Source organism: Alkalicoccus chagannorensis DSM 18086, from assembly GCF_000429725.1.
Classification (GTDB): domain Bacteria; phylum Bacillota; class Bacilli; order Bacillales; family Salisediminibacteriaceae; genus Alkalicoccus; species Alkalicoccus chagannorensis.
In genome coordinates, this window is the sequence record NZ_AUCK01000029.1 from 1 (window position 1) to 49,428 (window position 49,428).

The following is a 49,428-nucleotide window of genomic DNA, read 5'->3' on the forward strand; positions in this document are numbered from 1 at the left end:
CTTTAGAATGGAAAAGCGCCCTGGCCACCTGGTTGTATGAACGGAGAACCAAGGGCTATTTATCAAACCTAAATTTTGGTTAATCAACAGACGTGCATTCGTCAAGCAATCCCAAAAGAAAAAGGATGTGGTCAACAATGGCTCACGTTAAGATTTTCGATACTACCCTGCGCGACGGCGAACAGTCGCCCGGCGTCAACCTGAACCTGCCGGAAAAGCTGGAGATCGCCAAGCAGCTGGAACGACTCGGTGTAGATGTCATGGAGGCAGGTTTCCCTGCCTCCTCCCAGGGTGATTTTGAGAGCGTCAGGGAAATTGCCAATACGATTCGAAGCTGCTCTGTTACCGGGCTCGCTCGTGCGGTAAAGTCGGATATCGACACCGCCTATGAAGCGTTGAAAGACGGAGCAGACCCGAGAATTCACGTCTTCATTGCCACCTCCCCGATCCACATGGAGTACAAACTGTTAAAAACACAGGTTCAGGTAATAGAGAAAGCAGTGGAAATGGTCACGTACGCGAAAACCAAGTTTGATAAGATCGAATGGTCCGCTGAAGATGCGTCCCGCTCCGACTGGGATTTTCTTACCCAGATTATTGAAAAGGTGATCGATGCCGGTGCCACTGTCATCAACCTGCCGGATACGGTCGGGTACACGACGCCGCAGGAATACGGCCGCATGTTCAAGTATATTAAGGAAAATGTTCCGAATATTGAAAAAGCGGATCTTTCTGCTCACTGCCATGACGACCTGGGCATGGCTCTTGCAAACTCGATTGCAGCAGTGGAAAACGGCGCGACCCAAATCGAAGGAACAATCAACGGCATCGGAGAAAGAGCAGGCAACGCGGCCCTCGAAGAACTCGCCGTCGCGCTGAAAATCCGGGAAGATGTCTATGAAGGTCGCACCGGCCTCGTGCTGAAAGAAATTAAACGTACCAGCGATCTTGTCAGTAAGCTGACCGGCATGCACGTTCCAAGGAACAAAGCCGTTGTCGGCCAGAACGCCTTCGCTCATGAATCCGGCATCCATCAGGACGGCGTACTGAAAAACGCCCAGACGTATGAAATCATTACGCCTGAAATGGTCGGCGTCCAGTCGAATAACCTGGTGATGGGGAAACATTCCGGAAAACATGCCTTTAAAGATAAGCTGCAGAACCTCGGTTATGAACTGAGCGAAGAAAAGCTGCTCGAAGCGTTCACGGAATTCAAAAAACTGACGGATCGAAAAAAGGAAGTCACAGACGATGACCTCTTTACAATTCTGACAGAAATTCAGACACAGACCGTAGACGTGAAAAAATACGAACTCAGTGGATTCCAAGTAGAATACGGTTCCGCCCAGGTTCCGACAGCCACTGTACAGCTGACGAAACCGGACGGCACGGAAATCGAAGAATCTGCCGAAGGCCAAGGGGCTGTTGAAGCACTGTTCAATACGCTGGATTCCATGATTGAGGAAGATGTGCATATTACGGACTTTCAGCTGAACTCCATCGGAAGCGGCCGGGATGCCCTTGCACAATCCCACGTGAAGCTGACCGTAGATGGAACGGAATTCAATGGACGCGGCTCTTCTCAGGACGTCCTGGAAGCTGCCGTCAAAGCATTTTTAAACGCTGTAAACCGAGGTTTTTATTATCAGGCACCGGTACAGGCACAGGGAGTTTCATCCTGATCCTCACAAGCTGAGGGTCCTCCCCCCGCCGCCGGTGCATATCACGAAGGAGGAAATCGTATGAAAAAACATATTGTGATGATGCCTGGTGACGGTATCGGACCTGAAGTTACTGCATCGGCACAGCAGGTACTGGAAGCCGTAGCAGAAGAATTTTCCCATCGTTTTACGTTCGAAGAACAACCCATCGGCGGCACCGCTGTCGATAATCATGGAAGTCCGCTTCCAGCGTCTACTACGGAAGCCTGCAAAGCAGCAGATGCTGTCTTTCTCGGAGCGGTCGGCGGTCCAAAATGGGACCAGAATCCAGCCCATCTCCGACCGGAGCGCGGCCTGCTTGATATCCGCAAAAATCTGGAGCTGTTTGCAAATCTCCGTCCGGTCAAAGGGTTCTCCAGCCTTCTACATGCTTCCCCGCTCAAAGAGGAAGTCGTACAGAACAGTGATTTCATGATCATCCGCGAACTGACCGGTGGACTGTATTTCGGAGAACCGAAAGAACGGCGTAACAACGGGAATTCTGTCGTCGATACGCTTGCGTACGACCGGCATGAAATCGAGCGGATTGTCCGCCGCGGTTTTGAAGCCGCCCGCCTGCGCCGGGGTCATCTCACTTCTGTGGATAAAGCGAACGTGCTGGAGTCCAGCCGCCTCTGGCGCGAAATTGTAGAGGAGATGAAGTCGGAGTATCCGGATGTCACTGTTGAGCATGAACTGGTGGATGCAGCGGCGATGAAGCTCATCACCAACCCATCGCATTTTGATGTCATCGTAACGGAAAACATGTTCGGAGATATTCTCTCGGACGAAGCATCCGTCATCACTGGCTCACTCGGCATGCTCCCTTCCGCGAGCCTCAACGAGGAAGCATTCGGACTGTATGAGCCGGTACACGGGTCTGCACCCGATATCGCGGGACAGGGGAAAGCAAATCCGATTGCTTCTATCCTGTCCACAGCGCTGATGCTGCGCCACTCCTTCGGTATGGACCAGGAGGCCCAGCGGATCGAATCTGCTGTTTCGCAGGCTGTCGAACAAGGCTATCACACCGCTGATGTCAATATACCTGACGGTCAGGTAGTCAATACGAAAGAATTAACGGAACGCATCATTGATTTAATGAAAGCCGACAGTACAACGACCAACATCATGAATTGTTACGTGTAAGGAGGAATCAGACGTGGGCAGACCGCAGACAATCGTAGAGAAAATATGGGACACGCACGTGATCCATCAGGAAGAAAACAAGCCGGACCTGTTGTATATCGATCTGCACCTGGTCCACGAAGTGACTTCGCCGCAGGCTTTTGAAGGCCTGCGTATGAAGAACAGAAAGGTGCGCCGTCCGGATCGCACGTTTGCCACGATGGATCATAACGTACCGACCATTGCCAGACATTTTATCAGTGATCCGGTATCACGCAAGCAGATGGAGACGCTTTATGACAACTGTCAGGAGTTCGACATTCCACTTGCGGATATCAACCACCCGGACCAGGGCATCGTCCACGTCATCGGCCCGCAGCTCGGGCTGACGCAGCCTGGTAAAACCATCGTATGTGGAGACAGTCATACGTCCACGCACGGTGCGTTCGGTGCTCTTGCCTTTGGTATCGGCACGAGTGAAGTGGAACATGTGCTGGCAGCTCAGTCGATCTGGCAGGCACGACCGAAAACCATGAATGTCAAAGTAAACGGACGCCTCTCCCCTTCCGTAACAGCGAAAGACCTGATTCTTGCCATCATCGGTAAATTCGGTGTCCGCTTCGGCACCGGTTATGTGCTGGAATTCACCGGAGAAGCGATCGAAAACCTGACCATGGAAGAACGGATGACGATCTGCAACATGTCCATTGAAGCAGGCGCACGGGCAGGACTCATCAGCCCGGACGATACAACCGTCGAATTTCTGAGAGGACGCCGCCATGCTCCAGAAGGAGCGGCCTTTGAGGAAGCGGCCGCCTCCTGGAAGGCCCTGGCCACAGATGACGGTGCTGCTTACGATGCCGTGGTGTCCATTGACGCTGAAGAAGTGGAGCCTCAGGTGACATGGGGGATCAACCCCGGCATGTGCCTTCCTGTCAGCGGAACCGTCCCTTCCCCCGCCCAGGCAGAAACCGATGCCGAACGGGAAGAGATTGAGCGCGCACTCGACTACATGGGGCTCGAAGCAGGTCAGGCGATTACCTCGGTGCCGATCCAGCATGTGTTTATCGGCTCCTGTACAAACTCACGTCTGAGTGACCTTGAACGTGCCGCAGAAGTAATCAGAGGGCAGCAGGTCCACGAAGACGTCAGGGCTCTAGTTGTACCTGGTTCACAGACAGTGAAACAGCAGGCGGAAGAAAAAGGCATCGATAAAATTTTCACGGACGCAGGATTTGAATGGCGGGAAGCCGGCTGCAGCATGTGTCTCGCCATGAACGATGATGTGGTGCCGCCCGGAGAACGATGTGCATCCACATCGAACCGCAATTTCGAGGGACGCCAGGGAAATGGCGCACGCACTCACCTCGTAGCACCGGAAATGGCTGCAGCCGCAGCCGTGGAGGGGCGATTCACCGATGTTCGTAAATTTCAACAGACGCCGGTATAAGAACAGGAGGATGGACACGCATGGAACCAATTCAACAGCATGAAGGCCTGGTATACCCGATAAACAGATCCAATATTGATACCGATCAGATCATTCCTAAGCAGTTTCTGAAACGTATCGAACGCCAGGGCTTCGGTCAATTTCTCTTTTACAACTGGCGTTTTCACGATGACGGCACGCCGAGAGAAGACTTTTCGCTGAACAATCCTGTCTACGAAGCGGCTTCTATTCTTGTAGCAGGTGAGAATTTCGGCTGCGGCTCTTCGCGTGAGCATGCCCCGTGGGCCCTGCAGGATTTCGGCTTCCGCGTCATCATTGCTCCAAGCTTCGCCGATATCTTTTACAACAACTGTTCCAAAAACGGCATTCTCCCGATTGCCCTGAAGCAGGAAGAAGTAGAAGCCATTATGACAGCAGCCGAGAGCAGTTCCTATCACCTGACTGCGGATCTTGAAGCACAGCGTGTATACGATAACCAAGGATTTGAAGCGTCCTTCGATATCACTTCGTATATGAGAGAGATGCTGCTGAACGGATGGGATGAGATATCCGTGACGCTGACGCATGAAGATAAAATAAGCCAATTCGAAGCAGCCCGCGGCTGATCGAGTCTTGACTCACTGAGTGAACCTCGTTTCACTTCCGCAGCGCTGCCGGTATCTCTATTCCTTGGACGGAGATTCTTATCACAAGAGGAAAGAGGCCCTCCCCACTATTGGGTGAGGGCCTTTCGTATTCAGTGCTGATTGCTTCCCGAGACAAGCGTCAGCCAAAGGTATCGGGTTCTAAAATACATGTTGGTGTTAAGGTGCATTTCCGTAGCATCTTTTCTTCCGTTTCAGGCGGACGCTTGCTAAGGGGCGCTGCCCTCCACTCTCCTCGCGTTGCGAGGAGGATGTTCGGACGGCGCTTGATCCCTCTGGCGTCGCCGCCCTTCCCTACTGAAAAGGTTTCGTTTTGTTTTTCTTTTTGGCTTTGTTAAAGCCTAGTGTTGTTATAACAAAAGTACGCCTGCGGCTCTTTTTTCTTCGCTTGCCGCGGAGACATCCTTCCGCTCTCCCTCCCTTACGTCCGGAAGGATCTTCACGCTTTCTTTATCCGCAGGCGTCTCGAAAAATAGCCTGGGCTTGCTCCGTTTAATAAAAGTTTCTTTCAGAAGGACGCAGCGAAGACCGGCGGACACCTGTGGAAGAAGGAGATCGGAAGATCCCGCAGGGCGTAAGACCGAGGAAGCTGGAGATTTCCTCCACGGCAAGCCTGCCGAGTTGCAGCGGCGTTTTCTGTCATTATCAACAATAAACGATAACAAAGCCTTCTTTTTAAAGAGAATCCTAAGTGCGCCCTTTGAAAAACGTCTGAGCATTCCTGAGCCTGTTCAACATGTGAATGAGAACCAGGTATCGTTGCCGCAGGTGCCCGCTGAAGATCCTTCTTCTGGGCGGCAGGCTAATGAGAAACAGCAGAGAAGCACCATCTACAGCTTGTTCTTCGTCCATCGAACACTTTCGTCCTTGTTCTCCGGTTCTGCTCTGCAGCGACGGCTGCTCCGGAACAGACTCTAACGCCCGGCACGCCTGTGCAGCCACACATTCACATGTTACCCTTTCCTCTCCTGCAAAAAAGAACACCTTCAGGTTCAGCTGGAGCAATCAGGGACTGACCCTCATTTCATGGAGCACAGCAGGAATCGTCTCGTTATGCCAATCCGATGATTGGACCGCCTACCTGCAGTGATGCTGATCTATATGGAAAGTTCCTCAGCAGCTGAACCGCTCTGCATCCATCCACTTCCGCCCTCTTTTCACTCCCTCCTCTATCTAGTATAATGAGGTGTTGAACAAAAACGGACTGAATAGAAAGAAGGATGCAGGATGGAGAACCTCCCACGTAAGACTTTTGCGATCATTTCCCACCCGGACGCAGGTAAGACAACCCTGACGGAGAAAGTGCTGCTGCTCGGCGGCGGCATCCGCAGCGCAGGAACGGTAAAGGGAAAGAAGTCCGGCAAGTATGCCACATCCGACTGGATGGAAATTGAGAAACAGCGCGGCATCTCTGTAACCTCGAGTGTGATGCAGCTTCATTATGATGAGACACAGATCAATATTCTTGATACACCCGGACACCAGGACTTCAGTGAGGATACGTACCGTACGTTAACCGCAGTGGACACGGCGGTGATGGTCATCGATTCCGTAAAAGGAATTGAGGCGCAGACGATGAAACTGTTTAAGGTCTGCCGGATGCGCGGCATTCCCATTTTGACCTTCATCAATAAACTGGACCGCGAAGGCCGGGAGCCGCTGGATCTGCTGGAAGAAATAGAAGAAACCCTGGAGATGGAAACAGTGCCGATGAACTGGCCTGTCGGCACCGGAAAACGACTCAAAGGTATATACAGCCTTCAGGATCAAACGCTGGAAGAATTCAACGAAGAGGCGGATACCCGCACCGTCGTACCAATCGACCAGGCAGTTTCGCTGGAGGATTATGAAAGAGAGACGCTGGACGAGGAAGTGATGCTCCTATCCGAAGCAGGCAATACATTCTCCCGTGACAAAGTTCATCGTGGTGAACAAACCCCTGTCTTTTTCGGAAGTGCTCTCGCCAACTTCGGCGTGCAGTCCTTTCTGGATCATTTCGTTAACCTGGCTGCAGATCCACAGCCGCGCCGTGCTTCCGGAGAATTCATTGAACCGGGATCCGACAAATTCACTGGCTTTATCTTTAAAATCCAGGCAAACATGAACCCGAACCACCGCGACCGTATCGCTTTTCTGCGGGTATGCTCCGGGCAGTTCGACCGCGGGATGGAAGTGAAGCTGAGCCGAACCGGCAAAAAATTAAAGCTGAATCAGTCCTCCTCCTTCTTTGCCTCGGACCGGGAGACTGTTGAATCAGCAAAACCAGGTGATATCGTCGGTCTGTATGATTCCGGAAGCTTCCAAGTCGGTGATACACTCTGTACGGGAAGCGAACTCGTGCAGTATGAAGAAATGCCGCAGTTCCCACCAGAGAAATTCGCAAAAGTGACAGCCAAGAATGCGCTGAAGCACAAGCAGTACCATAAAGGGATGGATCAGCTCGTACAGGAAGGTACCATTCAACTGTATAAAACCCCTTACTTCGAAGACTATATTGTCGGGGCGGTTGGAGAACTCCAGTTCCAAGTGTTTGAACACCGGATGAAAAACGAATATCATGTTGACCTTGAATTCCAGCATATGACCCATGAATTGGCCCGATGGGTTGTAGAAGGAAACGTCGGAGACAACATGACCGACAGCAGAAAAATGCTTGTCCATGACCAGCAGAAGCGGCCGGTCATTCTCTTTGAAAACGACTTTGCTCTGCGCTGGTTCCAGGATAAACATCCGGACGTCAAGCTGGCTACAGGATGGGACATTATCGAATAAGCATCCGCCTGCATCCGGCTCGATCCCGCCAACCCGCAGCCACGGAGGACCTTATGGCCGGAACGGCGTTGGACATCCGGGTCCTCAAGGAAAGCGCAGATGCTGTTTTCGTTCCTTTCAGCAGAGGAAGCCGTCCCCTCTCTCAATGAGAACGGAAACATCTTTATCTATGCAAAAAACACGCCGGACTTCGTTCCGGCGTGTTTTTTGCATAGAGAGATCTCATGCTATCGGATAAGGACGCAGACGCTGCGTACATGACAGGTCATCAGAGGCGGAAAACGGCTGTACTGACGACAGGACCTTCTACGATACTGGTTTGACGGTCAACGGCGGGTGCTTCTTTTTTCCTGTTCCATCACATGACCGGCATTTTACCGACCAGCCTTTCACTAACCCGCTGCGCTTCCGCCTCCCTCTTCCCTGGCAGTCTCTGCACACGTATAATATGGCCATGTGATCCTCCTTTCAAGCTGTTTTCTCTATTGTACAAAATATTCAGATATTTTAAAAGCATTTCAGCCTATATTTTCTGAGAGATTTTCTACGGATGGTGGTTTTCAGCAGGAAAAAGGAAGGAATAGGAGAAGGTAGTACGAAGAAATAAAGGAGGGATTCGGTTGCGCGATGTGATAGAACAATTGAAAGAAGTGGTCATGGCGATCCTTCCTCTTGCAGTGGTGATCATCATTCTTCAATATACGCTGATTGGACTGCCGCCGGACATCTTTCTCCGCTTTATTATCGGCGTCATCATGGTTGGATTCGGCCTTTTTCTCTTTCTCGTCGGGGTACATATCGGCCTGCTCCCTATTGGAGAGATGATCGGATCCGCCCTGCCGAAAACGAAAAAAGTGTGGCTGATTCTAGGAACCGGTTTTGTGCTCGGTGTCGTCGTGACCATTGCAGAACCGGATGTCAGGGTGCTCGCCTCTCAGATTGACGATGTTTCCGGAGGAGATATTTCCAATCTCGTGCTGATTTACTCCGTAGCTCTCGGTGTTGGATTTTTCGTGTTGACCGCCATGGCAAGGACGGTGTTTAATATACCGTTGAAGTACCTGCTTGTCGGCGGCTATTCGCTCGTCTTTCTGATGGCACTGGTGACACCGGCTAACTATGTTCCCATCTCGTTTGACGCCGGCGGTGTAACCACCGGTCCGATGACGGTGCCGTTTATTCTCGCTCTCGGCGTAGGCGTAGCCTCTGTCCTCCGGGGGAAATCCTCTACGAGTGATGGATTCGGGCTCGTTGCCCTTGCCTCCATTGGTCCGATTCTGGCCGTGATGGTGCTGGGGGTGATTTACGGATGATTGGGATCATGACAGAAGATATTGGTCATGTCATTTATGAAGTGGCTATGGCCGTCATTCCGCTGCTCTTGTTTTTTCTCGTATTTCAGTTCTTTTTTCTAAAACTGGAAAAAGAGAAGCTGCTCAACATTTTTGTCGGCCTGCTTTTCACTTTTGCGGGGCTGGTCCTTTTTCTCCAGGGAGTGGAAGTCGGTTTCTTCCCGGCAGGCGAAGCCATCGGAGAAATACTTGGTGAAAGGGAAAACACGATGATCATGCTGCCCGCCCTCGGTTTTTTATTCGGACTCGTAGCAACCTTTGCTGAGCCCGCAATCCGCATCCTCAATCACGAGGTCGAAAAAGTGACGGCCGGCTCGATCTCCAAAAACGTCATGCTCATTACGCTTTCTCTCGGTGTCGGAGGGGCTATTGCCCTGTCTTTATTCCGGATCACGGCAGGTTTTCCTCTTTGGTACCTGATTCTTCCAGGATATATTCTCGCTTTTGCGCTTGTCTTCATCTCCAGCGACCGGTTTATTTCCATCGCTTTTGATGCCGGGGGTGTAGCTACAGGTCCAATGACCGTCACCTTCATTATGGCTATCAATGTCGGTGTCGCTTCCGTCACTGAAGGCAGAGATCCGCTGCTCGATGGGTTCGGGATGATCGCTCTTGTCGCATTGACGCCCATACTGGCAGTACTCATACTCGGCTTGATTTTTCAGAGAAAGGAGCGGATGGACGCGTGAAACAGCTTCGCAGGGATCATAAACTGGTTGTGACGATTGTAAAAAAAGGCCGCGCTAAAAAAGTGATGAAAGCGGCAAAAGACGCCGGGTCAGAAGGTGGTACAATTCTGCTCGGATCCGGTGTCGGGATTCATGAGAAGAAAAAAATATTCGGGATCGACGCCCTTCACGAGAAAGAACTCGTTCTGAATCTCGTTCCGGAGGACATTCTCCCCGGACTTCTTGTACAAGTACAGAATCGAGCCCGACTGCACGAACCCGGCATGGGCATCGGTTTCATCATCGATATCAAAAAGACCATCGGCATAGCTCATATGACGTATGAAGAAAATGAGGAGGTGCTGGAAGACATGACAGATAACCTGTCCCACCGAGGATTCGATTTAATCATTACGATTGTGAACAAAGGAGACGCAGGCAAGGTCATCGATGCTTCGAATAGAGGCGGTGCAGAAGGCGGCACGGTCATGAACGGGCGCGGCTCCGGTATTCATGAAAAAGCGAAATTATTCTCTATTCAAATCGAACCGGAAAAAGATGTCGTTTTAACGTTGATCAAGCGGGAGAAAACGCGGGATGTATTAAAAGCGATTGAAGAAGACGCCCACATTAATGAACCCGGACGCGGCATCTCGTTTGTGCTGCCGGTAGAGGAAACCGTCGGGATTCACCACCTGCTGGAAGAAGAGAAGCAGGAATAGCACCCACCAGCCTTGCGAACACGCAGCATACAACAAGGGCCGTCTCGGATGATCGAGACGGCCCTTCTCTATCGTGTGACAGCTGCTGCCCTCTTTGGGTGATACGTACCTCCCCCTGCACAATCAGCACTCTCCGCTGGGATAGCTGCAGATGGATGACGGATGGCAGCGCCGGCTGCCAATCAGCTCATGACCTTCCCACTCTGCTTCCGCTTCCGGCGGTAGTCTACATTCATCAGCTGATCCAGCTCCTGAGAGAGGCGGACCGCTTCGTTTGAAGTAAAGCCATACTTCTGCGCATACTCCATCATCTTTCTGCGCTTGGATTCCAATTCTTCTGATATATGATTGGTCCGCCTCATGATTCCTCACCTTTTCCCTCACCAGGATCGTACTGTAATAAGCGTATCATACCATATTTCTTTTCATAATTACCAGGTAATGGAGACATCAAAATAATGACAATTTGTCATACGAGGTGCATGCCGGTCAATGACAGAACCTGAGATAGACGAGGAGCCCGCCTCGGACTGATGAGACGGGCTCCAGCAGCTCTGCTGCGGGCTGTACCTCTATAATTGATTGACGCGTTCGATTACCTGCTCTTTGACGAGTTTCAGCTTTTCAGCCGCTTTGTCAGCAGTTTGATCCTGCACGCCGAAGTATATTTTAATCTTTGGTTCCGTGCCGGAAGGGCGCAGGCAGTACCAGGAGCCATCCCGCAGAAACATTTTGAGGACATTCGATGGAGGAAGCGCTATTGCTTCATCCGCTCTCCCGTCCATGAATGTTCTTGTTCGACGCTGATAGTCTTCGACAAAAGCGACATCCCCCGGAAGTTCCCCTTGAAGCACGTTGTCGCGGAACACATTCATCATGCGCTGGATCTTCTCAGCTCCCTCTTTCCCTTTGAACGTATAAGATGCGAGATCTTCATAGTACCATCCGTACGTATCGTAAAGCTCCAGCAGTCCTTCGTACAAGGTCTGTCCCCGGGAACGGTAATAAGCTGCCATCTCTGCAGCAAGCAGCCCGGGCTGAATAGCATCCTTATCTCGTGCGAATGGCTCAATCAAATACCCGTAGCTCTCTTCATAACCAAACAAAAAGGTGTGAGACCCGTCTTCTTCAAACTGACGTATTTTTTCACCAATGAATTTAAATCCGGTCAATACATCCATAGACGTGATACCGAACGATTCCGCAATGGTTCTTCCGAGCTCGGATGTCACGATTGTTTTGATCGAAATCCCATTGTCCGGCAGGATACCTGCTTCTTTTTTCTTCATAAGAAGATAGTGGAGCAGCAGGGCTCCGGTCTGGTTCCCGGACAGCACGGTGTAGGAACCATGATTATCTTTCACAACGAGTCCGATTCGGTCGGCGTCTGGATCGGTTGCGATCAGCAGATCGGCATCTTTCTCTCTGCCAAGTTCCATGGCAAGTTCGAAAGCAGCTGGTTCTTCCGGGTTCGGCGAGGCGACCGTCGGAAATTCACTGTCTTCCTCTGCCTGCTCCGGTACGGTGAAGACCTGTTCAAAGCCGGCTTCGCGAAGTCCTCGTTCCATCGGATCTTTCGCTGTTCCATGCAGTGGTGTAAAAACAATCGGCATGGACGCGCCGTATTCTTTGATCAGCGACCGGTCGGTGATCACTTTTTGCAGCTGTTTGGCATACGCATCGTCAATGTCTTCCAGCACCCAGTGCAGCAGTCCTTCCGCTTCCAGTTTTGCTGCCTCTGCGGTCTCGACCGTCAGTTCATCTTCGACCGCATCCACCATGCTGATCAGGCGGTCGGCGTCTTCCGGTATCATCTGGGCTCCATCGTCCCCATACGCTTTAAATCCATTGTACTCCGGCGGGTTGTGACTGGCCGTGATCATCACGCCGGCTGCTGTGTTTAGTTCACGTACGGCAAAGGAGAGAACCGGAGTCGGCCGCAGCTTTTTGAATACATAGCTTTTGACGCCGCAGGCTCCGAGCGTACAGGCTGCTTCCAGCGCAAACGCTTTGGACATGCGACGGTTATCGTAGGAAATGACAACACCAGCTTCTGCTGCTCCATGTCCCTGGGCAATAACATAGTCAGCAAGTCCCTTCGCTGCCTTACGGATCGTGTAGATGTTCATGCGGTTAGTACCGGGACCGATTTCTCCGCGCATGCCCCCTGTACCGAATTCGAGCGTTTTGTAAAAACTGTCCTCCATCAGTACGGGCTGATTCTGCAGAAGGGTCAGCTCCTCACGGATGTTTTCCTCCAGCTGATCATACTGCTCCCATCTTTTTGCTTCCTTTTCCCACGCCATATGCAGAACCCCTTCCAGTAAACTTTTTTCCTTTCTACTTTAAGTTATACGGAAACACGGCTCTTTCGTAAAGGAATTCTGTTAATTTTTTTCTTTCGTTTCCACCGGATGGCTGGAGTAGTACAGCTCCTCTTCGAGTACGCTGATATGCTCATCCAGTTCCTGCTGCGTCCAGCCGAAACGATGCTTCATATATTTCAGGACGCCGTCTTTGTTCTGCTGCACGCCGTGGATGTCGAAGAACAGCATGCTCGAGCGTCTGTTAAAGAAATCAATCGGAGCATACACCATTTCTTCTTCGATACCATACACGAGAGCGGCATAAAGTCCGGCCGGCAGTCCATAGTTTTTGGCCTCTTCCCCCTGGGTCTCCAGAATCTCAAAAATACGGTATACGTTGGATCCGTAGTGGTTGGCAAGGCGCTCGGACTGCTCTACGGTCAGTCCGAGACGGACGCCGTATTCAGAAGCCCGCTGCACGAAGGAAGGCAGTGCGTCTGATCCACCGACATCGCCGCCGGAGAGGACGATTTTGTTGGTCGTGCACTTCTTCTTGATGCCCTCCTCTTTCACGATGCGGTCGACGATACGTTCTGCCATTTTTCGGTAACCTGTCAGCTTTCCTCCTGCAATGGAAATCAGACCGGAATCGGACACGAACGTTTCGTCTTTACGGGAGATTTCCGAAGCGCTTTTGCCCTCTTCATGGATCAGCGGACGCAGCCCAGTCCAACTCGATTCGACGTCTTCACGCTTGATCTTCATAGTCGGGAACATATGATTGGAAGCCCGCACCAGATAATCGAGGTCTGCTTCTGTCATTCTCGGCGTCGAAATCTCGCCCATGTAATGAGTGTCTGTTGTGCCGACGTACGTTTTATTGTCCCGAGGAATCGCAAATACCATGCGGCCGTCATCGGTATCAAAGTAAACAGCCTGCTTCAACGGGAATTTCGCCTGATCAAAGACGATGTGAACCCCTTTGGTCAAGTAAAGGTACTTCCCCTGCTTCGACTTATCTTTTTCCCGCAGGTCATCGACCCATGGTCCAGCTGCGTTGACGACGTGCTTCGCTCGGATATCGTGCATTTCCCCGGTACGGCGGTCCTGGATACGAGCCCCGATTACTTTCCCGTCTTCGTAAAGCAGGTTTTCCGCTTTCGCATAGTTGACGGCCTGCACATCTCTATTTACTGCCTCTTTTAAAATTTCCAGCGTCAGGCGGGCATCATCCGTTTTGTACTCGACGTAATAGCCGCCACCCTTCAAGCCATCTTCCCGGAGAAGCGGTTCCTTTTCCATGGTCTCCTGCTTGTTCAGCATTTTACGCTTTTCGCTTCGTCTCACTCCAGCCAGCGTATCGTACGTTTTCAGACCGACAGACGTTGCGAGCTTGCCGTACGTTCCGCCTTTGACAATCGGCAGAAGCATCCATTCCGGCTTCGTTACGTGCGGTGCGTTCTCATAAACAATCGCACGTTCCTGCCCTGTTTCTTTCACGATTTTAAATTCCAGCTGCTTCAGGTACCGCAGTCCCCCGTGTACAAGCTTCGTGGATCGGCTGGACGTGCCTGCAGCGTAGTCCTGCATTTCCACCAGTCCGGTCTTCAATCCTCTGGAAGCAGCATCAAGTGCAATGCCTGCGCCGGTGATACCTCCTCCAATGACGAGGACATCCAGTTCCTGTTGACTCATGTTCTTCAAATAAACTTCTCGCTGTAATCCGGAAAATGGTTTTGCCATGCTCCAACATCCTTTCTCTGCATAATGACGTTGCTCTTCCTCTTATTTCTCTACCCTTTCTCCTGATACGTTATGCATAAAGAGAAGGGATGACCTTCAGCCGGATAAAAAAAGAGACCGCAGCTGAAGGCACACGAATGGCGTGCTCTTTGAGCTGCGGTCTCTCATCATCTCCAGACCGATCATTAATTTAATACCATTGTAACACAATTCAGTCTGAAGACAAAGGCGCCCGAGCGCCTTTTTTCCTACCGCTTGAATGCCATCGTCGCATGAACAGCTGTCTTCCATCCGTCGTACAGATCTTTTCTTTCTTCATCAGCCATGTTCGGATGGAAGGATTTTTCAACACTCCACTGCTTTGCTACTTCTTCTCTGCTCTCCCAGAATCCCACGGCGAGTCCGGCCAGGTATGCTGCACCAAGCGCTGTTGTCTCCTGCACCTGTGGGCGGTCCACTTCGTTGCCGAGAATATCACTCTGGAACTGCATGAGGAAGTCGTTGGCTACTGCCCCTCCATCAACACGGAGTTTCTTTAATTCGATGCCGGAGTCTGCTTCCATAGCATCGAGAACATCTCGTGTCTGGTAAGCAAGGGATTCCAGCGTCGCTCGGACAAAATGTTCTTTCTCTGTCCCGCGTGTAATGCCGAATACAGCGCCACGGACATCACTATCCCAGTACGGTGTTCCCAGTCCGACAAACGCCGGTACAACATAGACACCGTCCGTCGACGATACCGAACTTGCCAGTGCTTCTGTTTCCGGAGCTGATTCGATCAGGCGGAGACCGTCACGCAGCCATTGAACAGCTGAACCTGCTACGAAGATACTGCCTTCCAGTGCATACTCGACTTTACCGTCAAGTCCCCAGGCAATCGTTGTCAGCAGCCCGTGCGTCGATTTCACCGGCTCTTCACCGGTGTTCATCAGCATAAAGCAGCCTGTGCCGTACGTGTTCTTCGCAAGTCCCTTTTCGAAACACGTCTGGCCGAACAGAGCGGCCTGCTGGTCCCCTGCAGCACCGGCGATCGGGATTTCTTCCCCGAAGAAGTGATAATCAACCGTGTGGGCGTATACTTCAGAAGAAGGCTTTACTTCCGGCAGCATCGATGCCGGCACACCAAGAATATCCAACAGTTCCTCATCCCACTTCAGATCATAGATGTTATACATCAGGGAGCGGGACGCGTTGGAATAGTCCGTGACGTGTGCTTTGCCTCCCGACATCTTCCAAATAAGCCATGTATCGATCGTTCCGAAAAGAAGATCGCCGTTCTCGGCTTTTTCACGGGCACCATCCACATTATCGAGAATCCACTTTACTTTCGTACCGGAAAAATAGGCATCGATGAGAAGGCCTGTCTTGTCGCGGAAAAGATCGTTGTATCCTTTCTCCCGCAGATCCTGGCAGATGCCGTCTGTCTGGCGCGACTGCCATACCAGCGCATTGTAAACCGGACGGCCGGTATGTTTGTCCCACACCACGGTTGTTTCCCGCTGGTTCGTGATACCGATCGCTGAAATCTCACTGGCTTCAATGCCCTGATTCATGATGACTTCCGCCATGACGCCCAAGATCGATGACCAGATTTCGTTGGCGTTATGCTCCACCCAGCTCGGCTTTGGAAAGTACTGCTTAAATTCCTTTTGAGCTGTATCGACGATTTCACCTGCTTTGTTAAATAGAATCGCCCTCGAGCTTGTCGTCCCCTGGTCCAGTGCAAGAATGTAGTTTTTAGCCATATTCTCATCTCCTCCTTTGTCTGATAAGAGCCGCAGAACGGCTTTTTTCTCTTTGTCTTACCCTGCTGCATCCGGACAGCGGGAGCGCATGAAGCGCTCCCACAGCCGTCACGCTTTTTTACCCTGTGGAGGGTTCTGGTAAACAAAACGCTTTTCCTGGGTTTCCAGATGTTTCTTTTCAATCATGAACGCCAATACCATAAGTCCTGCAAACAGTGCGGCGAACACGTAAAGGAAGGGGCTGATAACGCCTTCAAAGACAGCGCCGTAGAAAAGCGCGCCGAGGCCGCCGCCGATAATCGGTCCGGCAATAGGAATCCAGGAATATCCCCATTCCGAGGACCCTTTCCCTTTGATCGGAAGCAGCGCATGCATCAATCTTGGACCGAAGTCACGGGCAGGATTGATGGCGTACCCTGTAGTGCCGCCGAGCGAGAGACCAATCGCCACGATGAGCAGACCGACGATCATCGGGTTCAGGCCTTCCGTGAACTGATTCGCGCCGATGAAGAGAATCCCGAGTACGAGGACGAATGTTCCCAGTACTTCGCTGAACACGTTCGACGGGGTATGGCGGATCGCCGGTCCTGTCGCAAAAACGCCCAGCTTGGCTCCAGGGTCTTCTGTCGCGTTGAAATGCGCCGAATACTGGAAAAAGATAAGTGCGGCACCAATCATCGCTCCAACAACCTGACCGATAATGTAGACCGGTACCTGTGACCAGGCAAAGTCACCATAAAGGGCAAGTCCAACGGTTACGGCCGGATTAATGTGTGCGCCGCTGATGTTACCAACTGCATAAATCGCCATGGCTACCCCAAGACCCCACCCGACTGTGATAACAATCCACCCACCAGCATTTGCCTTTGATTCACGAAGGACAACCCCAGCGACGACACCTGCACCAAAAATAATCAGAATCATGGTACCAATGACTTCTCCCCAGAACGGCGACATTTCCCATCTCCTCCTTGATTGAATTTGGATACAAAAAAAGCCCAATGAAATTAACCCATACCAGTATCGTAATCGGATGAGTAAATATTCATTGGGCTCCTTGTCTCCATGAATAAATTATTAACTTGTCTTTATTAAACCACCATATGAAAGCGTTGTCAACGATTTTTTATAATTCGTTATTTTCCCACAATTCTTTTCTGGACGTTGTGACTGCGGCAGCACCGCAGGCAAGCGCCCGGCGGACTTCTTCCGGATCGCGGATCAATCCACCGGCAATCACCGGCGTATTCGACTGTTCAATCACTTCCTCAATAATGTGGGGAATGATCCCGGGAAGGACTTCTATACAATCCGGCTGAATCTGTTTCATCATCTGGTAGCTCGACTCAAGCGCCTGCGAATCGAGGATAAACAGCCGCTGGATCGTGATAAGATCATGTTTTTTTGCCGTCAACAGCACGTTGCGTCTCGTAGAAATCAACCCATGCGGTTTAATATCCTGCGAGAGGAACTGGGCGCCGAATTCGTCGCTTTTCAATCCCTGCACGAGATCTGCGTGCAGCAGCACTTTTTTGTTTTCTTTTTTCAGCATTCGGACAAGGCTTTTCAACTGGCCGATATGTGTGTTCAGCAGAACGACAAATTCACTGTTATTTTTCACGGCCTTATCGATATCTTTTAAGTCTCTTACGGCCGGTAGAATACTCGTGTTGAACATCCCGGTTCCCCCTTAGGATTGATGAAAGGCATAGGCAGTCATACTCCGCCACTTTTCATCAGGATGAAGCAGAATCTGCTCCGTTTCATTCGGCACGTGCTGGGTTTCCAGACACACCGCTGCATATGGGCGGGGCTCCCGGCCGTTAACAGTAACGCCGTCTCCCCCTCCCATCTGATTCGCCGTATACACGACGACTGCAGGCTGGTCCGTCCGGACGCTCATCGACACCTGATTCTCCGGATTATAGAGAACAGCCGCAGGGTTCCCATCCTGGAGTACGAACGGGTGATCGATACCGCCGCCGGCCATCTGCACCTGCGCATGCGTTTGATCAAATGCATCGCCCATCTTTTTCTTCTCGCGGAAATCAAACAATGGATCCTCGTCGAGATGCTCATAGTAAGCAGGAATCGATCCTTCTTTCAACACCCCGTACGAATGCGCATGAAGCTGGAACTGCATGTTTTCTACTGAAGTGGATCCAAGACAGAAGTAGGCGTGGTTGGTCAAATTCAGCGGCGTCACGGAATCGGTTTCGGCATCATAAAAGATCTGCAGTTCATTATCCGCAGTTAGGTGGTAGGTCACCGTCACGTCCACATTCCCTGGATACCCGTCTTCTCCATCTGGACTGTGCAGACGGCAGATAACCGAGCTGCCCTCGGTTTCGATATCGAAAAAGGAATGGGCAAACCCTTTTTCTCCGCCATGCAGGTGGTTTTTCCCGTCATTTGCAGCAAGCTCGTATGTCTTTTCATCCAGTTCAAAAGCGGCGCCTTCCGTCCGTCCTGCTGTCCGCCCGATGACAGCACCGAGGTAGCCGGGATTTTCTACGTACGTGTGCAGGTCGTCAAAGCGGAGCACCATGTTCTCTTCCACTCCCGGCAGGTAAACACCTGTTACCACGGCGCCGAAGTTCAGCACCGTCAGCGTCATACCGGCGTCATTCTTCACAGTAAACTCTTCTAATTCGGATACTTGGATTTGCTTCGTCAATGGTAGGCTCCTCTCCTGAATAATAGGTTATCAACAGCTGTCCTCCGGTGTCTGCAAGGCCCTCTGCCCAGCTTTTCGGCCGCCGGAAGACACAGACATTCCAGCGGCCGAAAGAACGGGACTTCAAGATTGATAAACCGCTCTCTGCGGTTTATCAGCAGTCGTACTGCACTTCGTACAAGTCCGGTCGCCGGTCGCGCCACTGGGTGACGTTGCCGGATTTCCGCGATCGGCGAAGCAGCTCGAGATCCACATCGCCGACAACCACCGTTTCAATATTCGGATTACATTCCCCGACGATGCCGTCACGCGGAAAAGCAAAGTCAGAAGGAGTGAAAATACCGGACTGGGCATACTGGATGTCCATATTTTCCACGTGGGTCATGTTGCCGACCGTTCCGGCAATCATCGTGTATACCTGGTTCTCAATGGCGCGGGCCTGGGCACAGTAGCGCACGCGCAGGTATCCCTGGCGGTCGTCGGTACAGAACGGCGTGAAAATGATGTTTGCTCCTTTTTCTGTAGCTATCCGTCCAAGTTCAGGGAATTCCATGTCGTAGCAGATCTGTATCGCAATTCGTCCACAGTCCGTGTCGAACACCTCAACACGGTCCCCTCCCTGGATGCCCCAGAATTTTTTCTCGTTCGGCGTAATGTGAATTTTGTACTGACGTTCAATGGTTCCATCGCGACGGAAAAGATAAGCGATATTATAAATATCTCCTTCTTCTTCAACAAAATGGGAGCCGCCGATAATATTCACATTGTACTTGATTGCCAGGTCAGTGAATAGACTGATGTAGTCATCGGTAAAATCAGTCAGCCTTCTAATCGCTCTCGATGGACTTTTTTCATCGATAAAAGAAAGAAGCTGCGTGGTGAAAATCTCCGGAAAAACAACGAAATCAGACTGATAGCTCGCACCGACATTGGCATAATATTCACACTGCTGCGCGAATTCATCGAACGAGTCGATTTTTTTCATCATATACTGAATCGCACAGATCCGGACAGGAAACGCTGTTTTGAAATGCCGCTTTGTCGTCGGACGATAATCTACGTTATTCCATTCCATCAGCGTAGCGTATTTCATGGAGGCGGTGTCATCCGATAGATAATTACGGTTAATCCGCTTCAGCGTAAAACCGTTCATGATCTGAAAAGTGAGAACGGGATCAAAAATATTATGGTTGGTCACTTCTTCTACATACTGGCGTGGGGCCATCTCTTCTGAATAACGCCGGTAGTTCGGTATACGGCCGCCGATGATGATCGATTTTAGATTCCGCTCCCGCGCGAGTTCTTTCCTCGCTTCGTACAAACGTCTGCCGATCTTCATCCGGCGGTAGTCCGGATGAACAGCAACCTCAATGCCGTACAGGTTATACCCTTCCGGATCATGGTTGGTGATGTATCCTTCATCGGTAATTTCGTCCCACGTATGCTGATCATCATACTCATCAAAATTGATCATCAGGCTGGAACACGAACCGACGATTTCTCCGTCGAGTTCCACGCAGAACTGTCCTTCCGGGAAAATCTCCAGGTGACTGATCAAATGCTGCTTCGTCCAGGGTTCCATATTGGGGAAACTGCGCATGGAGAGCGCAATAATATCGTCTATATCCCTGTATTCAATGTTTCGAACAATAATTTTCTTTTCGTATTTCGACATATCCGATGATGTCATGTAGGTCACTCCTCTCCTGACTGCTTCATTCTATCATAACGCTCAGGAGCAGCAAACGCACGACCATTCTGCGGCCGGGCCCAACCGGCATGGAACCGCTCGTCAGCTGAACGTGACGTAGCTGCAGGCAGAGGAGATGAAGTAGTTCTCCTGCAGGGAGCTCCAGAAGGAGAACCAGGGGCGCCTCGTTCCTCCGTAAAGCAGGCAGTGCGGCACCTTGACATGACGGGTGCCACCATCTGTTCTATCAACCAAAAGCGTGGGGCGCCTTTTTTGGTCGGAACGGCGGATGCCGCATGCTTGGTGAGGGAAGAAAGGTATTTTCGCACTTCCCAGGCAGCGCGCAACCCGATCTTCCCCGCTGAGCACCTATACGTTCTTAACAGCTGAAAAATCCTCTCTTTCGCGGATTCAGCTGAAGAGAGGATGACGATCTGGTATGCGGTGCGGCGAAAGGGCTTTTCTGCTGGTAACAGTCAAAACGTGCATGTCCTGTCTCTGCCGAAGCGAAACGAAGCCTCTGCCTGTTCCTGGAGACGAGGTATGCAGCAGGTCTGCTGTGCGGAGAACAATAGCAGCCGTCTTCCGGCCCGCATATTAAAGCGGACAGGAGCCGTTTTCCCCTTCTTTTACCGGAATGGGTGTCTTACGATGTAGCGCTCTCCAGCGAAATGTGCACATCGAGACTGCCGATCGATGATTTCATCGGAACGGTGATGAAGGTTTTAGAGGAATGAAAGCGGGAGCTTCCTTCGTTTACGACAGGCGGCGTTACGTCGATGATACAGGATTCTTTCGACAATTCGGTTGCCGTAGACCCGGCCACCCAGTTTCCGAACTCCTGTATCGCGCTCCAGCCCATATCGTCCATCTCCTTCACTTCCATCCCGCCCATCATGGTTCCTACGATGTTTTTCGCCGTTCCATTATTTACAGAACAGATAATCTGGCCGGTCAGTTCGCCACTGACACCGAGGACGACCGACACATCATTGGAAGGCACAGCTGATTTCCCAGTATAGGGCTTGTCCGGTTCTACATCGACTTTAAAATGATCTACCATGATGTTTCTCGCTGCTCTGCATACTGCATTGATGTGTGCTGCTTTCATGACCTTCTCACTCCTGCTCTACTTAGTCGTCTGATGACGCATGTCGTACCACTGCTCTCTGGCCATGGCTTCAATCTGTGGTTCCAGTGCCTTCTGTTTATGCTGAATGACCGCAGAGAAGTGTCTGCCGGCCTCTTCCTTGTCACCTTCCTGTCGGTACAGTTCTCCCAGCAGATAGCGCAGCGTCATTTCCGACATCTCTCTGTCTTGGAAATCGCCATTATACAGGGACTGCTCGTACATGCGGCATGCGCGCCTGCGGAAGCGATCCTGATCGTTCTCTTTCTCCATTGTCCGGTACAGCCAGGATAATTTTAACGCGAGGCCTGCCTGGACAACGTATTTTTGTTCTGTTAATTCTGCGGTAAGCAGAGCTAGTTTCAAGGCCGATGCTGCCTGATCATAGCTGCGCTTCCCGCCTAAAGACCTGGGGTTCCAGGCGGCTGTGACTTTTTCGGCAAATCGTTCCCGGTGATCTGCATGAAATCCAAGATGAAAACTGTCCATATAGGCACACCCGCATGCATCACACACGTTCACCTCATAAAGCAGCGGATTGTGAGCAGGATCTTTATACGTTTTATAAAAATCATTCGCACTCGATTCCACTCGAATAAAACGGCTTCTCAGTTTCAGCGTCGTGTATACATTGCTGCACATAGGACATGTGATGGTTTTTTCATACAAAGGAGGGATATCTTTTGACATGGTTTACCCCTTTCTATGTACAGATTCATAACTATACCTAGTATAAAGGACTTAACTGAGGAAGAAAAGCTTTTCTTCTCTTTCTGCTTCTTTTTTCAGTGTCGGAAGCTGCGAAGAACTGGTGCTATACGTTCATCCTTTGCCAGTCGTCGTGTAGGCGTCATTCCATTTCGCAAGAAAATGATTGAACACAAAACTAGAACAACCGAGGCTTTTGTGGATTAGTGTTCGCTGGGTTCGATTCGGGTAGATACGGAATTTGTCGGCTTTGTGAACGACCCGCCTAAACATCATAAAAACAGCGCGCCAGAAGAAGGTTCTTCTGACGCGCTGGGAGCTGCAAAAGCTTGATTTATTAACGGCTGCCCTTCGTATAAGGCTGGTTGAGAGCCTTTGGAGGCTCTGCTTTACCAACAAATCCGGCAAGGGCCAGAATGGTAAGCACATACGGCAGAATCAGGAAGAATACCTGCGGAATATTCTGCAGACCCGGCAGCTGCTGTGCCGAGGTGCTTAATGCCATCGCGAAACCGAAGAATATCGCTGCCCCCATTGCACCGAACGGGGTCCATTTCCCGAATATCAAGGCAGCAAGTGCCATGAATCCCTGTCCGACAATCGTACCGGAAGCAAAGTTACCGGCAATCGTAACAGCATAGACGGAGCCGCCGGCACCAGCGAAGGCACCACTGAGCATCACGCCGATATAGCGCATACGCTGCACCTTGATCCCCATCGTGTCTGCAGCCATAGGATGCTCCCCGACGGCACGCAGCCGGAGACCGAATGGTGTTTTGAACACGACGTACCAAACTACTGCAATGATAAATAAAGCAATATAGGAGGTGACGTAAATCCGGGAAAAGAACAAGTCTCCAATTACCGGTATATCACTCAACAATGGAACATTCGTACGGAAAATACGTGTATTGATGGTATCGGTCTGGCCTCTGTCAAAAATCTCTCTGACAATAAAGACGGTCAACCCGAGGGCCAGGAAGTTCAGCGCAACACCACTGACAATCTGGTCCGCACGGAAAGAGATCGAGGCGACCGCATGGAATAACGCGAAAATCGCGGAAATGAGAACGGCAAAGAGTATGCCCATCCATGGGGACAAGGCACCGAATCCGAACGATTCGAACATAAGCGTGCCGACAATCCCGCCGAACGCCCCCATCACCATCAAACCTTCAAGCCCGATGTTAACGACACCCGAACGTTCACTGAACAAACCACCCATGGCTGTCAGCATTAAAGGAGTAGCGGCGATCAGTCCTGCCGGGACAATGATATATAGTATCTGCAGAACAACATCCATTTACTTCTCCTCCTTTTTGCTGAACATACGGCCAAGAGCCCAGCGGATAATATAGCCGGAGGCAACGAAGAAGATAATCAGCGCAATGATAATTTCTACAAGCTCAGGTGCTACTCCTGCACCTGCCTGCATCATGTTGGCCCCCTGCTGCAGACCACCAAAGAGGAAGGCAGCCAGGAAAATACCAAGAGACGTACTTGCTCCAAGCAGGGCAACGGCAATACCGTCGAAGCCGATGTTCGTAAAGGACGGAAGAATATTCGCGTACTGGTATGTACCGAGACCAACCATCGCACCACCAACGCCGGCGAATGCACCGGAAATCGACATACTTGCAACGATATTTCCTTTGACGTTCATGCCTGCATACAAAGAAGCATTTTTGTTATAACCTACCGAACGGAGCTCAAATCCCCGCTTCGTCTTCCATAAAATGAACCACATGACAATACAGGCACCGATAGCAATGAAGAATCCCCAGTGCAGGCGCGAGAACTGCGTCAGCTCTGACAGGAACTGCGATTCCAGGGACGCACTTGGATTGATGAATCCTGTACGCTGTCCGGACTCTAACAGCTGCCCGCGGATGATGGAGTTAACGACATGCATCGCAATATAGTTCATCATGATCGTGACGATAACTTCGTGTACTTCAAACTTGGCTTTCAGGATACCCGGTACGAATCCCCACAGCGCTCCGGCCAGAGCACCGGCAGCAATCGCCAGCGGGAGGTGGATAATCATCGGTACATCAATAATGAGGCCGACAAACACCGATGTGAACCAGCCGACAATCAGCTGTCCCTCCACCCCGATATTCAATAGGCCTGTCCGGAATGCAAAAGCAACCGCCAGTCCGGAGAAAATGAGTGGAGTCATCCGCATTAATGTTTCACCGAAGTCATATGGTTCTCCGACAACTCCGGAAATCAGAGCTGCATACCCCTGTATAGGATCGTTTCCGCTGAAGAGCATGATAACCGCTCCGGCAAGAAACGCAAGAAAAATCGCAATTAACGGAATCAGGATGTTCATTAAACGTCCTCTGATCATATCACTCATGTCGCTGGTTCACCTTCTTCCTTTTTACCGCCGGCCATGAGAAGACCGAGCTCCTGCTCGTTCGTTTCGGAAGCTTCTACAATATCTACGATTTCTCCTTCGTAGATCACGGCAATGCGGTCACTGACGTTCAGTACCTCTTCCAACTCGAGCGAAACGAGGAGAATCCCCCGTCCTTTATCCCGCTCTTCAATCAGCTTTTTGTGGATGAATTCGATAGCCCCTACGTCCAGCCCTCTTGTCGGCTGTGCCGCAATCAGGAGTTTCGGGGACCGGTCCACTTCCCGGGCGATGATCGCTTTCTGCTGATTTCCGCCGGAAAGCGCACGCGCCATCGTCTTCTCATGCGGCGTCCGGACGTCAAACTCCTCGATCAGTTCTTTCGCCTTCTCGTATATCGTGTTATAGTTCAAGATTCCATTTTTCGTGAAAGGATGCTCATAGTACGTCTGTAGGAGCATGTTCTCTCCTATCGTAAAATCAAGGACCAGGCCATGCTTATGTCGGTCCTGCGGAATATGGCCGACACCCGTTTGTGTGACGCGGCGAGGCTTAAAGGAAGTAGTATTTTCCCCACTGATATGGATCGTTCCCTTTTTCGCCTGGCGCAGACCGGTAAGAGCCTCTACCAGCTCTGTCTGACCGTTTCCGTCCACCCCGGCTACCCCGACAATTTCCCCTTCGCGCACGTCGAGATTCAACCCCTCGACGGCATCGACGCCACGGGAATCCTCTACGTATAGATCTTTAATGGAGAGCACCGTTTCTTTCGGCTGGTACGGCTCTTTCTCTACTTCAAAACTGACTTCCCGACCGACCATCATTTCAGCCAGGCTCGTTTCCGTGGAGTCAGCCACATCCACAGTACCGATACCAACACCCCGGCGGATGACCGTACAGCGGTCACAAACTTCCAGAATTTCCTTCAGCTTATGTGTAATAAGAATGATGGACTTCCCTTCTCCAATCAAGTTGTTCATGATCTGGATCAGCTCTTTGATTTCCGGAGGCGTTAACGCCCCTGTCGGCTCGTCAAAAATCAGAATGTCTGCACCACGGTAGAGTGTTTTTAAAATTTCGGCACGCTGCTGCATGCCTACTGAAATATCTTCAATTTTCGCTTTCGGATCCACTCGCAGGCCATATCGGTCGGAAATCTCTTTGACGTCTTTTTCTGCCTTCTTTAAATTAATCGTGCCTGCACCCGCGGTTGGTTCACTTCCGAGAATGATGTTCTCCGTTACTGTGAAGTTCTGCACCAGCATAAAATGCTGATGGACCATGCCGATCCCGAGGCGGTTTGCTACGTTCGGATCGGTGATGCTGACATCTTCTCCTCGGACCCGGATCTGTCCGGCTTCCGGCTGATACAGACCGAACAAGACGTTCATTAATGTAGATTTACCGGCACCGTTCTCACCCAGCAGTGCATGAATTTCGCCTTGTTTAACCTGCAGCGTGATATTATCATTCGCAACGATGCCCGGGAACTCTTTGCGGATATTATTCATCTCAATTACGTACTCATGATCCACAATTAACAACTCCTCTTTAATGTCCCATTTCTGCACTAACCTACACATATCAAACAAATTAGTGTCGATTGATGTTGTAATATGTCGAACAGAAGGGCATAGAGATACAAACAAAGGCTAGTTCAAGACTAGCCTTTGTTTGTTCTATCTCAAATCCGGCTTACTCCATCGTTTCGTCGAACTGCTCGTATTCATCTTCAGTTTCTGGTACGTCGATTTCACCGTCCAGAATCATCTGCTCGAGCTCTTCAACTAGATCCAGCGCTTCGTCAGTTACGTTCTCGTCTGATTCAGCAATGCCGACACCATCGTCTTCAAGACCCAATTCTACCGTTTCCCCGCCTGGGAATTCACCGTTCATTGTTTCTTCAGAAATGTTGTATACTGCTGAGTCCACCCGCTTGACCATGGATGTCAGAATGACGTTGCCTTCAGACCATTCACCTTCTGTGAGTGCCTGATCCTGGTCGACACCGATCGCCCAGACTTCTTCTCCGCTTTCGTTTCGGTCAATCGCTTCTGTGAACAGGCCGTTACCCGTTCCGCCCGCAGCGTGATAAATGATATCCGCTCCGCCGGAATACATCGTATCCGCGATGTTCTGCCCGGTTGAAGCGTCGTTGAAGTCCTGCGCGTACTGGGATACGATTTCTACATCCGGATCTACGAACTCGACTCCGGCTTTAAATCCATATTCGAACTTTTGGATCAGCGGGCTTTCCACACCGCCAAGGAAGCCAACTTCGCCGGATTCACTCTGCAGTGCTGCAATCGCACCGACGAGGAAAGAGCCTTCGTGTTCACCGAATGTGATCGAAGCCAGGTTATCAATCGGGTTGCCGTCGTCGTCTGTTACGACTTCGTCTACGATTGCGAAGTTTTGATCTGGATTCTGCTGCGCCACATCGCGGATATCATCTGCCATCAGGAAGCCGATAGCAAAAGTAAGGTCCGTGCCTTCACGTGCAAGCTGCTGCAGGTTCGGAAGATAGTCTGCCGCGTCTCCGGACTGGATGTAGTCTACGTCTGCTTCCGGATAGTCTTCACCGAATTCTGTCAGTCCTGCCCATGCGGATTCGTTGAAGGAACGGTCGTCAACGCCGCCGACGTCCGTAACCATTTTAGAAGAAAATCCTTCGCCGTCGCCGGAAGCTTCCCCGCCGTCGTTGTTATCGTCGTTGTTGTCATTATTGTTGTTCATGTTGTTGTCGTCGTTGTTCATGTCATTGTTCATGTCGTCGTCATTGTCCATGTTGTCGTTGTTGTCAACATTGTCAGCAGCGTTGTTATTGCCGTTGTTGTCTGCACCGTTGTTGTTGATGTTGGTGGTGTTGTCATTGTTGTCTCCACACGCAGCCAGCATCACCCCTGCTGTAATTACCGATGACAAAAGAACTTTTTGACTTCTTTTCATGTGAACATCCCCCTAGTAAATTAAAATTATCCGGCTCTTATGTATACATAGGTATGCGGACATAAGAACTCTGACACCATTATGCCATACAACGAATAAAATTATAATCTTAAAAACGCCTTCAAACAATAACTATTTCACTCGTTTGATGTCTGACCTCTTTTAAGATGTCATTTTGACAGCGTTTTCTTGACTTGCCTTCAATATACCATGTCCTTATCAAAGAATAAATAGCTTTTTGGACTTTTTTTCACACGGCATTGAAAATAAGTCCTCGCAAACCGGGTCTGGCAGCTTTTTATGTTCACATAGGACCCACGCACCAATTTCTGAATATTTCGTGAAGAGGCTTTTTGGCGTTCCTCTGCATGTTAAAATAATGAATTATAGTAACCGTGTTTATTAGGAGGGAGTCTGGATGAAACGAACCGCAATGATATGCGATGATTCTCCATTATTCCGTAAAGATATGAGGCACTTCCTGCACGAAGCCGGCTTCCAGCGTGTGCTGGAAGCTTCCGACGGGTACGAGGCTGCCGCGCTGTTTAAGCAGGAACATCCTGATGTCGTGTTTATGGACATTATTATGCCAAAGCTGGACGGCATCTCCGCCCTGAAAAAAATTGCCCCGCATAAGGGAAGCGCATATATTATTATGACCTCTTCCTGTTCAGAAAAATCGCATCTCCGCAGAGCTCTCCACCTCGGGGCAGATACGTTTATCCAAAAACCCCTGCAGCAAGAAAAAACAACGGAGGTGCTCCATCAGGCACCGTGCTTCCAGTCTGTCCAGCTGCAGTAAACGACCGAACGCACAGAGCTGATTACTAAAAAAGCTGCGATAAAAGTTCGATACAGAAGACCCTCCCCTTTTTTGGGTGAGGGTCTTCTGTATCCAGCGGGGGAATTGGTTGAGATCCATCGCCTGAGGTCAGCCAGAGGCGGGGCCGCCGGCTCGATGCTCGCGTCCAGTCGTTCCGTGCGGCAGAGACGGAGGCTTCCCGCCTTTCTGTGATTCCTTCGCTCTGCACGAATCGTGGGTCATTCTGATACGCCGGCCGGCACTTCTTTCTCCAGGAAAAAGACAAGCAGGACAGCCGCTGCACCGGCAGTGATTTTCGCTGTCATCATGGGAACAGCCATGCCGGGTTCCAACGCAGCGGTAAAACCGAGGTGACCTCCGAGAACAAACGCACCGCTCACTGCGAAAGCAGCGTTCATTACCTTCCCCTTCCGGCTCAATTCAGAGAACCGTTTAAATACCGGAATGCAGTGGGCCAGCTGCGTACTGAGGCCGATCCACGTTTCGGGCTCTTTTCCTCCCAACCGGTTAATCAAAGGCACGGCAAGCCGCTTCAAGAGAGAGACCGCTGGAAATGCTCCCGCAAGCACAAGAACGATCGATCCGACAATCGCCATCACCTCCGGAAAAGGTGTGAAGGCGTCAGACAGCTGCAGTGGAGTGATCTCCTGCAGCGCCGTTGCAGCCAGCAGCAGCATCGTCAACATCAAAATGCCGGCTCCTGCGGCCTGAAAAAGCTTCACCCCCACCCGCGGGAAAAACAGCAGCAGCAGTACAACTACCGCCGTCAGTACCAGCACCGGAATCAGCTGTCTGATTACAAACGCAAGCGGCATCCCTGCCATTACTCCTCCAAGCAGCGCTCCGGCAGGCACAGGAACCAGGCCGTACAGAACACCTTTGTTAAACAGCAGCAGATCCTTACCGTGAATAAACCCGAGCGCCACCGGAACAGTGAATACAAACAAGGGACCGAGCATCGTAGCAAGGATGATACCGGAGAAAAGAGCAGCCTCCTCCGTTTCAGCAAGCTCGGCAGCAAGTGGATAACCACCCATGTCGACGGCTAAAAACATTCCAGGAAAAACGGAAGGATCCGCTCCCAGAAGCGTAAAAAGTGGAACGAGAAAAGGCCGCATCAGTTCTGCAAGAACAGGAGCAGCGGAAATCATGCCGATCATGACAAAAGCGAGCGGTCCCATTGTCTGAAACCCCTCGTCGACAGCACTTCCCAGTCCGAAACGGTCTCCTGCCGCTTTGTCGACGAGACCGAGAATGAAACAGCCTGTTAATATGTAAATAATGACATCAGCCAACCTGCTCCTCCTTCCTGCACGTGAGCTTAGCTGCACCAGCAGTGGATGATGCTTTCCCGCTGCGCCCCTTCTGGTTAAAAGAAGACGCCGAAAAAACGGCTCACGTTAATGACAGAGAGCCTTCCATCCACGAGCGTATGCAGCCGGCATGAAGATAGATCATTCCTATTACTCCAGTTCTTCCAATCCAATAAACAGAAGGGCTTCCAGTTCTTCGTCGCTCAACCGCTCTTTCGCCTTCGCTTCCAGTTCCTTCTGCTCCTCCGCCGTGATGCCGCGTGACAATTGACCGGCTGCTTCCGCAATTTCGCCGGCGGAGAATTTCGAGAGGACGAGCTTGGCCGCCTCGTCTCTCGTCTGTACAGGCAGCTCTTCTTTTACGGGGTGATTTTCCTCTCCCCATGCTTCCATCAGCCTGCCGAATTCAGGGTGGTTTCTCAGTTCGGCTGCCCCCTGTTCCAGCTCTGCGCCGAACGTTCCTTCCATCAGCCTGTCAGCTGCGTATGATGTTCCGTATTGATAGGCTGCCCATCCTCCTCCAGCGAGGAGAACGGAGGAGACCACTAGTATCATCAACCATTTTTTCACTATGCTTTCCGCCTTTACTTTTTCTTATAGATTCCTTGTAATTAAAATTCCGTTCATATTTCTTACGGACGCCGCTGCAGCCCGGCAGTTTTTCGCACGGAATGCTTTCTGGCAGAACAGCTGCCGTTGCGTTTTCCGGAGCGACTGTGAAAAAAAAAAGCAGGGAAACTATCGTGGACGTCCGCTCGGGCTTCCGCCTGCTTTCTCCACAGCAGGCGGAAGCCAAAGGCCTTTCATCGCAACACGCAATCAGAGCCTTTCTTTTTTATTATACGACGGCTGGAAAAAAACGCAAGTTGTTTTCAGTCACTTATTATTGATATCTGCTCTCATATACGTGAGAACCGCTGGATCGATTTTACGCTCATGCCAGCGTTCTTCAAAGTTCTCTCTCATGAAATACATACGGAGAGCTTCCTGCGTTTCCCTATTCCACGTATCCTGCTTCACTTTTAGAAGTCCGTCCTTCATCAGAAGCAGTTCGACTTCATCGAGGACTTCTCCTTTCAATTCAAGAAGAGAAGAAGGATCCGGTTTGCTGAAATATAGCTTGTGGAGCTCATATAACCGCTTCAGTTCCTCAATCGGCTCTTTATGATCATCGACCCGGAGATCGTACTTCCTATCGTTGTATCCACCGTAGCCTCCGCTCTCCTGGACAACAAACAGAGCAGCAGACTGCTTCCCTCTTGCATCACCACCGGCCTCTTGTGCCGCCTGCAGTGCTGCAGTCAATCTCTCTGCGAGCGGAGCACGGCTGCCTTCGAAGGTTTCCACCATAGCATCAACTGTGTCTCCGCCGGTCAGAATGTTCCCCTGCGCCGTACAGAAACGTCCTTCCCGGTGACCGGCCCACTCATAGCATTCTTCCCCGGTGTACACAGCCGTTTTCCCCTGGCTGTTCATCACGGCAAACTGCCGGAGCGCCGCATCCGGATCGTCCGCAATCAGCTCCTCTATTACTGCTTGCGGCTCACTGCCCTCTTTGAGCATCTGCAGCCCTCTTGGACCAAACGAGGTCTCGGCGTAGGATTGCGTTGCTACGGCGCCGGCTCCTGCTTCTGCCCAGGGGACTACTGCCCCCGCTCCCAGAAATTTGGACTGGACGGCGATTCCCGTTTCTCCTGTGGCCGGGTCGTGCCCGATGATGGAGAACGTCGCTACTTTCGGCTGCTGCATTTTCATGTGATCTACCTCCTTCTGCATTCCATCTTAATCTTCTGACAATAAAGCGTCAACGCTCATGTTTACACGCGCTTCATAAGGGAACGAGACAGATATCACAAACAGAAGGAGTGAGACCATGAAAGTACTCGTGATCGGCGCCAACGGTCAGATTGGCAGCCATATGGTAACGATGCTCGGCCTGAGCCGGGATCACCAAGTGAGAGCCATGGTGAGGAAAGAAGAGCAAAAAGATAAAATGAACGACCTGCATGCCGAAGAAGTCGTGCTTGGTGATCTGGAGCAGGATTTCTCGCATGCACTGGAAGGAGTCGATGCGGTGATCTTCACAGCCGGTTCCGGTGGCCATACAGGAAAGGAGCAGACGGAGATCATCGATAGAAATGCTGCCATTCGTGCTGTAGAACAGGCAGAGAAAGCTGGAGTGCAGCGCTTTATCATGATCAGCACCATGATGGCTGACAAACCGAACGAAGCTCCAGAGAAGGCCCAGCATTATTTCCAGGCAAAACACGATGCGGATGAAGCACTCATCAACAGCAGTCTCAACTACACCATTTTTCGTCCCGGCCCCCTCTCTAATGACGAGGCGCAGGGAACGGTGACCATTCAAAAGAAGATGGACAGCTTCGACGGTTCTATTGCCCGGGAAGATGTGGCCAATGCAGCAGTCAATGCACTCGTGCTGGAAGAAACCTATCATCAGATCCTGGAAATCCATCACGGTTCTACTCCCGTTGGTGAAGCATTGAAGACATTTAGCTGATAAAGTGAACACTGGTTCACGTTAATGAAAGCAAGAACGCATAATAGACAGGCAGAACAGCGTACGGATCCAGTCCGATGCGCTGTTTCTCCATTTCTGCTGTGAAAGACTTCGCCGACGAACCGACGAAGGGGGATGTATTTCTTTTTTCGCCTGTTTTTTATATAATGAAGAAAAGGCATTTTGAAGGAGGAAATAACGGATGTCTATGTTAAAAGATATGACCAGCGAACAGCGGCGCGATTCAATTATCACGTTTGTGCTGATTGGTATTGCTGTTGTAATCGGCATTGTCGTCGGCAGAAACGAAGAATGGTTCTCTCCTGCCAACTTTAGTGCTGGTTATATGGCTGGTTCACTCCTTTCTGTTATTCTGCTGTTTGCGGTATACCGCTCGATTGCGTTTGTTGTAAATCTGTTACGCGGCGGGCAGACCAAATCAGACCAGCGCTGAACGTAAGCGGCTCTCTTCCTCGTGCAGAAAGTCCCCCGCTGCTGAATTAGATACGGCAGCCAGTTAATTTAGAGCAAGCTGGAACAACAAATAAGGAGAACAAAAGCAAAAAGCGCCTGTTGATCGGAACGGCGTGCCTCGTCGCTGCAGGCTTTCCAGCGAAGAACAGGTTCTTCGTTTTCCCGCGCAGCGGACGATGCCGCCGTCTCCTTGTATGAAAACGCATACATCCCTTGCCTCTAAGAAAAAACGCTTCCGATAATCCTTAATGGATCGTCGGAAGCGTTTTATTTGCAGATCCTCTTTCCTTTTTTACCGGCATGCTGGTGAAACGCAAATGTGCATTCAGAAACTGAAATCCCTGTACTGCTTCAATCGTCCCCCGCGTCCGTTTCTTCTTCCTGCGGATTCCCCCGGTTTTATATTGGCCTGGTCGTTCCGGCTGAAGGGATTTTTTCATACTCATCAAGAACGTACGCCCGCTGAAGTGGGTGGATCGGTCCACGAGACAGCGCCTGCCGTGGAGAACTTTGACGGAGAAAGACATTAAAAGCGGATCGACGCCCGGATCAACAGTGGCCAGGTTTCTTTCCCGACCACTCCGTCGACTGCCGCTGAAGCCTGTTGCTGAAAGCTCCGGACGGCCTGTTCGGTTTCTTTTCCGAACACGCCGTCGGCTCCATACAACGGCAAAACGCTTCCTGCATGCAGCAGCCGCTCCTGGAGGGCGCGCACTCGAAGATTGGATCCACCCTTCCGAAGTGTTGGAAAGAGTTCTCGTCTCCAGCTGCGTGCATGCACGCCTGGACAGGCCGTCTGCTGACCTGGGTGATCCCTGTGTCCTTGAAACGCCTGCTCAGAAAGACGGTGCACGGCACACTTTTCAGCAGCCAGGTCGAGGGCTGACGCTTTTTGGGAGACCGTGAAGCTGCCGCTTCCGACAAGACAGATGCCGATGTTTCCGGTATTCCGGTTTTTCGTGTGATAACTGATCGTCCAGTCGTCCCAGCATACTTCCACGGTCCCGTCCCGGCGAATGACGTAATGATAGCCGATGCCCGGCCAGCCGAGGTGGTCCACATGGTAAGCTGCAAATGCGGCAGCATTTCCTCTTTTCGTTGCACTGTGGTGGAGCGTCACCATCCGTACGTTCGTTGTTTTGCGGTACAATCGTTTTCCGACCGGCAGACGTCCGATCATGTTATTGATTTTCATGAATAACACCTCCCCTGTGATGTACAGCCGTGCCGCTGTAAGAGGGGAGGTGTGTTCTTCTTTCAAACAGAAGTCATGCTTTCTGCGCAGTGCAGACAGCCCTCGACGGGGAACGCAGTCTGAACTCTTTAATCCTCCCGTTCGCCGATCAAATCGTTGATTTCGTTTTTATACAAGTCAGATTTCCCACCGAACACCGCCTGGATATTTTTATTGTACTTCATGACACCTGCTGCTCCGAGCGCTTTGAGCTGTGGCTCGTCAATATCTTCAGGCTCTTTCACGGTTACCCGCAGGCGTGTAAAGCACGCATCTACGTATTCGATGTTTTCTTCTCCTCCGAGGGCGTGAAGAATATAGCCAGCTGTTTCCTGGTAGCTGCCTTTCGCAGCTGCCGGCTTTTCTTTTCCATCTTCCTCTCCCTCTTCTGCTTTCTTTTCATTATAATCTGCCCGGGTAAAGAGCTTGGCTTCCTGTCCTCCCCGGCCCGGCGTGGCAATGTCCCATTTTTTAATGACAAACGAGAACAAGTAGTAATAGATCACGAAGAACACGGCGCCCATGACCAGGTTCATCCACCAATTGTTGGTGCCTGGAAGAGCATTGACGAGGATGAAGTCAATGAAACCGGAGCCGCCGGCCCATCCTAAATTAACATCGAGCATGAACGCGACAGCAAAGCTGACCCCTGCCAGGAGCGAGTGAATCACAAACAACAGCGGCGCAACAAACAAGAATGTGAATTCAATCGGTTCTGTAATCCCGGTAAGAAACGCAGTACCCGCTGCTGCAATGAGCATCCCCTTAACTACTGGTCGATTTTTCTTATCAGCTGCACGGTACATCGCCAGTGCTGCGCCGAGAAGACCAAACATAATGACAGGAAATTTCCCGGCCATGAAGCGGCCGGCCGTGACATCTACGCCTTCGGCAACTTGAGCGAGAAAGATATACTGATCCCCCTGGACGAGCTGTCCGCCGACTTCCTGCGTCCCGCCGAGGCCGGACCAGAGAAATGGAGCATACCAGATATGATGAAGTCCAGTCGGAATTAGAACACGCTCCAGAAAACCGTAAAGACCAATGTACAACGGGTTCGTTGCATCGGAGGCAATTACCTGTGCGGTTGCATCAATCCCGGTTTGAATCGGAGGCCAGACAAACATGACCAAAAAGGCCAGGCCGATAGAGACAAAGACCATCACGATACCGACAGACCGGTCTCCGGCGAAGAAACCTAGTACCTCCGGTGGCTGAAACCGCTTGAATTTTTTATGAACCCAGACAGCGACCAGACCGACCACAATACCACCGAGCACGCCGGTCTCCAGCGTCGGTATGCCGACTGCCATTCCATATTCACCGGATTCCTCTGCCATTTCAGGCGTGATTCCGAGAGCAAGAGAAATCGTGTTGTTCATGATAATGTACCCGAGAAGCGCGGCAAGCGCGGCAATACCCGACCCACCGGATAAGCCGATGGCAACTCCGAGGGCGAAAATGATAGGCAGGTTGTCAAAAATACTTAATCCGATCGTACTCATGCTGGAACCGACTGCCTGAAAAAAGTCGGTCTGCAGAAACGCGATGTAGTCGGCAAGCGGTCCGGTCAGTGCTGCTCCGATCCCGAGCAGAATCCCGGCCGCTGGCAGCAGCGCCACAGGCACCATCAGCGATTTACCAAACTTCTGCAGACTGGCAAAACTAAACATGGATGTTCCTCCTTCGTGTTGTTAATAAAGCGTTTTCCTTAAAAAGGATAAAAGAGTGTCCATGGCCGCCGCTGTCGAACAGCGTAACGACCTGGACAAACGCTAACGGGACGTGCTCTCAGCAGCTGTACATGCTCGTGCAGGAAATCAGCGTAGCTCCGGCCAGTAGCCTTCGTTCGCTTCAATGAGATCATCCAGAACGGCACGCGCTGTCGGCGCATCGACAACTGTCCTGTTCAGCGTCAGGGCCTGCAGCAGTTTGTTGTAGCTGTTCTCGTAATAACCATCGACGACCAATTGCTCGAACGCGAGCTGCCCTTCCATCAGTCCTTTGTTGAACCGGGGAATCTCCCCTACAGCAAATGGCTTCGGGCCGTCACTCGACAGAGCCGCAGGGACTTCGACCATCGCATCGGACGGCATATTCGAAATAATGCCGTTGTTTTCGACAATAACGATGAAAGTGTCGCGGGTATTGTAGGCAAGGGACGCAGCCACACGAATCATGTAGCATCCGTGGATATCTACTTCCAGATCCGCGCCTTCCGTCGTCTGGTTGGCCGTAAGGGTGTCACTCAGCTCGTGTACCCGCTTCTCCCGGCCGTTGATGACTTGTCTGGCACGTGTATTGCTGATATCTTCTTTCGCGGTCATATCCCCTGGATAAAGATAGTACTGCAGGTACGTGTTCGGTAGATAATCAGGGAAATCATGCAGCATTGTCTCCACTTGTTTGAATGTCTTGATCCAGGAAGGATCGTTGACGATTTCTGAATCTTCCGGAAGGAACCCTTCCTTTGTAATCGCATTCTTGATGTCATCGGTCAGGCGGTTTCCTTCTTTATCAAAAATATCCGTAAACCAGCCGAAGTGGTTCAGCCCGAAATACTCCGGAACGAGATCCCAGATTTCTTTGCCTAAAATCTTGGCATAGCTCACCATGATCGCTGCCGGCATGTCGCAGATATTCAGGATTTTTGTATCCTCCGGAAATTCTCTCCTCAGCGCCTCCGCCACAATCGCTGCTGGATTCGTATAATTCAAAATCCAGGCGTCCGGAGCATAGTGGCGGATGTCATTGACGACCTCAATCATGTCTCCGATGGAACGAAGTCCATAGGCCATGCCGCCGGGTCCGCAGGTTTCCTGTCCTACAACCCCGTGCCGGAGCGGAATCTGTTCATCCTTCTCCCTCATCGCAAGCCCGCCTGTCCGGATCTGGACGAAGGCGAAATCCATATTTGTGAACGCCTCCTCTTTATCCGTGGTGTAGTGGAAAGATTCCAGCTCCGGGTATTTGTCTTTAAGGATGACTTCTGCCGCTTTCGCGATCTTTTCCTGACGTTCAGCACTCGTATCGTAAAACGTGATCGATTTCAGTGGAAAATGTGCTTTTTCTTCAATCAGACTCATGATCATCCCGATGGTATAGGTGCTGCCGCCACCGACAACAACCAGACGCTGTTTTTTCATGGTGGACCTCCTGTAATTTGTATTTCATTTGTATTTAATAAGACGATACAAATATAATACAAATAAATCGCCTAGTCAACCGTCCATTTCTTCAGTAAAATAAAATTGAAAGGAGGGTCCTTGTCATGATGCCTGACCCGGCTGCACCAAGGTACCGGCAGATTGCCGCGGAAATGAAAGAGGAAATAAATAAAGGAATCTGGAAAGAAGGGGAAGCCGTCCCGACCGAAGCCCAGCTCTCCAAACGGTTCGGCGCGAGCCGGGTAACGATCCGGCAGGCGATCAAGCTGCTTGTCCAGGAAGAGCTGCTCTATAAAATTCAGGGAAGCGGTACATATGTAAAGGAAAACAAATTTGAACACGATATTTTCGCCCTGCAGGGATTTACAGAAGAGATGGAAGCGTTAAATAAGGAAACCACCAACAAAGTACTCGATTTTCAACTTCTGGTGCCTGATGAAAGAATCCGGCAGATCCTCGGTCTGGAAGAGCACTCGAGGGCCTTCTTTATCCGCCGGCAGCGCCTCGTGGACAAGCAGCCCCTCGTTGTGGAAGAAACGTATCTTCCCCTCGATCTTTTTCCAGAGCTGACGTATGACATCATGGAGGGATCGAAATACGCCTATATTGAACAGGTACGCCGAATGAAGATTAAAGAAAGTTTTCAGGAAGTGATCCCAATTCTTCCCGAACCGGAGATGCAGGAGTTGTTGGGGATGAAGGAGCAGAAGCCGATTCTTACCGTCCATCTGTTCTCCAGGCTGCACGATGATACGGTTTTTGAATATACAGAAGCTTATTTCAAAAGCGAGGAATACAAGTTTACGATTCTCGCAGGCAGGCATCAGCGTCAGTAATTTCCCAAACTAATCCCTCCCCTCCCTTGAGATACCTGTTTGAGTATAGTATAGTTGGTTACTGGTTCGTTCAAGACAATAATCATACTTAAAACAAATTCAATGGACTTTAGGAGAGGTGACCCTGTTGAAAAAACTAACGATAGTCTTCTGGACAGCCCTTGGCATCCTGCTTTTCTTCATTTTATTCGGCGGGATTTTCCCCGAAACATTTGAAGCTTGGACTGGAGCTGCTACTGGCTTTATCTCCAGTACCATGGGTTGGTACTACCTGCTCGTCGTTACCGGTTTCGTTATTGTCAGCGGCTATATTGTCGTTAGCCCCTACGGTAAAATTAAGCTCGGTAAACCTGACGACAAACCGGAGTACAGCTACCTGACATGGTTTGCCATGCTCTTTAGCGCCGGTATGGGAATTGGCCTTGTATTCTGGGGTGCAGCAGAACCGACGCAGCACTACATGGTGGATTCTCCTACGGCGGATGTAGGATCGGACGACGCCATCATGGAAGCCATGCGTTTTTCCTTTTTCCACTGGGGAATTCATGCATGGGCCATTTACGCTGTCGTAGCAATGTCCCTTGCGTACTTTAAGTTCCGTAAGAATGCGCCGGGGCTGATCTCCGGAACACTTCAGCCGGTACTCGGAAAGTATTCGAAAGGAACCGGTGCCAATGTGGTGGATATTATTGCCGTCACCGCAACGGTTGTCGGTGTTGCAGGTACACTCGGGTTCGGTGCCGTTCAAATTAACGGCGGCCTGGATTTCATGCTCGGGATCGGCAACAATTTTTTCAATCAATTTCTCATTATTGTTGGTGTCACGATTCTCTTTATGATTTCTGCCTACACCGGACTGAACCGCGGCATTAAAATCTTGTCTAATGTCAACATGGTCCTTGCCGCTGCTCTGTTGTTTTTCATTTTCGTATTCGGTCCGACCTTGTTCAACTTGAACTTGTTCACCAATACGATTGGTGCCTACATTCAGCAGCTGCCGAGCATGAGCTTCCGTATCGCTCCGTTCGATGAAGATGAACGCGCGTGGATTGACGGATGGACGATTTTCTACTGGGCATGGTGGATGTCCTGGGCACCGTTTGTCGGGTCCTTTATTGCCCGCGTGTCGAAAGGAAGAACCCTACGGGAATTCGTTCTCGGCGTCACGCTTGTTCCTTCCGTCGTTGGCTTTCTCTGGTTCTCTATGTTCGGTGGTTCTGCGATGTTCCTCGAACAGCAGGGGACAGCCTCGATATCTGAGCTGGCTCCAGAAGAAGCCTTGTTCGCCGTATTCGCAAACTATCCGCTCGGTTCCGTCATGAGCGTGATCGCGATTACGCTGATTTGTACGTTCTTTATCACATCAGCTGACTCTGGTACCTACATTCTCGGTATGCAGACGACGAATGGCTCGCTGACACCGCCGAACTCAGTGAAGCTGATTTGGGGGGCAATGCTATCCTCCACTTCCGCCATCCTTCTATTTACCGGCGGACTGCAGGGGCTGGAAAACGCCATGATTATGGCAGCCTTGCCATTCTCGATGATCATGATACTCATGACCGTATCCTTGTTAAAAGAATTACGCGTCGAGAAACGAATCTTGGATTACGAAGCAAATAAGAAGAAAAAGTAATCCGAAGAAAATGACGATCGAATCACACTTCCGTCAACAGGAAAAGGCGTGGCCCTCTAACGAGAGCCACGCCTTTTCTTATGATCAGCCAAACGAAACGACATCAGCGAAGCAAGCAGGAGCCGGGGAAAACGCCTCTCCTGTAAGGTTCTAAAATAAACTTACTAACGTCTCCGGCGAACCCTTCCCTTCTGAAAAGATATCGTTTTTGTTTTTTCTATTCAAATAGAATCATAGGAGCCATTTGAAAAGTGTCGGACACAATATAAGCCGACCCGCTCTATCGAGTCGACTCCCTTAAAAAAACCTCTGTAAATCCTGCTTCGTTTATTTGATGAAGCGGATATTCTGTGGAGGCCAGAAGGTCAAGTTCGCCCGGCCGACGATCTCCTCCTGCTGTACAAATCCGATCTGTCTGCTGTCGATGCTGTTCTGACGATTGTCCCCCAGAACAAAGACGTGATCTTCCGGCACCGTCTGTTCATCCGTCAGATCCTGCAGGGTGAAATCATCGGTGAAACCATCGGCACTAGCTTCCGATCTCGGCTCCTCCAGAAACTCCTCCTCTACTTCTGTTCCGTTGACATACAGCGTATCCGACTCATAGTAAAGCTCATCTCCCGGCAGTCCAATGATTCGTTTGATGTAATCCGACTCTTCGTCCGCATGAAAGATGATGAGGTCAAAACGTTCAGGTTCTGCAATCTCATAGCCGATTTTATCTACAATAATCCGCTCTCCATCCTGAATCGTCGGCATCATCGACTGACCGTATACAATGTAGTTTGTGAACATAAATTCTCGGATCACAAACGATAAAATCAGCACAACAGAAGCCGTTTTCGTGACTTTCCACAAAGCCCGCAGCCAGAACGGGCGCCTGTTCTGCTCTTGATTGTCGTAGTCCAGCATCATGCCCCTCCTCCCGCAAACCTCTTCCTATTATTTACCCTGACTGCCAGAGGCTAAACTGGTATTATCAGGCTTTCGCTTCCTTCATTTACAAGGTACAATAAATACAATGCTAACGAGAAAGAAGGATGCTCTGTGCGGTTATTTACCGGATTTACAGCAGTACTTATATTTATCCTTATTTTTGCAGCGATGTACCAGCAGCTCTCGCGTGAAGTGATCCAGGCGGAGCCGATTGACCGGGTACTGTCTGAACGCATCGAGTTTGACGATGTCCTGCTTGCTGCCAATAGTAGAATTCTCGACCGCAGCGGTACCGTCGTATCGGATGTGTACTCCGCTGAGAACCGTATTTTTCTTCCATACGCAGAAATACCGGGGATTGTAAAAGACATGTTCCTTGCCGTGGAGGACCGGAAATTTTATGCACATCAAGGCTTTGATGCCAACGGGATTGCACGCGCACTTATGGTCAACCTTCAGGCGGGTGATATCGATGAGGGCGGCAGTACCATCACACAACAGGTAGCACGCAACTTGTACCTGTCGCATGAACAGACATACGAAAGAAAATTATCGGAGCTCCTTCATGCCTACCAAATGGAGCAGGAAATGACGAAAGAAGAGATTTTTGAGCTGTATCTGAATTCCATCTATTTTGCCAACGGTGTTTATGGGATCGAAGCGGCAGCCAGCTTTTATTTTGATAAAACGACGAGCGAGCTGTCTCTCGGAGAGCTCAGCTATATTGGAGGCATCCCGAACAGCCCATCACGGTACAACCCGCTCGAACACCCTGAAGCTCTAAAAGAAAGACAGCAGACGATGCTGCAGCGGATGCTCGCAGAAGGACATATTTCCGAGGAGGAAGCAGCGGCGGCTGAAGCGGAAAGCATTGAACTGAACCTGCGGGAACGAACAGATAACGCTCCGGATTATGTTACTTATGTGTATCACGAACTGGAAGAGCTGATCGCGGAAGAAGAGGGGTTCAACCGTCGGCTGGAATCTGCTGAAGAAGCAGAACGCAGTGTGATACGGGAAGCTCTGGCAGATAGGATTGAGCAGGTGCTTCAGAGCGGTGTGACTATCGAGACTGCCATGCATCCGCAGCAGCAGGACCATGTCGTCCAGCAGATCAACAGCAGGCTCGGGAACACAGGAGTGCAGGCAGCAGCTGCTGTCGTTGATCACAGTGCGGCAGAGATTACCGCGATTACCGGAGGCGTCGGCTATGATAAATTCGACTTTCACCGGGGATTTCAAAGTTTCCGTCAGCCAGGGTCCGCACTAAAGCCGCTCCTTTCCTTTGGGCCTTACCTGGAGGAACAGCCAAATATTCATGCCGGGTCTGTGATTAATGCTGGTCCATTTTCTTACAATGGATACACGCCCCGCAACTTCGGAGGAGGCGTTTACGGTCACGTCACCGTCCAGGAAGCATTGAAAAATTCATACAACACCGCGGCGGTACGTATGCTTCATGATATCGGTATAAGCACCGGCTTCAGCTATTTGAACCGTCTGGAATTCTCCCGGATCCAAGAGGGGGATGAACATCTCCCTGCTGCTCTGGGCGGACTGAGTGAGGGCGTCAGCGTCCGTGAGCTGACCCAGGCTTATTCCATCTTCGCTGCAGACGGCGTCTATCGCTTCCCGAGAGCGATACGCGGGGTGTTTGATCAGCATGGAGAACTTCTCTATGAATGGGAAGACCGGTCCCGTCGCATTTTCGAAACCGAAACAAATCAATCCCTCCGCGCCATGCTGAGACGGGTAGTTGAAGATGGAACGGGTACCGAGGCATTCTATGCCCACGAAGGATACCTCGGCGGGAAAACAGGGACGACAAATGATTACCACGACCTTTGGTTTGTCGGCAGCAGCAGCACCTATACGACCGGCCTCTGGATGGGGCGAGATCAAAGGGAAAGCATCGTTTCTATGAGCGAAGCAAATGCGCATACAGGATTATGGCGCTCGATCATGGAACAGCTTCCTCAATAGCGGCGCTGTTCAAAGACAGCAGCCCGAGGTTCGACTCCTTTTGGGCGTCAGCGTTCCGCCGCAGCTTTTATTCAGGCACGCCGTACTGTAGAAACGAACAAACAAGATGGTGTCTTGCGGCAGCCATCGCTGCTTCCCTCGACATTACTTCTATCATGTTATCACGCGAACAAAACCCCCGCGGCTCCTTCTGCCGCGGGGGTTATCAAGTTCATGCAGGTGTCGGGACATAAACAGAGCTGTTCCTCGTAAAACCGAGGCTTCCTCTGGAGTCTTCGCTGACAGCAGCGGTGTTCTGGATTTTCACTAGATTGGCAGACTCGCAACCACACTGGTGTAGAGGCGTAGTAGAATATATCCGACAACGCTGAAGAACGCAGACCAGAAAAACAGATGGAAGAAAATCAACCCCATCAATCGGAATGGTCCCATCGTCATGCTTACTCGATATACGAAATAGATGAAATACACCGTACACGAGAGAAGAAAGGCGCCAGCGGCAAGCTGTATTTCAAAGCTGAGCAGAAGCGATGCGATCGAGCCTGCGAGGAAAATCCAGGATCCTTTTTTTACGATCCGGTAATCCACCCCTTCCTCTTCTTTAGAGAAAAAGAGCAGCGAAAGCTCATTGACCGTGTCTGCAATAAGCTTCAGCGCTGCAAACAGCATAAAGAAAAAGAGCCAGATCGTGATCACAATAGTGATCGTAATCCCCTGTTCGGAGAAAAATTCGACCATCCCGCTGTACAATCCTAGTTCCCGTAAATAGGACATGATCAGGGACTCCAGATAGACTGCTGCGGCGAGACTGAAGAAAACGATTGATATTAGTGGAAAATGACTTGTTAAGTACGCATTTCTCATCCGGCACGGCTCCTGTGTTTCAAGACTTATCTTCCTTATTATATCAGATATGGCGCACTCCAGGGGAACTTGAATAAGAAGGAATACGCCCGTGTCTATAGACACCGACAGACAGCCGCCATCTGGCTTTTATGAAAGCGTATCTACACTTGGTAAGAACAACAGCGCAAAGCCGCCTTCATTCTGCTGTGCCATTTCCTGCGCAGTAAAAAGCCGTCAGCACCCTCTCCGTATGGATAATGGAGAACGGGTGGCTGACGGGATGCATCTGTTTCCGCGTGCCTGCTGCTACAAATGATGTTTTGCTTCGTACTCAAAGATCTTATTGCTCTGTGTCGGGCTTGTATCCAGATTTTCTCTTCTCGGCTTGTGCGCCTTCTTGAAAGCATCGCTGTGAATCCAGTTTTCGTAATCTTCTCTGCTTTCCCATTTCGTTAAAACGACCGGATGATTTTCTTCTTCTTCAGGATGAAGAAACATGAAATCGAGGCATCCGGGTACCTCTCTCATCTTTTCAGCACTCTCGGAGAAACGAGAAGCTACATTCTCTCTGCCTTCAGGTGGAACGTGAAGCCGGTTCATGACAACGTACATTAAGACCCCTCCATCATCCTTAACAGGACGCAGTATTCGTTTCACTCGCCTTCATTATATCCCTTCGCAATATCGTCAACAAGGATCCAGCATCGATACTTTTCTTCCTACCTCGTTCATGGTATATTACAAGTAGACAGCTGATAAGGAGGCGGATGAGATGGACTTGATCCTCATTCTGGGTGTATGTCTCGTATTTCTCGTGTCGATCTTGACGGCAGGATACGATGCAAAAGCGAATAAAAACTAAACAATCCCCAGTCAAAGGCGCAGTGCGCCTTTTGTTGTTTGTAAAGAGTGCAGCTGCTGCAGGAACTTCAGTGGAGAACGAAACTCCGGCTATCCTCGAGAAGCGGGAGGACCAACGACCTCTTTTTAATACAAACAGAGACAAGCTTACTCGAACAAAAGCGCAGAGCGCCTTTTGTTCGGAACGGTGTGCGGCATCGCTGCAGGTTCTTAGAGGGATGCATGGGTTCTTCATGCTTCCCGAGCAGCCGGCTGCGCCGTTCCCCTGTATGAAAACTTATACATGCTTATACTTTTAAAAAACGCTTAGATCCTTCCGGGATCTAAGCGTTTTTCTTTGATAAGCGGACTACCATAATGGGCCGCTAAGGCTGCTGCGGCTCCTTGAGATCAAGAGGGTGAAAGTGCTGCTGCCGCATCGCCTCATAGACGAGAACCGCTGCCGCATTCGACAGATTGAGCGATCGTACATGGCTTGTCTGAGGAAGGTACAAACAAGGATACGAATATGCCTGCAGCAGTTCTTCCGGGAGTCCCGTCGTTTCCTTTCCGAATACAAAAAAATATGCTTCCTCCGTGTCGGAAAAGTCCCATTCCGTGTAAGAAGAGCCTCCTGTTGTTTCAACAAAATAAAACCGGGCCTCCGGCCATGCCGCAGCAAGGGAAGCAAAATTGTCATGATAATGCACGTTTACTTTCGGCCAGTAATCACATCCGGCTCTTTTTAACATGCGGTCCTCTGTCGAAAAGCCGAGAGGATGAATAAGGTGCAGATGACTGTTGGTTCCCGCACACGTCCGCGCAATATTTCCTGTATTCGCGGGTATTTCCGGTTCATGTAATACGATATGTACAGACATCAGCTCGTCCTTTCTTCAGCTGGAGATGGTGCCCAGCTGTTTGATGAAATGTTTGATTTCCTCTTCCTCAATATCACTGCCGATGATTTGATACCGGGGCATCTGTTTCGGCGTGTATTCATAAAGGTCATTCAGCCTGACAAACGTGAACTGCGTGGTTTCCGTATCAAGCATACTCCAGACACCGACAAAATCATCAATACGCATAATGTCTTCATTTTCCGGCAGAGCAGATGGATAGAGCTGTTCTGCACCGGTCAGATAACGACGGAGCAGATCATCATCCAGGCCTTGAATATATGGATCCTGTATGAGCTCCAGATGCCCTCTGCTCTCCAGACTGAATTCTGCAATAACGAGACTTTCTTCTTCGATAAATTCATTAAGTTTCCACTCTCCCGGCAGTTCTTCCGGGGCTATTACACGAAAGGGAGTCGCACGATCCGCTTCTGCAAAAGAAGCTTCACTGGCAGCGCAGCCGCCGAGCAGAAGCAGGATGCCTACAATTAAGTACTTCATCATCATTTACACAGCCTTTCCGCTGTTCTTCCCCCTCTCGTTTTCCTGCTTTTACATGGAAACGCTCGACACATGCTCTGCCTCGAGACGAATGAGCCTCTCTTTTATATCAAGTCCGCCGGCATAACCGACCAGCGAGCCATTTGCTCCGACGACACGATGACACGGGACGAGAATCGGTACTGGGTTTTTGTTATTGGCACCTCCGACAGCTCGGACGGCTTTCGGCACCCCCATGGCAGCGGCAATCTCTTTATAAGATCGGAGCTCACCATATGGGATTAATTGAAGCTGGTTCCAGACGAGCTTTTGAAACGTCGTCCCCTTCAGAGGCAGAGGAGTCTCAAAGGACCTTCTCGTTCCACGGAAGTATTCCTGCAGCTCTTGTTCCGCCTGCGTTAAATAAGGATGGGATTCTTCCAGCACCTCGTATTTTTCGTAACGAAGAGACTGCTTCCACGAGGCAATATCGCTATAGGCCGCGCGGACGATTCCTTGATCAGTGGCAGCGATAGTGATCGGTCCCGTCTCCATGTCCAGTTCACGGGCGAAGAGGTGTATCATGATTATTTTCCTCCAGGCGTATATTTAATCTCTCACAGGCTGCTGTTATTTCTTCGGAGGTTTCAGGATCCGTTTCTTCCGTCAGCGCCCGCGGCAGAGCAGCGCCGGAGGCTTCTGTATACTCCAGCATGCTGAGTGACCATGCCGCGGCCCCCCGAAGGACCGGCCGGGGATCATCATGAAGCACCTTGATCAGGGAAGGAACAGCAGACTGTTCTTTCAGCGTGCCCAAGGCCATGACCGCGTTCCGTTGAATCGGTTTTTTCCCTCTCCAAGAGCCTGCCATAGTGCCATAAAGCCGTTTAAATTCTCTATTGGAAAGGAACAGCAGCGGTTCAAGCAGGGGCTTCACTTTCTCTGGGTCCGGCTCCAACTCTTCGTGACGATGTTCGTCGATACCTTTATTCTCCGGACATACCGTCTGGCACGTATCACAGCCGTACACCCGGTTTCCAATCTTCTTCCGAAACCGTTCCGGCACGGAAGTTTTTGTCTGCGTTAAAAAGGCGATACAGCTTCCAGCGTCCAGCTGTCCCCCCTGCACCAGTGCTCCTGTAGGACAGGCATCGATGCATTTGGTACACGTTCCACACTGTTCTTCCAGCGGGACATCCGGTTCGAGGGAGATAGATGTAATCATTTCCCCTAAATATACATAGGATCCAAACTCGGGAGTGATGATTGCACAGTTTTTAGCAGACCACCCGATGCCGGCACGTTCAGCTACGGCGCGGTCCGCCAGCTCCCCGGTATCCACCATCGATCTCGTTCGGACTCCCGGAATCTTTTCCGCAAGAAACGTTTCCAGCGCTGCAAGCTTCCTGCGGAGCACATCATGGTAATCTTCCCCCCAGGAGGCACGGCAGAAAACACCGCGTCTCGCACCCTTTTTGGAAGGCGGGGATTCCTTCAGCTTCGATGGGTACGCAATCGCAATGGAGATAATCGTCTTTGCCTCTCCGAGCAGTAGAGCAGGTTCTGTTCTCTCCTCAATCGACCCTTTTTCAAACCCGGACTCATATTCGTTTTCCTGCTGCGTCTGCAGCCGGTCTTTTAATGTCAAAAACGGATCCGCACTGGCGAAACCGATTTTATCAATGCCAATGTCTTCCGCAAATTGCTTGATTTCTTCTTTTAAGTGTTCCACGATATCCTCCCAAAAAAAGCAGTAATCTTCCCTTCGGAAATCACTGCAGGCACGGACAACAATGTACATGGAGAAGTCTACACCCGCCGTCAATGGATGTCAAATCCGTCGATAAAATAAAAAAAGCACCGGAAACCGGTGTTTAGACACTATTGGTAGCGAAGGTGGGATTCGAACCCACAAGCCCGAAGGCACGGCATTTTGAGTGCCGCGTGTATGCCAGTTCCACCACTTCGCCCTGTTTTATAAAGTTGGTGCCGAGGGCCGGACTCGAACCGGCACGGTAGTATACCTACCGCAGGATTTTAAGTCCTGTGTGTCTGCCAATTCCACCACCCCGGCAGGGACTCTCCCATGTAACGCATCAAATATGTATGGAGGCGACAACCGGATTCGAACCGGTGATGGAGGTTTTGCAGACCTCTGCCTTACCACTTGGCTATGCCGCCTCAACATGGAGCGGGAAACGGGATTCGAACCCGCGACCCCCACCTTGGCAAGGTGGTGCTCTACCACTGAGCTATTCCCGCAGGAATGGCAGGGCTAGCAGGATTCGAACCTGCGAGTCACGGAATCAAAATCCGATGCCTTACCGCTTGGCTATAGCCCTATTATATAAGATGGGGCGGCTGATGGGAATCGAACCCACGAATGCCGGAATCACAATCCGGTGCGTTAACCACTTCGCCACAACCGCCAGGATGAGTGGAATGGTGGAGGGGGAGAGATTCGAACTCCCGAACCCGAAGGAGCGGATTTACAGTCCGCCGCGTTTGGCCAACTTCGCTACCCCTCCACGCGTCTAATCCGTTATTTTACCTTTGTACTGCTTGTATGGAGCAAAAGATAAAATGGTGCTGGCCAGAGGACTTGAACCCCCAACCTACTGATTACAAGTCAGTTGCTCTACCAATTGAGCTAGGCCAGCATAGTGGTGGCTCGGGACGGAATCGAACCGCCGACACACGGATTTTCAGTCCGTTGCTCTACCGACTGAGCTACCGAGCCGTTATGTAATTGGTTGCGGGGGATGGATTTGAACCATCGACCTTTGGGTTATGAGCCCAACGAGCTACCAGACTGCTCCACCCCGCGGCGGTATGAATGGTGGAGGATGACAGGCTCGAACTGCCGACCCCCTGCTTGTAAGGCAGGTGCTCTCCCAACTGAGCTAATCCTCCATATAGAAATTCAGCAGCGTCCTACTTTCGCAGGGGGAGAGCCCCCAACTATCATCGGCGCTGGAGAGCTTAACTTCCGTGTTCGGCATGGGAACGGGTGTGACCTCTCCGCTGTTGCTGCTGAATATTGTTGGTGACCCGTACGGGATTCGAACCCGTGTTACCGCCGTGAAAGGGCGGTGTCTTAACCACTTGACCAACGGGCCTTATCTGGCGGAGAGCGAGGGATTCGAACCCTCGGTACGGGATAAAACCGCACACACGATTTCCAATCGTGCTCCTTAAGCCACTCGGACAGCTCTCCAGATTGATGGCTCCACCGGTAGGATTCGAACCTACGACCCATCGGTTAACAGCCGATTGCTCTACCACTGAGCTACGGTGGAACGGGAAAAGTAAAGAGGTTATGTTCCTTCTAAGTAAAATCTATCCTCTCAAAACTGGATAACGCGCTGCGAATCGTGCATGATCGGTGTCTTAGTCTTCCGCGTCCAAAATCACTTGGTTAAGTCCTCGATCGATTAGTATCTCTCAGCTTCACGTGTCGCCACGCGTCCACACGAGACCTATCTACCTCATCATCTCTGAGGGATCTTACTCACTTTCGTGATGGGAAATCTCATCTTGAGGGGGGCTTCATGCTTAGATGCTTTCAGCACTTATCCCGTCCACACGTAGCTACCCAGCGATGCTCCTGGCGGAACAACTGGTACACCAGCGGTGTGTCCATCCCGGTCCTCTCGTACTAAGGACAGCTCCTCTCAAATTTCCTGCGCCCG

The 49,428-nt window shown here is 50.8% G+C and carries 42 protein-coding genes, 14 tRNA genes, 2 rRNA genes and 1 pseudogene; 14 read left to right on the top strand and 45 right to left on the bottom strand.

Annotated features, from left to right (window positions below):
• Positions 1-137: 137 nt before the first annotated feature.
• The 8 genes from G477_RS0112740 to G477_RS0112785 all read left to right on the top strand — a co-directional run bounded on the left by G477_RS0112740 (position 138) and on the right by G477_RS0112785 (position 10,436).
• On the top strand, positions 138-1,682 hold the full coding sequence (locus tag G477_RS0112740) for a 2-isopropylmalate synthase (protein ID WP_026698274.1): 1,545 nt from the start codon (positions 138-140) through the stop codon (positions 1,680-1,682).
• A gap of 60 nt (positions 1,683-1,742) precedes the next feature.
• Positions 1,743-2,849, top strand: a complete 1,107-nt coding sequence (leuB, locus tag G477_RS0112745; protein WP_026698275.1) for a 3-isopropylmalate dehydrogenase — start codon at positions 1,743-1,745, stop codon at positions 2,847-2,849.
• A 13-nt stretch (positions 2,850-2,862) separates the two neighbouring features.
• Positions 2,863-4,278, top strand: coding sequence for a 3-isopropylmalate dehydratase large subunit (gene leuC, locus G477_RS0112750; protein ID WP_026698276.1), 1,416 nt, complete (start codon positions 2,863-2,865; stop codon positions 4,276-4,278).
• 20 nt (positions 4,279-4,298) lie between these two features.
• Positions 4,299-4,883, top strand: coding sequence for a 3-isopropylmalate dehydratase small subunit (gene leuD / locus G477_RS0112755; protein WP_026698277.1), 585 nt, complete (start codon positions 4,299-4,301; stop codon positions 4,881-4,883).
• A gap of 1,266 nt (positions 4,884-6,149) precedes the next feature.
• On the top strand, positions 6,150-7,694 hold the full coding sequence (locus G477_RS0112765; RefSeq protein ID WP_026698279.1) for a peptide chain release factor 3: 1,545 nt from the start codon (positions 6,150-6,152) through the stop codon (positions 7,692-7,694).
• A gap of 620 nt (positions 7,695-8,314) precedes the next feature.
• Positions 8,315-9,007, top strand: a complete 693-nt coding sequence (locus G477_RS0112775; protein ID WP_026698280.1) for a DUF1538 domain-containing protein — start codon at positions 8,315-8,317, stop codon at positions 9,005-9,007.
• Positions 9,004-9,735 carry a DUF1538 domain-containing protein gene (locus tag G477_RS0112780; protein WP_026698281.1) on the top strand — a complete coding sequence of 244 codons (732 nt, stop codon included), beginning with the start codon at positions 9,004-9,006 and terminating at the stop codon, positions 9,733-9,735. The genes G477_RS0112775 and G477_RS0112780 overlap by 4 nt, the downstream gene beginning before the upstream one ends.
• Positions 9,732-10,436: a P-II family nitrogen regulator gene (locus G477_RS0112785; protein WP_026698282.1), complete on the top strand. Its 705-nt coding sequence runs from the start codon at positions 9,732-9,734 to the stop codon at positions 10,434-10,436. Before G477_RS0112780 ends, G477_RS0112785 begins: the two co-directional genes overlap by 4 nt.
• Positions 10,437-10,618: 182 nt before the next feature.
• On the opposite strand, the gene G477_RS19620 is transcribed toward G477_RS0112785, so the two are convergent.
• From G477_RS19620 to G477_RS0112860, 16 genes and pseudogenes are all read right to left on the bottom strand, one after another.
• Positions 10,619-10,798, bottom strand: a complete 180-nt coding sequence (locus G477_RS19620) for an aspartyl-phosphate phosphatase Spo0E family protein (RefSeq protein WP_035212024.1) — start codon at positions 10,796-10,798, stop codon at positions 10,619-10,621.
• Between the two features lie 210 nt (positions 10,799-11,008).
• Positions 11,009-12,742: a phospho-sugar mutase gene (locus tag G477_RS0112795; RefSeq protein ID WP_026698283.1), complete on the bottom strand. Its 1,734-nt coding sequence runs from the start codon at positions 12,740-12,742 to the stop codon at positions 11,009-11,011.
• 81 nt (positions 12,743-12,823) lie between these two features.
• Positions 12,824-14,485, bottom strand: coding sequence for a glycerol-3-phosphate dehydrogenase/oxidase (locus tag G477_RS0112800; RefSeq protein ID WP_026698284.1), 1,662 nt, complete (start codon positions 14,483-14,485; stop codon positions 12,824-12,826).
• A 248-nt stretch (positions 14,486-14,733) separates the two neighbouring features.
• Positions 14,734-16,230, bottom strand: coding sequence for a glycerol kinase GlpK (gene glpK, locus G477_RS0112805; protein WP_026698285.1), 1,497 nt, complete (start codon positions 16,228-16,230; stop codon positions 14,734-14,736).
• A 108-nt stretch (positions 16,231-16,338) separates the two neighbouring features.
• On the bottom strand, positions 16,339-17,187 hold the full coding sequence (locus G477_RS0112810) for an MIP/aquaporin family protein (RefSeq protein WP_026698286.1): 849 nt from the start codon (positions 17,185-17,187) through the stop codon (positions 16,339-16,341).
• A gap of 169 nt (positions 17,188-17,356) precedes the next feature.
• Positions 17,357-17,908: a glycerol-3-phosphate responsive antiterminator gene (locus G477_RS0112815; RefSeq protein ID WP_026698287.1), complete on the bottom strand. Its 552-nt coding sequence runs from the start codon at positions 17,906-17,908 to the stop codon at positions 17,357-17,359.
• Between the two features lie 12 nt (positions 17,909-17,920).
• On the bottom strand, positions 17,921-18,907 hold the full coding sequence (locus G477_RS0112820; protein WP_026698288.1) for an aldose epimerase family protein: 987 nt from the start codon (positions 18,905-18,907) through the stop codon (positions 17,921-17,923).
• A gap of 154 nt (positions 18,908-19,061) precedes the next feature.
• On the bottom strand, positions 19,062-20,597 hold the full coding sequence (locus G477_RS0112825; RefSeq protein ID WP_026698289.1) for a bifunctional GNAT family N-acetyltransferase/carbon-nitrogen hydrolase family protein: 1,536 nt from the start codon (positions 20,595-20,597) through the stop codon (positions 19,062-19,064).
• A gap of 102 nt (positions 20,598-20,699) precedes the next feature.
• Entirely contained in the window at positions 20,700-20,852 is a 153-nt protein-coding gene (locus G477_RS21240; protein WP_156897352.1) for a hypothetical protein, read from the bottom strand.
• A gap of 391 nt (positions 20,853-21,243) precedes the next feature.
• Positions 21,244-21,708 carry a chemotaxis protein CheX gene (locus G477_RS0112830; protein ID WP_026698290.1) on the bottom strand — a complete coding sequence of 155 codons (465 nt, stop codon included), beginning with the start codon at positions 21,706-21,708 and terminating at the stop codon, positions 21,244-21,246.
• 18 nt (positions 21,709-21,726) lie between these two features.
• Positions 21,727-22,416 (bottom strand): DUF2225 domain-containing protein, encoded by a 690-nt coding sequence (locus tag G477_RS0112835; RefSeq protein WP_026698291.1) that lies wholly within the window; start codon positions 22,414-22,416, stop codon positions 21,727-21,729.
• Positions 22,417-22,551: 135 nt separating this feature from the next.
• Positions 22,552-22,707 (bottom strand): annotated as a pseudogene (locus G477_RS20985) (helix-turn-helix domain-containing protein); the annotation flags it as partial.
• A 64-nt stretch (positions 22,708-22,771) separates the two neighbouring features.
• Entirely contained in the window at positions 22,772-23,737 is a 966-nt protein-coding gene (locus tag G477_RS0112845) for an ABC transporter permease (protein ID WP_026698293.1), read from the bottom strand.
• A complete protein-coding gene (locus G477_RS0112850) occupies positions 23,738-24,790 on the bottom strand; it encodes an ABC transporter permease (protein ID WP_035212025.1) in 1,053 nt (350 codons plus the stop codon).
• 5 nt (positions 24,791-24,795) lie between these two features.
• Positions 24,796-26,310: an ATP-binding cassette domain-containing protein gene (locus G477_RS0112855; RefSeq protein ID WP_035212026.1), complete on the bottom strand. Its 1,515-nt coding sequence runs from the start codon at positions 26,308-26,310 to the stop codon at positions 24,796-24,798.
• Between the two features lie 184 nt (positions 26,311-26,494).
• Complete coding sequence (locus tag G477_RS0112860; protein WP_026698296.1) at positions 26,495-27,748, bottom strand: BMP family lipoprotein; 1,254 nt, start codon at positions 27,746-27,748, stop codon at positions 26,495-26,497.
• A gap of 418 nt (positions 27,749-28,166) precedes the next feature.
• Between G477_RS0112860 and G477_RS0112865 the strand changes: the two genes are divergently transcribed.
• Positions 28,167-28,550, top strand: coding sequence for a response regulator (locus G477_RS0112865; RefSeq protein WP_026698297.1), 384 nt, complete (start codon positions 28,167-28,169; stop codon positions 28,548-28,550).
• A 239-nt stretch (positions 28,551-28,789) separates the two neighbouring features.
• Here G477_RS0112865 and eutH read toward each other — a convergent pair whose 3' ends face one another.
• From eutH to G477_RS0112885, 3 genes are all read right to left on the bottom strand, one after another.
• Complete coding sequence (gene eutH, locus G477_RS0112870; protein ID WP_026698298.1) at positions 28,790-29,866, bottom strand: ethanolamine utilization protein EutH; 1,077 nt, start codon at positions 29,864-29,866, stop codon at positions 28,790-28,792.
• Positions 29,867-30,034: 168 nt separating this feature from the next.
• The gene (locus G477_RS20590) at positions 30,035-30,454 is read right to left on the bottom strand and encodes a hypothetical protein (RefSeq protein WP_051288012.1); all 420 of its coding nucleotides are present in this window, start codon (positions 30,452-30,454) and stop codon (positions 30,035-30,037) included.
• Positions 30,455-30,760: 306 nt separating this feature from the next.
• The gene (locus tag G477_RS0112885; protein ID WP_026698300.1) at positions 30,761-31,639 is read right to left on the bottom strand and encodes a DUF1028 domain-containing protein; all 879 of its coding nucleotides are present in this window, start codon (positions 31,637-31,639) and stop codon (positions 30,761-30,763) included.
• Positions 31,640-31,757: 118 nt separating this feature from the next.
• Between G477_RS0112885 and G477_RS0112890 the strand changes: the two genes are divergently transcribed.
• Together G477_RS0112890 and G477_RS19630 are read left to right on the top strand one after the other, a co-directional pair.
• Positions 31,758-32,405, top strand: a complete 648-nt coding sequence (locus tag G477_RS0112890; protein ID WP_026698301.1) for an SDR family oxidoreductase — start codon at positions 31,758-31,760, stop codon at positions 32,403-32,405.
• 202 nt (positions 32,406-32,607) lie between these two features.
• Positions 32,608-32,859, top strand: coding sequence for a hypothetical protein (locus G477_RS19630; RefSeq protein ID WP_051288014.1), 252 nt, complete (start codon positions 32,608-32,610; stop codon positions 32,857-32,859).
• A 546-nt stretch (positions 32,860-33,405) separates the two neighbouring features.
• On the opposite strand, the gene G477_RS21565 is transcribed toward G477_RS19630, so the two are convergent.
• The 3 genes from G477_RS21565 to G477_RS0112920 all read right to left on the bottom strand — a co-directional run bounded on the left by G477_RS21565 (position 33,406) and on the right by G477_RS0112920 (position 37,259).
• Positions 33,406-34,074: a peptidoglycan recognition protein family protein gene (locus G477_RS21565; RefSeq protein WP_051288016.1), complete on the bottom strand. Its 669-nt coding sequence runs from the start codon at positions 34,072-34,074 to the stop codon at positions 33,406-33,408.
• 128 nt (positions 34,075-34,202) lie between these two features.
• Positions 34,203-35,786 carry a PTS transporter subunit EIIC gene (locus G477_RS0112915; RefSeq protein WP_026698303.1) on the bottom strand — a complete coding sequence of 528 codons (1,584 nt, stop codon included), beginning with the start codon at positions 35,784-35,786 and terminating at the stop codon, positions 34,203-34,205.
• Positions 35,787-35,933: 147 nt separating this feature from the next.
• Positions 35,934-37,259 carry a 6-phospho-alpha-glucosidase gene (locus G477_RS0112920; protein ID WP_026698304.1) on the bottom strand — a complete coding sequence of 442 codons (1,326 nt, stop codon included), beginning with the start codon at positions 37,257-37,259 and terminating at the stop codon, positions 35,934-35,936.
• A gap of 125 nt (positions 37,260-37,384) precedes the next feature.
• On the opposite strand from G477_RS0112920, the gene G477_RS0112925 reads away from it, so the two are divergent.
• Together G477_RS0112925 and G477_RS0112930 are read left to right on the top strand one after the other, a co-directional pair.
• The gene (locus G477_RS0112925; protein ID WP_245575519.1) at positions 37,385-38,116 is read left to right on the top strand and encodes a UTRA domain-containing protein; all 732 of its coding nucleotides are present in this window, start codon (positions 37,385-37,387) and stop codon (positions 38,114-38,116) included.
• Positions 38,117-38,243: 127 nt separating this feature from the next.
• Complete coding sequence (locus G477_RS0112930; RefSeq protein WP_026698306.1) at positions 38,244-39,752, top strand: BCCT family transporter; 1,509 nt, start codon at positions 38,244-38,246, stop codon at positions 39,750-39,752.
• Positions 39,753-40,079: 327 nt separating this feature from the next.
• On the opposite strand, the gene lepB is transcribed toward G477_RS0112930, so the two are convergent.
• Complete coding sequence (lepB, locus tag G477_RS0112935) at positions 40,080-40,667, bottom strand: signal peptidase I (RefSeq protein ID WP_051288018.1); 588 nt, start codon at positions 40,665-40,667, stop codon at positions 40,080-40,082.
• Positions 40,668-40,799: 132 nt separating this feature from the next.
• Between lepB and G477_RS0112940 the strand changes: the two genes are divergently transcribed.
• Positions 40,800-42,671 carry a transglycosylase domain-containing protein gene (locus tag G477_RS0112940; RefSeq protein WP_026698308.1) on the top strand — a complete coding sequence of 624 codons (1,872 nt, stop codon included), beginning with the start codon at positions 40,800-40,802 and terminating at the stop codon, positions 42,669-42,671.
• Between the two features lie 306 nt (positions 42,672-42,977).
• On the opposite strand, the gene G477_RS0112945 is transcribed toward G477_RS0112940, so the two are convergent.
• From G477_RS0112945 to G477_RS0113055, 22 genes are all read right to left on the bottom strand, one after another.
• Positions 42,978-43,535, bottom strand: a complete 558-nt coding sequence (locus G477_RS0112945; RefSeq protein ID WP_026698309.1) for a DUF5366 family protein — start codon at positions 43,533-43,535, stop codon at positions 42,978-42,980.
• Positions 43,536-43,823: 288 nt separating this feature from the next.
• Entirely contained in the window at positions 43,824-44,129 is a 306-nt protein-coding gene (locus G477_RS0112950) for an antibiotic biosynthesis monooxygenase family protein (protein WP_026698310.1), read from the bottom strand.
• Between the two features lie 614 nt (positions 44,130-44,743).
• On the bottom strand, positions 44,744-45,238 hold the full coding sequence (locus tag G477_RS0112960) for a tRNA (cytidine(34)-2'-O)-methyltransferase (RefSeq protein WP_026698311.1): 495 nt from the start codon (positions 45,236-45,238) through the stop codon (positions 44,744-44,746).
• A gap of 15 nt (positions 45,239-45,253) precedes the next feature.
• Entirely contained in the window at positions 45,254-45,760 is a 507-nt protein-coding gene (locus tag G477_RS0112965; protein WP_156897353.1) for a hypothetical protein, read from the bottom strand.
• A 48-nt stretch (positions 45,761-45,808) separates the two neighbouring features.
• On the bottom strand, positions 45,809-46,321 hold the full coding sequence (locus G477_RS0112970; protein WP_026698313.1) for a methylated-DNA--[protein]-cysteine S-methyltransferase: 513 nt from the start codon (positions 46,319-46,321) through the stop codon (positions 45,809-45,811).
• Positions 46,299-47,468, bottom strand: coding sequence for a tRNA epoxyqueuosine(34) reductase QueG (gene queG / locus G477_RS0112975; protein WP_342664187.1), 1,170 nt, complete (start codon positions 47,466-47,468; stop codon positions 46,299-46,301). The genes G477_RS0112970 and queG overlap by 23 nt, the downstream gene beginning before the upstream one ends.
• Before the next feature lie 153 nt (positions 47,469-47,621).
• A tRNA-Leu gene (locus tag G477_RS0112980) sits at positions 47,622-47,706 on the bottom strand.
• Positions 47,707-47,720: 14 nt separating this feature from the next.
• Positions 47,721-47,810: transfer RNA gene (locus tag G477_RS0112985), tRNA-Leu, on the bottom strand.
• A 33-nt stretch (positions 47,811-47,843) separates the two neighbouring features.
• A tRNA-Cys gene (locus tag G477_RS0112990) sits at positions 47,844-47,917 on the bottom strand.
• Between the two features lie 6 nt (positions 47,918-47,923).
• Positions 47,924-47,998, bottom strand: a tRNA-Gly gene (locus tag G477_RS0112995).
• A gap of 5 nt (positions 47,999-48,003) precedes the next feature.
• Positions 48,004-48,078: transfer RNA gene (locus tag G477_RS0113000), tRNA-Gln, on the bottom strand.
• An 11-nt stretch (positions 48,079-48,089) separates the two neighbouring features.
• Positions 48,090-48,165 (bottom strand) — tRNA-His (locus G477_RS0113005).
• Positions 48,166-48,179: 14 nt separating this feature from the next.
• Positions 48,180-48,264, bottom strand: a tRNA-Tyr gene (locus G477_RS0113010).
• A 56-nt stretch (positions 48,265-48,320) separates the two neighbouring features.
• A tRNA-Thr gene (locus G477_RS0113015) sits at positions 48,321-48,396 on the bottom strand.
• 4 nt (positions 48,397-48,400) lie between these two features.
• Positions 48,401-48,476: transfer RNA gene (locus G477_RS0113020), tRNA-Phe, on the bottom strand.
• A gap of 10 nt (positions 48,477-48,486) precedes the next feature.
• Positions 48,487-48,563: transfer RNA gene (locus tag G477_RS0113025), tRNA-Met, on the bottom strand.
• Between the two features lie 10 nt (positions 48,564-48,573).
• Positions 48,574-48,649: transfer RNA gene (locus G477_RS0113030), tRNA-Val, on the bottom strand.
• A gap of 8 nt (positions 48,650-48,657) precedes the next feature.
• Positions 48,658-48,774, bottom strand: a 5S ribosomal RNA gene (rrf, locus tag G477_RS0113035).
• Between the two features lie 6 nt (positions 48,775-48,780).
• A tRNA-Glu gene (locus G477_RS0113040) sits at positions 48,781-48,855 on the bottom strand.
• Positions 48,856-48,860: 5 nt separating this feature from the next.
• Positions 48,861-48,953: transfer RNA gene (locus tag G477_RS0113045), tRNA-Ser, on the bottom strand.
• 7 nt (positions 48,954-48,960) lie between these two features.
• Positions 48,961-49,035 (bottom strand) — tRNA-Asn (locus G477_RS0113050).
• A 115-nt stretch (positions 49,036-49,150) separates the two neighbouring features.
• Positions 49,151-49,428, bottom strand: a 23S ribosomal RNA gene (locus tag G477_RS0113055); the annotation flags it as partial.

Coding starts and splice junctions, on each gene's coding strand:
- G477_RS0112765 (WP_026698279.1), top strand. CDS start 6,150: ATGGAGAACCTCCCACGTAAGACTTTTGCGATCATTTCCCACCCGGAC.
- G477_RS0112965 (WP_156897353.1), bottom strand. CDS start 45,760: ATGATGAAGTACTTAATTGTAGGCATCCTGCTTCTGCTCGGCGGCTGC.
- G477_RS0112925 (WP_245575519.1), top strand. CDS start 37,385: ATGATGCCTGACCCGGCTGCACCAAGGTACCGGCAGATTGCCGCGGAA.
- G477_RS0112825 (WP_026698289.1), bottom strand. CDS start 20,597: ATGACATCATCGGATATGTCGAAATACGAAAAGAAAATTATTGTTCGA.
- G477_RS0112860 (WP_026698296.1), bottom strand. CDS start 27,748: ATGAAAAGAAGTCAAAAAGTTCTTTTGTCATCGGTAATTACAGCAGGG.
- G477_RS0112855 (WP_035212026.1), bottom strand. CDS start 26,310: ATGAATAATATCCGCAAAGAGTTCCCGGGCATCGTTGCGAATGATAAT.
- G477_RS21565 (WP_051288016.1), bottom strand. CDS start 34,074: ATGAAAATCAATAACATGATCGGACGTCTGCCGGTCGGAAAACGATTG.
- G477_RS0112960 (WP_026698311.1), bottom strand. CDS start 45,238: ATGTCTGTACATATCGTATTACATGAACCGGAAATACCCGCGAATACA.
- G477_RS0112920 (WP_026698304.1), bottom strand. CDS start 37,259: ATGAAAAAACAGCGTCTGGTTGTTGTCGGTGGCGGCAGCACCTATACC.
- lepB (WP_051288018.1), bottom strand. CDS start 40,667: ATGATGCTGGACTACGACAATCAAGAGCAGAACAGGCGCCCGTTCTGG.
- G477_RS0112830 (WP_026698290.1), bottom strand. CDS start 21,708: ATGAAAGCAGCACACATCAATGCAGTATGCAGAGCAGCGAGAAACATC.
- G477_RS19630 (WP_051288014.1), top strand. CDS start 32,608: ATGTCTATGTTAAAAGATATGACCAGCGAACAGCGGCGCGATTCAATT.
- G477_RS0112815 (WP_026698287.1), bottom strand. CDS start 17,908: ATGTTCAACACGAGTATTCTACCGGCCGTAAGAGACTTAAAAGATATC.
- G477_RS0112845 (WP_026698293.1), bottom strand. CDS start 23,737: ATGGATGTTGTTCTGCAGATACTATATATCATTGTCCCGGCAGGACTG.
- leuD (WP_026698277.1), top strand. CDS start 4,299: ATGGAACCAATTCAACAGCATGAAGGCCTGGTATACCCGATAAACAGA.
- G477_RS0112795 (WP_026698283.1), bottom strand. CDS start 12,742: ATGGCGTGGGAAAAGGAAGCAAAAAGATGGGAGCAGTATGATCAGCTG.
- G477_RS0112740 (WP_026698274.1), top strand. CDS start 138: ATGGCTCACGTTAAGATTTTCGATACTACCCTGCGCGACGGCGAACAG.
- G477_RS0112780 (WP_026698281.1), top strand. CDS start 9,004: ATGATTGGGATCATGACAGAAGATATTGGTCATGTCATTTATGAAGTG.
- G477_RS0112915 (WP_026698303.1), bottom strand. CDS start 35,786: ATGTTTAGTTTTGCCAGTCTGCAGAAGTTTGGTAAATCGCTGATGGTG.
- G477_RS0112970 (WP_026698313.1), bottom strand. CDS start 46,321: ATGATACACCTCTTCGCCCGTGAACTGGACATGGAGACGGGACCGATC.
- G477_RS0112950 (WP_026698310.1), bottom strand. CDS start 44,129: ATGTACGTTGTCATGAACCGGCTTCACGTTCCACCTGAAGGCAGAGAG.
- G477_RS0112800 (WP_026698284.1), bottom strand. CDS start 14,485: ATGGCAAAACCATTTTCCGGATTACAGCGAGAAGTTTATTTGAAGAAC.
- G477_RS0112885 (WP_026698300.1), bottom strand. CDS start 31,639: ATGAAAATGCAGCAGCCGAAAGTAGCGACGTTCTCCATCATCGGGCAC.
- G477_RS0112865 (WP_026698297.1), top strand. CDS start 28,167: ATGAAACGAACCGCAATGATATGCGATGATTCTCCATTATTCCGTAAA.
- leuB (WP_026698275.1), top strand. CDS start 1,743: ATGAAAAAACATATTGTGATGATGCCTGGTGACGGTATCGGACCTGAA.
- glpK (WP_026698285.1), bottom strand. CDS start 16,230: ATGGCTAAAAACTACATTCTTGCACTGGACCAGGGGACGACAAGCTCG.
- G477_RS0112850 (WP_035212025.1), bottom strand. CDS start 24,790: ATGATCAGAGGACGTTTAATGAACATCCTGATTCCGTTAATTGCGATT.
- G477_RS0112810 (WP_026698286.1), bottom strand. CDS start 17,187: ATGTCGCCGTTCTGGGGAGAAGTCATTGGTACCATGATTCTGATTATT.
- G477_RS0112890 (WP_026698301.1), top strand. CDS start 31,758: ATGAAAGTACTCGTGATCGGCGCCAACGGTCAGATTGGCAGCCATATG.
- G477_RS0112945 (WP_026698309.1), bottom strand. CDS start 43,535: ATGAGAAATGCGTACTTAACAAGTCATTTTCCACTAATATCAATCGTT.
- G477_RS19620 (WP_035212024.1), bottom strand. CDS start 10,798: ATGAGGCGGACCAATCATATATCAGAAGAATTGGAATCCAAGCGCAGA.
- G477_RS0112835 (WP_026698291.1), bottom strand. CDS start 22,416: ATGTCAAAAGATATCCCTCCTTTGTATGAAAAAACCATCACATGTCCT.